Source organism: Tatumella sp. UBA2305, from assembly GCF_002345795.1.
GTDB classification, from domain to species: domain Bacteria; phylum Pseudomonadota; class Gammaproteobacteria; order Enterobacterales; family Enterobacteriaceae; genus Tatumella; species Tatumella morbirosei.
Genome location: NZ_DDVT01000019.1, coordinates 1 through 57,671, shown reverse-complemented (window position 1 = coordinate 57,671; position 57,671 = coordinate 1). Strand labels below are relative to the sequence as shown.

Annotated in this window: 57 protein-coding genes and 1 pseudogene (1 of these 58 running past the window's edge); 37 read left to right on the top strand and 21 right to left on the bottom strand. The window is 48.9% G+C overall.

All coding sequences use genetic code 11. From position 1 onward, the window contains the following. The 19 genes from corC to lipA form a co-directional block, all read left to right on the top strand. Positions 1-12, top strand: the end of a protein-coding gene (corC, locus tag B3Z23_RS12200) for a CNNM family magnesium/cobalt transport protein CorC (RefSeq protein WP_294910362.1). 870 nt of this gene lie to the left of the window's left edge; 12 of the gene's 882 nt are visible here — the last part of the coding sequence; the start codon falls outside the window, past its left edge; its stop codon occupies positions 10-12. Between the two features lie 6 nt (positions 13-18). Beyond that, on the top strand, positions 19-1,551 hold the full coding sequence (gene lnt, locus B3Z23_RS12195; protein ID WP_294910359.1) for an apolipoprotein N-acyltransferase: 1,533 nt from the start codon (positions 19-21) through the stop codon (positions 1,549-1,551). 415 nt (positions 1,552-1,966) lie between these two features. Next, positions 1,967-2,875 (top strand): amino acid ABC transporter substrate-binding protein, encoded by a 909-nt coding sequence (locus B3Z23_RS12190; RefSeq protein ID WP_294910357.1) that lies wholly within the window; start codon positions 1,967-1,969, stop codon positions 2,873-2,875. A gap of 150 nt (positions 2,876-3,025) precedes the next feature. Then, the gene (locus B3Z23_RS12185; RefSeq protein WP_294910355.1) at positions 3,026-3,766 is read left to right on the top strand and encodes an amino acid ABC transporter permease; all 741 of its coding nucleotides are present in this window, start codon (positions 3,026-3,028) and stop codon (positions 3,764-3,766) included. Beyond that, positions 3,766-4,443 carry a glutamate/aspartate ABC transporter permease GltK gene (gene gltK / locus B3Z23_RS12180; RefSeq protein WP_294910352.1) on the top strand — a complete coding sequence of 226 codons (678 nt, stop codon included), beginning with the start codon at positions 3,766-3,768 and terminating at the stop codon, positions 4,441-4,443. The genes B3Z23_RS12185 and gltK overlap by 1 nt, the downstream gene beginning before the upstream one ends. Further along, positions 4,443-5,168, top strand: a complete 726-nt coding sequence (locus B3Z23_RS12175; protein WP_038019089.1) for an amino acid ABC transporter ATP-binding protein — start codon at positions 4,443-4,445, stop codon at positions 5,166-5,168. The genes gltK and B3Z23_RS12175 overlap by 1 nt, the downstream gene beginning before the upstream one ends. Positions 5,169-5,428: 260 nt before the next feature. Next, complete coding sequence (gene leuS, locus B3Z23_RS12170) at positions 5,429-8,011, top strand: leucine--tRNA ligase (RefSeq protein WP_294910349.1); 2,583 nt, start codon at positions 5,429-5,431, stop codon at positions 8,009-8,011. A gap of 14 nt (positions 8,012-8,025) precedes the next feature. Further along, a complete protein-coding gene (lptE, locus tag B3Z23_RS12165; RefSeq protein WP_294910346.1) occupies positions 8,026-8,622 on the top strand; it encodes an LPS assembly lipoprotein LptE in 597 nt (198 codons plus the stop codon). Beyond that, positions 8,622-9,653, top strand: a complete 1,032-nt coding sequence (gene holA, locus B3Z23_RS12160) for a DNA polymerase III subunit delta (RefSeq protein WP_294910473.1) — start codon at positions 8,622-8,624, stop codon at positions 9,651-9,653. The genes lptE and holA overlap by 1 nt, the downstream gene beginning before the upstream one ends. Continuing rightward, on the top strand, positions 9,646-10,290 hold the full coding sequence (nadD, locus tag B3Z23_RS12155; RefSeq protein ID WP_294910345.1) for a nicotinate-nucleotide adenylyltransferase: 645 nt from the start codon (positions 9,646-9,648) through the stop codon (positions 10,288-10,290). The genes holA and nadD overlap by 8 nt, the downstream gene beginning before the upstream one ends. A gap of 92 nt (positions 10,291-10,382) precedes the next feature. Continuing rightward, on the top strand, positions 10,383-10,700 hold the full coding sequence (gene rsfS, locus B3Z23_RS12150) for a ribosome silencing factor (RefSeq protein ID WP_038019511.1): 318 nt from the start codon (positions 10,383-10,385) through the stop codon (positions 10,698-10,700). 3 nt (positions 10,701-10,703) lie between these two features. Continuing rightward, on the top strand, positions 10,704-11,174 hold the full coding sequence (gene rlmH / locus B3Z23_RS12145; protein ID WP_038019080.1) for a 23S rRNA (pseudouridine(1915)-N(3))-methyltransferase RlmH: 471 nt from the start codon (positions 10,704-10,706) through the stop codon (positions 11,172-11,174). A gap of 35 nt (positions 11,175-11,209) precedes the next feature. Beyond that, on the top strand, positions 11,210-13,114 hold the full coding sequence (mrdA, locus tag B3Z23_RS12140; protein ID WP_294910339.1) for a peptidoglycan DD-transpeptidase MrdA: 1,905 nt from the start codon (positions 11,210-11,212) through the stop codon (positions 13,112-13,114). Positions 13,115-13,116: 2 nt separating this feature from the next. Next, positions 13,117-14,235 carry a peptidoglycan glycosyltransferase MrdB gene (gene mrdB, locus B3Z23_RS12135; RefSeq protein WP_414716486.1) on the top strand — a complete coding sequence of 373 codons (1,119 nt, stop codon included), beginning with the start codon at positions 13,117-13,119 and terminating at the stop codon, positions 14,233-14,235. 10 nt (positions 14,236-14,245) lie between these two features. Further along, entirely contained in the window at positions 14,246-15,451 is a 1,206-nt protein-coding gene (rlpA, locus tag B3Z23_RS12130; protein ID WP_294910336.1) for an endolytic peptidoglycan transglycosylase RlpA, read from the top strand. Positions 15,452-15,568: 117 nt separating this feature from the next. After that, positions 15,569-16,780 carry a D-alanyl-D-alanine carboxypeptidase DacA gene (gene dacA / locus B3Z23_RS12125; RefSeq protein WP_294910333.1) on the top strand — a complete coding sequence of 404 codons (1,212 nt, stop codon included), beginning with the start codon at positions 15,569-15,571 and terminating at the stop codon, positions 16,778-16,780. A gap of 94 nt (positions 16,781-16,874) precedes the next feature. Continuing rightward, a complete protein-coding gene (gene ybeD / locus B3Z23_RS12120) occupies positions 16,875-17,138 on the top strand; it encodes a DUF493 family protein YbeD (protein ID WP_038019064.1) in 264 nt (87 codons plus the stop codon). Positions 17,139-17,213: 75 nt separating this feature from the next. Then, complete coding sequence (lipB, locus tag B3Z23_RS12115; protein WP_294910468.1) at positions 17,214-17,876, top strand: lipoyl(octanoyl) transferase LipB; 663 nt, start codon at positions 17,214-17,216, stop codon at positions 17,874-17,876. Between the two features lie 140 nt (positions 17,877-18,016). Then, entirely contained in the window at positions 18,017-18,982 is a 966-nt protein-coding gene (lipA, locus tag B3Z23_RS12110; protein WP_294910328.1) for a lipoyl synthase, read from the top strand. 193 nt (positions 18,983-19,175) lie between these two features. Here the strand turns inward: lipA and tatE are convergent, their stop codons facing one another. From tatE to pagP, 3 genes are all read right to left on the bottom strand, one after another. Continuing rightward, positions 19,176-19,379 carry a twin-arginine translocase subunit TatE gene (gene tatE, locus B3Z23_RS12105; protein ID WP_294910325.1) on the bottom strand — a complete coding sequence of 68 codons (204 nt, stop codon included), beginning with the start codon at positions 19,377-19,379 and terminating at the stop codon, positions 19,176-19,178. Between the two features lie 248 nt (positions 19,380-19,627). Next, positions 19,628-19,837 carry a transcription antiterminator/RNA stability regulator CspE gene (cspE, locus tag B3Z23_RS12100; RefSeq protein WP_038019505.1) on the bottom strand — a complete coding sequence of 70 codons (210 nt, stop codon included), beginning with the start codon at positions 19,835-19,837 and terminating at the stop codon, positions 19,628-19,630. Between the two features lie 149 nt (positions 19,838-19,986). After that, a complete protein-coding gene (pagP, locus tag B3Z23_RS12095; RefSeq protein WP_414716488.1) occupies positions 19,987-20,535 on the bottom strand; it encodes a lipid IV(A) palmitoyltransferase PagP in 549 nt (182 codons plus the stop codon). 446 nt (positions 20,536-20,981) lie between these two features. Here pagP and B3Z23_RS12090 point away from each other — a divergent pair, with 446 nt between their 5' ends. Then, complete coding sequence (locus B3Z23_RS12090; RefSeq protein ID WP_294910322.1) at positions 20,982-22,061, top strand: malate/lactate/ureidoglycolate dehydrogenase; 1,080 nt, start codon at positions 20,982-20,984, stop codon at positions 22,059-22,061. A gap of 70 nt (positions 22,062-22,131) precedes the next feature. Here B3Z23_RS12090 and B3Z23_RS12085 read toward each other — a convergent pair whose 3' ends face one another. Then, positions 22,132-23,220 (bottom strand): endonuclease/exonuclease/phosphatase family protein, encoded by a 1,089-nt coding sequence (locus B3Z23_RS12085; protein ID WP_294910320.1) that lies wholly within the window; start codon positions 23,218-23,220, stop codon positions 22,132-22,134. Positions 23,221-23,842: 622 nt separating this feature from the next. Here B3Z23_RS12085 and B3Z23_RS12080 point away from each other — a divergent pair. The 5 genes from B3Z23_RS12080 to B3Z23_RS12060 all read left to right on the top strand — a co-directional run bounded on the left by B3Z23_RS12080 (position 23,843) and on the right by B3Z23_RS12060 (position 29,540). After that, positions 23,843-24,562, top strand: a complete 720-nt coding sequence (locus B3Z23_RS12080; RefSeq protein ID WP_294910317.1) for a fimbrial biogenesis chaperone — start codon at positions 23,843-23,845, stop codon at positions 24,560-24,562. A gap of 190 nt (positions 24,563-24,752) precedes the next feature. Next, positions 24,753-27,041 carry a fimbria/pilus outer membrane usher protein gene (locus B3Z23_RS12075; protein ID WP_294910314.1) on the top strand — a complete coding sequence of 763 codons (2,289 nt, stop codon included), beginning with the start codon at positions 24,753-24,755 and terminating at the stop codon, positions 27,039-27,041. After that, positions 27,032-28,108, top strand: coding sequence for a spore coat protein U domain-containing protein (locus B3Z23_RS12070; RefSeq protein ID WP_294910311.1), 1,077 nt, complete (start codon positions 27,032-27,034; stop codon positions 28,106-28,108). The genes B3Z23_RS12075 and B3Z23_RS12070 overlap by 10 nt, the downstream gene beginning before the upstream one ends. A gap of 13 nt (positions 28,109-28,121) precedes the next feature. Then, complete coding sequence (locus B3Z23_RS12065; protein ID WP_294910308.1) at positions 28,122-28,640, top strand: Csu type fimbrial protein; 519 nt, start codon at positions 28,122-28,124, stop codon at positions 28,638-28,640. Between the two features lie 465 nt (positions 28,641-29,105). Then, positions 29,106-29,540: a Csu type fimbrial protein gene (locus tag B3Z23_RS12060; protein WP_294910307.1), complete on the top strand. Its 435-nt coding sequence runs from the start codon at positions 29,106-29,108 to the stop codon at positions 29,538-29,540. Positions 29,541-29,607: 67 nt separating this feature from the next. Here the strand turns inward: B3Z23_RS12060 and B3Z23_RS12055 are convergent, their stop codons facing one another. The 5 genes from B3Z23_RS12055 to B3Z23_RS12035 all read right to left on the bottom strand — a co-directional run bounded on the left by B3Z23_RS12055 (position 29,608) and on the right by B3Z23_RS12035 (position 33,850). Then, positions 29,608-30,168 (bottom strand): YbhB/YbcL family Raf kinase inhibitor-like protein, encoded by a 561-nt coding sequence (locus B3Z23_RS12055; protein ID WP_294910304.1) that lies wholly within the window; start codon positions 30,166-30,168, stop codon positions 29,608-29,610. Between the two features lie 159 nt (positions 30,169-30,327). Continuing rightward, the gene (locus tag B3Z23_RS12050) at positions 30,328-31,191 is read right to left on the bottom strand and encodes a phytanoyl-CoA dioxygenase family protein (protein WP_294910301.1); all 864 of its coding nucleotides are present in this window, start codon (positions 31,189-31,191) and stop codon (positions 30,328-30,330) included. Positions 31,192-31,315: 124 nt separating this feature from the next. Then, entirely contained in the window at positions 31,316-32,152 is an 837-nt protein-coding gene (locus tag B3Z23_RS12045) for an ABC transporter substrate-binding protein (RefSeq protein ID WP_294910298.1), read from the bottom strand. 474 nt (positions 32,153-32,626) lie between these two features. Beyond that, a complete protein-coding gene (locus B3Z23_RS12040) occupies positions 32,627-33,433 on the bottom strand; it encodes a shikimate dehydrogenase family protein (protein WP_294910296.1) in 807 nt (268 codons plus the stop codon). Positions 33,434-33,523: 90 nt separating this feature from the next. After that, positions 33,524-33,850, bottom strand: coding sequence for a YnfA family protein (locus B3Z23_RS12035; protein ID WP_294910294.1), 327 nt, complete (start codon positions 33,848-33,850; stop codon positions 33,524-33,526). A 296-nt stretch (positions 33,851-34,146) separates the two neighbouring features. Here B3Z23_RS12035 and B3Z23_RS12030 point away from each other — a divergent pair, with 296 nt between their 5' ends. Both B3Z23_RS12030 and B3Z23_RS12025 read left to right on the top strand, forming a co-directional pair. Beyond that, complete coding sequence (locus B3Z23_RS12030) at positions 34,147-35,100, top strand: aldo/keto reductase (protein ID WP_294910292.1); 954 nt, start codon at positions 34,147-34,149, stop codon at positions 35,098-35,100. Positions 35,101-35,501: 401 nt separating this feature from the next. Further along, positions 35,502-35,921 carry a DoxX family protein gene (locus B3Z23_RS12025; RefSeq protein WP_294910290.1) on the top strand — a complete coding sequence of 140 codons (420 nt, stop codon included), beginning with the start codon at positions 35,502-35,504 and terminating at the stop codon, positions 35,919-35,921. 118 nt (positions 35,922-36,039) lie between these two features. On the opposite strand, the gene B3Z23_RS12020 is transcribed toward B3Z23_RS12025, so the two are convergent. Continuing rightward, positions 36,040-36,441 (bottom strand): winged helix-turn-helix transcriptional regulator, encoded by a 402-nt coding sequence (locus B3Z23_RS12020; RefSeq protein WP_294910288.1) that lies wholly within the window; start codon positions 36,439-36,441, stop codon positions 36,040-36,042. A gap of 128 nt (positions 36,442-36,569) precedes the next feature. Here B3Z23_RS12020 and B3Z23_RS12015 point away from each other — a divergent pair, with 128 nt between their 5' ends. After that, positions 36,570-37,634 (top strand): NAD(P)-dependent alcohol dehydrogenase, encoded by a 1,065-nt coding sequence (locus B3Z23_RS12015; protein ID WP_294910287.1) that lies wholly within the window; start codon positions 36,570-36,572, stop codon positions 37,632-37,634. 39 nt (positions 37,635-37,673) lie between these two features. Here the strand turns inward: B3Z23_RS12015 and B3Z23_RS12010 are convergent, their stop codons facing one another. The 3 genes from B3Z23_RS12010 to B3Z23_RS12000 all read right to left on the bottom strand — a co-directional run bounded on the left by B3Z23_RS12010 (position 37,674) and on the right by B3Z23_RS12000 (position 41,267). Then, complete coding sequence (locus B3Z23_RS12010; RefSeq protein WP_414716487.1) at positions 37,674-38,696, bottom strand: ABC transporter substrate-binding protein; 1,023 nt, start codon at positions 38,694-38,696, stop codon at positions 37,674-37,676. Next, a complete protein-coding gene (locus B3Z23_RS12005; protein ID WP_294910285.1) occupies positions 38,690-40,810 on the bottom strand; it encodes a TonB-dependent receptor in 2,121 nt (706 codons plus the stop codon). The genes B3Z23_RS12010 and B3Z23_RS12005 overlap by 7 nt, the downstream gene beginning before the upstream one ends. A 274-nt stretch (positions 40,811-41,084) precedes the next feature. Further along, complete coding sequence (locus B3Z23_RS12000) at positions 41,085-41,267, bottom strand: hypothetical protein (protein WP_294910284.1); 183 nt, start codon at positions 41,265-41,267, stop codon at positions 41,085-41,087. Positions 41,268-41,309: 42 nt separating this feature from the next. Between B3Z23_RS12000 and B3Z23_RS11995 the strand changes: the two genes are divergently transcribed. Continuing rightward, entirely contained in the window at positions 41,310-41,606 is a 297-nt protein-coding gene (locus tag B3Z23_RS11995; protein WP_294910282.1) for a hypothetical protein, read from the top strand. 66 nt (positions 41,607-41,672) lie between these two features. Here the strand turns inward: B3Z23_RS11995 and B3Z23_RS11990 are convergent, their stop codons facing one another. After that, positions 41,673-42,089: a lysozyme inhibitor LprI family protein gene (locus B3Z23_RS11990; protein WP_294910280.1), complete on the bottom strand. Its 417-nt coding sequence runs from the start codon at positions 42,087-42,089 to the stop codon at positions 41,673-41,675. Positions 42,090-42,182: 93 nt separating this feature from the next. Here B3Z23_RS11990 and B3Z23_RS11985 point away from each other — a divergent pair, with 93 nt between their 5' ends. Next, positions 42,183-42,956 (top strand): AraC family transcriptional regulator, encoded by a 774-nt coding sequence (locus tag B3Z23_RS11985; RefSeq protein ID WP_294910278.1) that lies wholly within the window; start codon positions 42,183-42,185, stop codon positions 42,954-42,956. Positions 42,957-42,963: 7 nt separating this feature from the next. On the opposite strand, the gene leuA is transcribed toward B3Z23_RS11985, so the two are convergent. Beyond that, on the bottom strand, positions 42,964-44,649 hold the full coding sequence (gene leuA / locus B3Z23_RS11980) for a 2-isopropylmalate synthase (protein WP_294910276.1): 1,686 nt from the start codon (positions 44,647-44,649) through the stop codon (positions 42,964-42,966). Positions 44,650-44,868: 219 nt separating this feature from the next. On the opposite strand from leuA, the gene B3Z23_RS11975 reads away from it, so the two are divergent. Next, entirely contained in the window at positions 44,869-45,441 is a 573-nt protein-coding gene (locus B3Z23_RS11975) for a sugar O-acetyltransferase (RefSeq protein WP_294910274.1), read from the top strand. Between the two features lie 33 nt (positions 45,442-45,474). Here the strand turns inward: B3Z23_RS11975 and B3Z23_RS11970 are convergent, their stop codons facing one another. The 3 genes from B3Z23_RS11970 to B3Z23_RS11960 all read right to left on the bottom strand — a co-directional run bounded on the left by B3Z23_RS11970 (position 45,475) and on the right by B3Z23_RS11960 (position 46,880). Beyond that, positions 45,475-46,056 carry a YceI family protein gene (locus B3Z23_RS11970; protein ID WP_294910272.1) on the bottom strand — a complete coding sequence of 194 codons (582 nt, stop codon included), beginning with the start codon at positions 46,054-46,056 and terminating at the stop codon, positions 45,475-45,477. Between the two features lie 180 nt (positions 46,057-46,236). Continuing rightward, complete coding sequence (locus tag B3Z23_RS11965; RefSeq protein WP_294910270.1) at positions 46,237-46,665, bottom strand: secondary thiamine-phosphate synthase enzyme YjbQ; 429 nt, start codon at positions 46,663-46,665, stop codon at positions 46,237-46,239. 74 nt (positions 46,666-46,739) lie between these two features. Next, complete coding sequence (locus B3Z23_RS11960; RefSeq protein WP_294910269.1) at positions 46,740-46,880, bottom strand: hypothetical protein; 141 nt, start codon at positions 46,878-46,880, stop codon at positions 46,740-46,742. Positions 46,881-47,063: 183 nt separating this feature from the next. On the opposite strand from B3Z23_RS11960, the gene B3Z23_RS11955 reads away from it, so the two are divergent. Together B3Z23_RS11955 and B3Z23_RS11950 are read left to right on the top strand one after the other, a co-directional pair. Beyond that, positions 47,064-47,969 (top strand): alpha/beta fold hydrolase, encoded by a 906-nt coding sequence (locus B3Z23_RS11955; protein ID WP_294910267.1) that lies wholly within the window; start codon positions 47,064-47,066, stop codon positions 47,967-47,969. Positions 47,970-47,992: 23 nt separating this feature from the next. After that, positions 47,993-48,166, top strand: coding sequence for a hypothetical protein (locus B3Z23_RS11950; protein ID WP_294910265.1), 174 nt, complete (start codon positions 47,993-47,995; stop codon positions 48,164-48,166). On the opposite strand, the gene B3Z23_RS11945 is transcribed toward B3Z23_RS11950, so the two are convergent. The 3 genes from B3Z23_RS11945 to B3Z23_RS11935 are packed head-to-tail and all read right to left on the bottom strand — an operon-like array spanning position 48,149 to position 52,594. Beyond that, positions 48,149-49,483, bottom strand: coding sequence for a TolC family outer membrane protein (locus B3Z23_RS11945; protein WP_294910264.1), 1,335 nt, complete (start codon positions 49,481-49,483; stop codon positions 48,149-48,151). The genes B3Z23_RS11950 and B3Z23_RS11945 overlap by 18 nt on opposite strands. Beyond that, entirely contained in the window at positions 49,483-50,808 is a 1,326-nt protein-coding gene (locus B3Z23_RS11940) for an HlyD family type I secretion periplasmic adaptor subunit (RefSeq protein WP_294910262.1), read from the bottom strand. The genes B3Z23_RS11945 and B3Z23_RS11940 overlap by 1 nt, the downstream gene beginning before the upstream one ends. 1 nt (position 50,809) lies before the next feature. Next, positions 50,810-52,594, bottom strand: coding sequence for a type I secretion system permease/ATPase (locus tag B3Z23_RS11935; RefSeq protein WP_294910260.1), 1,785 nt, complete (start codon positions 52,592-52,594; stop codon positions 50,810-50,812). Positions 52,595-53,033: 439 nt separating this feature from the next. Between B3Z23_RS11935 and B3Z23_RS11930 the strand changes: the two genes are divergently transcribed. The 4 genes and pseudogenes from B3Z23_RS11930 to B3Z23_RS11915 form a co-directional block, all read left to right on the top strand. Further along, positions 53,034-53,462 (top strand): hypothetical protein, encoded by a 429-nt coding sequence (locus tag B3Z23_RS11930; protein WP_294910258.1) that lies wholly within the window; start codon positions 53,034-53,036, stop codon positions 53,460-53,462. A 311-nt stretch (positions 53,463-53,773) separates the two neighbouring features. Beyond that, positions 53,774-54,424 carry a hypothetical protein gene (locus B3Z23_RS11925; protein WP_294910256.1) on the top strand — a complete coding sequence of 217 codons (651 nt, stop codon included), beginning with the start codon at positions 53,774-53,776 and terminating at the stop codon, positions 54,422-54,424. Between the two features lie 91 nt (positions 54,425-54,515). After that, positions 54,516-55,166: a hypothetical protein gene (locus B3Z23_RS11920; protein WP_294910255.1), complete on the top strand. Its 651-nt coding sequence runs from the start codon at positions 54,516-54,518 to the stop codon at positions 55,164-55,166. A 268-nt stretch (positions 55,167-55,434) separates the two neighbouring features. Further along, positions 55,435-57,671: pseudogene (locus B3Z23_RS11915) on the top strand (hypothetical protein); the annotation flags it as partial.

Sequence of the window (57,671 nt, the reverse complement as noted above, 5' to 3'; positions counted from 1 at the left end):
GAAGACGAATAACAGCCTATGACGGCACTCAATCAGTTACTCTGGCAACAGAAAATACGCTTGTTGCTGGCTTTACTTACGGGTGCCGTTGGCACCCTGGCATTCTCGCCTTATGATTTCTGGCCTGCGGCTCTGTTATCCCTTACGGGACTACAGGCATTAACGTTGAAACGCTCTACTCCACAAGCGCTGGCCATTGGCTTTGTCTGGGGGATGGGACTGTTTGGTTCAGGAGTTAACTGGGTATATGTCAGCATCGCGACCTTTGGCGGCATGCCAGGCCCGGTGAATATCTTTCTTGTCGTTTTGCTGGCAGCCTGGCTATCTCTGTTTCCGATGCTGTTCAGCGCCGTGCTGAACCGGTTTTGGCCAGCAGCAAGCCTGACCCGCCTGGTTCTGGCTGCACCCGCATTGTGGCAGGTGACTGAATTTTTACGAGGCTGGGTTCTGACCGGATTCCCGTGGCTGCAGTTCGGTTACAGCCAGATAGAAGGTCCCCTGAAAGGTCTGGCACCCATCGCCGGGGTAGAGAGTATCACTCTGGTATTGATGGTCATCGCCGGGCTGATTACCTATAGCCTGCTACAGAGAAATCTGCGGGCGTTGCTGGTTGCCGTAGCCATTCTGGTTATTGGCTGGCCGTTGCGCTACCTGCAATGGTATCAGCCACAATACGACCGCAAGGTTTCGGTCGCGTTAGTTCAGGGCAATATTCCCCAGTCGATGAAATGGGACCCTCAACAACTACAGTCCACACTCAACACTTATCTGCGTCTGACCCGTCCGCTACTGGGTAATTCTAAAATTATCATCTGGCCAGAGTCTGCAATCACAGACCTTGAGACCAATCAACAGCCCTTCCTGACTCAGTTGGATCAGGTACTGCGCAATCACGGAAGTACACTGGCAACCGGCATTGTTGATTCAAGATTGCAGGCGGATAACCGTTATCATGATTACAACAGTGTTGTCGTGTTGGGTAACCCACAGCCTTACAGTTATCAGAGCCAGGATCGCTATCAGAAAAATCACCTGGTACCCTTTGGCGAATTTGTTCCTATGGCCAGTCTGCTCAGGCCACTGGCTCCATTTTTCGATTTACCGATGTCCGGGTTCAGTCGTGGCAAGTATGTTCAGCCCCCCTTAAATCTTGATGGTTATCAGCTAACCACTGCTATCTGTTACGAAATCGTCCTCGGTGAACATGTCAGAGATAACTTCCGCCCCGATACAGATTTTCTGCTGACGGTGTCTAATGATGCATGGTTTGGTCACTCCATCGGTCCATGGCAACATCTGCAAATGGCAAGAATGCGTGCTCTGGAGCTTGGCAGGCCCCTGCTAAGAAGCACCAATAACGGTGTTACCGCTATCGTGGACGCACAGGGTAATATTACCCGTGAAATCCCACAATTCCATGAAGGTGTCCTGCAGGCTGAAGTGACCCCGACACGGGGAATCACCCCTTACGCCCGTACCGGTAATCTGACCGTCTGGCTGATATCGGCGTTCGCCGTTGCCACTGCACTGGTCTTCCGCCGCCGCCTTTAAACCAGCTGCCGGAGCCTGACTCCGGCAATTATCCTCTTTGCTTCTGTCCGTCCTTGTTCCCATAAACTTCGCTCTATCACCGTCATGGCCTGCGCTCTTCATTGAACCTGTAATGATTGTCTTTCCTGTTTCACTGATGGCATACATATTGCTTAATGATTAGCGATGCTTAGAAACACACTGAAACAGCCTGGTGCAGCATGATTTGCACCAATATCGTGCAAACACCGACAACTGATGGTTAGTTATGCATATTATTGTTCAGATTGCGTTCATTATCTCAGTTAAGAAACAATAACGTTTCATTTCATTAACAATGAGCTAAGGTAAAACTGTAACCAGTTACAGCAAACTCACTCAATCATCTATTTCTGCCTCCCGCTGCCTGAAGACGGGAGACAAAAGGAGCCCGGATATGAAATTACGGAAACTGGCCCTTGGCCTTGCGATCACTGGTATTCTGTCTGGTGTGGTATATGCTGCGGATACCCCTTCAGCCCAATCCCCGACGCTCGATAAAATTGCTAAAAACGGCGTCGTTGTGGTGGGCCACCGCGAGTCATCTGTGCCCTTTTCTTACTACGATAATCAACAGAAAGTCGTGGGTTATTCACAGGATTATTCCAACGCCATTGTCGAAGCGATTAAAAAGAAACTGAATAAACCCGATCTGACGGTAAAAATGTTACCAATCACCTCACAGAACCGTATCCCGTTGCTGCAAAACGGAACCTATGATTTTGAATGTGGTTCAACGACCAACAACCTGGAGCGGCAAAAGCAGGCTGATTTCTCGGATACTATTTTTGTTGTCGGTACACGACTGCTGGTAAAAAAAGGCAGCCCGATTAAAGATTTCCCCGATCTGAAAGGTAAAACGGTAGTGGTGACCTCCGGAACCACTTCAGAAATTCTGCTGAATAAACTTAATGATGAGAAAAAAATGGGTATGCGGATCATCAGTGCCAAAGATCATGGCGATTCGTTCCGTACTCTGGAAACAGGCCGCGCCGTCGCGTTTATGATGGATGATGCTTTACTGGCCGGTGAACGAGCTAAGGCTAAAAAACCTGCAGACTGGGTGATCGTCGGTACACCTCAATCCCATGAAGCCTATGGTTGTATGCTGCGCAAAAATGATCCTGAATTTAAACAACTGATGGACAGCACCATTGCACAGGCACAGACCTCAGGTGAAGCCGCCAAATGGTATGATCGCTGGTTCAAACAGCCTATTCCGCCAAAAAATATGATTATGAACTTCGACATGTCAGAAGACATGAAAGCGTTGTTTAAATCACCTAATGATAAAGCACTCAACTAACCACAACCCTGAAAGCAATTAAGTGCTTCAGAAGTAACTGAAGCTTCTGACGCCACCGCACACACACTATTGTGCCAGCGGTGGCGTCAATATGGCTGAGTTCATCAGTCTTCGGGGTAGCGATGCTATCCTTTTTACCGGGAGTTGATTATGGGCACAAACTGGAACTGGGGGATATTTTTTGAACAGGCCCCATTCGGCAATACCACTTATCTGGGTTGGTTATGGTCCGGTTTCCAGGTCACGATTGCTGTCTCGTTATGTGCATGGGTGGTGGCATTTCTGGTCGGTTCGCTGTTTGGAATTTTGCGTACCCTGCCGAATCGCTTTTTGTCAGCCATCGGTGCCTGCTATGTCGAGCTGTTTCGTAACATTCCACTGATTGTTCAGTTTTTCTTTTGGTATCTGGTTGCTCCGGAGCTGGTGGGGGAGAAACTGGGGATGTGGTTTAAATCTGAACTTGACCCAAATATTCAGTTTTTCATCAGTTCCGTGATTTGCCTGGGGCTATTCACTGCTGCCCGCGTGTGTGAGCAGGTCAGAACCGCTATCCAGTCACTGCCGCGTGGTCAGAAAAATGCCAGTATGGCACTGGGTATGACACTCCCACAGTGTTACCGCTACGTATTATTGCCCAATGCTTACCGTATCATCGTCCCCCCTATGACTTCAGAAATGCTCAACCTGGTGAAGAACTCAGCCATTGCCTCGACTATCGGGCTGGTGGATATGGCTGCGCAGGCAGGTAAATTACTGGACTACTCTGCGCATGCCTACGAGTCGTTCACTGCCATTACTGTGGCTTATATCATTATTAATGCTGCCATCATGCTGGCCATGAGTCTGCTGGAACGCAAACTGCGCTTACCTGGCCATATAGGGAGTAAATAATGTATTCATTTGACTGGAGCTCCATTCCGCCAAGCCTGCCATTCCTTGCTGACGGAATGATAGTGACGCTTAAAATTACCGTCTGTGCCATCGTCTTTGGCATTCTTTGGGGCACATTACTTGCCGTTATGCGTTTGTCCGGAGTCAGGGTCATTAGCTGGCTGGCCCGATTATATGTCAATCTTTTCAGGGCAGTACCGCTGGTCATGGTGCTTTTGTGGTTTTACCTGATAGTCCCCGGGTTTCTGCAATCGGTACTCGGTTTGTCACCGAAAACCGATATCCGGCTGATTTCCGCAATGGTGGCATTTTCGCTATTTGAAGCCGCCTACTATTCCGAGATCATCCGCGCAGGAATTCAGAGTATTGGCAAGGGGCAGTCCGGCGCGGCACTGGCTTTAGGAATGACCCAGTGGCAGGCCATGCGGTTGGTGATTCTGCCACAGGCTTTCCGTGCCATGGTGCCATTACTGCTAACCCAGGGGATAGTGCTGTTTCAGGATACTTCCCTGGTTTATGTCCTGAGCCTGGCTGACTTCTTCCGTACCGCCTCCACCATCGGCGATCGGGATGGTACCCAGGTAGAAATGATACTGTTTGCCGGTCTGGTCTACTTTGCTATCAGTCTGAGCATTTCACTGCTGGTCAGTTATATAAAAAAGAGAAGGGCCGTCTGATGATTAACCTGAAAAATGTTTCTAAATGGTATGGTCACTTTCAGGTGCTGACAGACTGCACCACGGAAGTTAAAAAAGGTGAGGTTGTGGTGGTATGCGGCCCGTCAGGGTCGGGGAAATCAACACTGATCAAAACAGTGAATGGTCTGGAGCCGGTTCAACAGGGAAGTATTCTGGTCAACGGTACTGAAGTCAATGATCGGAAAACTAATCTGGCGAAACTGCGCAGTAAAGTAGGCATGGTATTCCAACACTTTGAACTGTTTCCGCATCTGAGTATTGTCGATAACCTGACGCTGGCTCAGGTGAAAGTCCTGGGCAGAAATAAAACAGAAGCCCGGGAGAAAGGACTGAAACTCCTGGCCAGGGTCGGGCTGGCAGCTCATGCAGAGAAATTTCCCGGACAGTTGTCTGGCGGACAACAACAAAGGGTGGCAATAGCCAGAGCACTTTGTATGGACCCCATTGCTATGTTGTTTGATGAACCTACGTCGGCACTGGACCCGGAGATGATTAATGAAGTGCTGGATGTCATGGTAGAGCTGGCCAATGAAGGCATGACAATGATGGTTGTCACCCATGAAATGGGCTTTGCCCGTAAGGTAGCAAACCGGGTCATTTTTATGGATGAGGGAAAAATTGTCGAGGATTCTGACAAGGATGCATTTTTTAATCATCCTGCTTCAGACCGGGCCAAAGATTTCCTGGCGAAAATAATTCACTAATCTTCAGTTCTGGCATTTCACTGCGGCGGTGGTGAAATGCCGGTATTTCCGGGGCAGCAATCGCTTTTTGCTTGCAGGTGTTGTTCTTCAGCCCTGAAATACTCCGTTTTCTACCGCTGCCCCCCACCGGTTTCCCGGATAAATCTCCTCCCGGAGTCATGCGGGTGTTGTTGCGCACCGGGCTTATGGGTATGCTATGCGGATCGTAGAAAAATCACTGCAGTTAGCTTCGCGCAATTCAACAAGGACCACAGGCTGCCATGCAAGAGCAATACCGCCCGGAAGAGATAGAATCTAAAGTCCAGAAACACTGGCACGATCAGGAAACCTTTAAAGTCACTGAACAGGAAGGGAAAGAGAAGTACTACTGCCTGTCAATGTTACCCTATCCTTCTGGTCGTCTACACATGGGACACGTGCGTAACTACACCATCGGTGATGTTATTGCCCGTTATCAGCGACTGCTCGGGAAAAATGTTCTGCAGCCGATAGGCTGGGATGCTTTCGGTCTGCCTGCTGAAGGAGCTGCGGTGAAAAATAATACCGCCCCTGCCCCGTGGACCTACGAAAATATTGCCTACATGAAAAACCAGCTGAAACTGCTGGGTTTTGGTTATGACTGGAGCCGTGAGCTGGCCACCTGTCAGCCGGAATATTACCGCTGGGAACAGTGGTTCTTCACCAAATTATTCGAGAAAGGCCTGGTCTACAAAAAAACCTCAGCGGTGAACTGGTGCCCAAATGACCAGACCGTACTGGCGAATGAACAGGTTATCGAAGGCTGCTGCTGGCGTTGCGATACCAAAGTTGAACGTAAAGAAATCCCGCAATGGTTCATTAAAATTACCGCCTACGCAGAAGAGTTATTAAATGACCTGGATACGCTGGAAGGCTGGCCTGAACAGGTTAAAACCATGCAGCGCAACTGGATCGGTCGTTCCGAAGGGGTTGAAATCACCTTTGATGTCGCCGACAGCAGCGAAAAACTGACCGTTTATACGACCCGCCCCGACACTTTTATGGGTGCGACTTATGTGGCTGTCGCCGCCGGACACCCGCTGGCGCAGCAGGCTGCGGTGAATAACCCAGACCTGACAGCATTTATTGATGAATGCCGGAATACCAAAGTTGCCGAAGCTGACATGGCAACAATGGAGAAGAAAGGTCACCCGACCGGGACGTTTGTGGTTCACCCGCTGACCGGTGAAAAATTACCGCTATGGGTCGCTAACTTTGTCCTGATGGAATATGGCACCGGTGCGGTGATGGCAGTCCCTGGCCATGACCAGCGTGACTGGGAATTTGCCCGTAAATATGACCTGCCGATTAAAGCGGTGATCCTCAACGAAGATGGCAGTGAGCCGGACATTTCTGAAGCAGCAATGACCAGCAAAGGAACTCTGTTTAATTCTGCACAGTTCGATGGTCTCTCTTATCAGGACGGTTTTAATGCCATTGCCGATGCACTGGCCGCCAAAGGTGTAGGCGAACGTAAAGTCAACTATCGTCTGCGTGACTGGGGTGTTTCCCGTCAGCGTTACTGGGGTGCACCGATCCCCATGGTGACTCTGGAAGACGGTACCGTTATTCCGACACCTGAAGACCAGCTGCCAGTAATTCTGCCGGAAGATGTCGAAATGAATGGCATCACCAGTCCGATCAAAGCCGATCCTGAGTGGGCGAAAACTACCGTCAACGGTCAGCCGGCACTGCGCGAAACAGATACCTTCGATACCTTTATGGAATCTTCATGGTACTACGCACGCTACACCTGTGCTGATTATGATAAAGGAATGCTGGACCCGGCGGCGGCCAACTACTGGCTGCCGGTGGATCAGTATGTAGGTGGTATCGAGCATGCCATCATGCACCTGATGTATTTCCGTTTCTTCCACAAGTTATTACGTGATGCAGGTCTGGTGAACTCCAGTGAACCAGCCAGGCGCCTGTTATGTCAGGGAATGGTTCTGGCGGATGCCTTCTACTACACCGGTGCCAGTGGAGAGCGTAACTGGGTTTCCCCGGTCGATGTCTCAGTGGTACGCGATGACAAAGGCCGGATTACCAGTGCAACAGACAAAGACGGTCGTGAAGTGACTTATGCCGGTATGAGTAAGATGTCAAAATCTAAAAATAACGGTATTGACCCACAACTGATGGTTGAGCGCTACGGTGCTGATACCGTACGTCTGTTTATGATGTTTGCTTCTCCGGCAGATATGACTCTGGAATGGCAGGAGTCCGGAGTTGAAGGCGCTAACCGCTTCCTGAAACGTGTCTGGAAACTGGTTTACGATCACAGCAGTAAAGGGAGCGCTCCGGCTCTGCAGGCTGATGTACTCAACGAAGACCAGAAGGCACTGCGTCGCGATGTTCATAAAACTATTGCTAAAGTATCGGATGATATTGGCCGTCGTCAGACATTTAACACCGCCATTGCTGCTATCATGGAACTGATGAATAAACTGCTGAAGGCGCCTCAGGATACCGATCAGGATCGGGCACTGATGCAGGAAGCTTTGGATTCTGTGGTCCGGTTGCTGTATCCATTCACTCCACATGCCTGCTTTGAATTGTGGCAGACACTGGGTCACACAGACACTATCGATAATGCCGCATGGCCGGTCGCTGACGAGAGTGCCATGGTTGAAGACTCCTTACTGGTGGTGGTTCAGGTGAATGGTAAAGTTCGTGGTAAAATTACTGTCCCGGTCACCGCAACCCAGGAGCAGGTTCAGGCACTGGCTGCTAAAGAACATCTTGTGGCAAAATATCTGGAAGGTGTGACTGTACGTAAAGTTATTTACGTTCCGGGTAAACTGCTTAACCTGGTCGTAGGTTAAGCGCAGGAGGCAATGTGCGACAATTTTTTTCAACCCTGATACTTGCGGTGGCCGTGTTGGCCACCGCAGGCTGTGGTTTTCATACCCGCGGGACGACACAGATCCCGAAGGAAATGCAGGCCATGATTTTAACCAGTAATGATCCCTATGGCCCTCTGGCCAGAACCGTGCGTCAGGAATTACGGTTAAATGCGATTACCCTGGTTGATGATAGTGCTGACCGACGTAATAGCATTCCGTCATTACGTCTTGAGGCAGAAAATACCGGTCGCTCTACTGCCTCTGTCTTCATTGATGGTACCGCTGCTGAGTATCAGCTGCACCTGACCGTGACAGCACAGGTCCTGTTACCGGGTAAAGGAATCTATCCATTGAGTACTACGGTCTACCGGACTTTCTTTGATAACTCCGCGGTTCCGCTGGCGAAGGATTCTGAGCAGGACATGATTTATCAGGAAATGCGGGTACGGGCTGCTGAGCAGCTGGTTCGGCAGTTAATCGCGGTACACGCGGCACAGCTCAACACAGCAGAAACTTTGCCAGCCCCGGAAACGATCACATCGCACTCCGGTCAGCAGAGTAATACTGCAGGTTCCGCGACCTCACAATGATGATCAGGATTTACCCTGAACAGCTCGCCGCGCAACTCTCAGAGGGATTGCGCGGCAGTTATTTTCTGTGTGGCAATGATCCCTTACTCCGTCAGGAGAGCCATGATGCCATTATCGCGGCTGCCCGACAGCATCAGTTTCTCGAAAATCTCAGATTCAGTGTGGACAACCACACTGACTGGGATGCCCTTTTCACTGCCTGCCAGTCCCTTAGCCTGTTCACCCAGCGTCAGACACTGACACTCGAGATGCCGGAAAATGGCCCGGCCACGGCACTGGCCACCCGGCTGTTACAGCTGGCCGAAATGCTGCACAGTGATCTGATACTGATTGTCCATCTGAATAAGCTCTCTAAGGCTCAGGAAAACAGCCAGTGGTTTAAAGCCCTGTCCGGCAACGGAGTCATGGTACCCTGTACGACCCCGGAACAGGCGCAACTTCCACGTTGGGTGAGCCAGCGTTGTACCGCACTCGGCCTGTCGGTGGACCCACAGGCCATCAATTTATTGTGTTACTGCTATGAGGGTAATCTGCTGGCGCTTTCACAGGCGCTGGAGCGTTTATCTTTATTGTGGCCGGAAGGCCAACTCACCTTGCCCAGAGTCGAGCAGGCAGTCAATGATGCCGCTCATTTTTCCCCGTATCATTGGGTGGATGCGATTCTTGGCGGAAAAAGTAAACGGGCGTTGCATATTCTGCAGCAACTGCAAAAAGAAGCTGTTGAACCCGTCATTCTGCTAAGGACATTACAACGCGAAGTCATGACACTGCTTCGTTTACAGCAGGACCGGGTCTCTCAGCCGGTTCGTCAACTGATGGACCAGCACCGTATCTGGCAAAACCGCAGGCCGCTGTTTAGTACAGCCCTGCAACGGCTGAATAAATCACGGCTTCATCAGTCAATCCGTCTGCTGGCCGCTATCGAACGGATGATCAAACAGGATTTCGGTAGTGATGTCTGGTCGGCACTCAGTACTCTGACGCTGCAACTCTCTCTTGACCAAAGTTCACCGGCACTTGATCATGTCTGAACTTCATGCGCTGTTTGGCGGCACCTTCGATCCTGTTCATTATGGTCATCTGCATGCGGTGGAAGCTCTGGCCGCACATACCGGGTTGCATAAAGTCACATTGCTGCCCAATAATCTGCCGCCTCACCGGCCTCAGCCGGAAGCCAGTGCAGAACAACGTCTCGCGATGTTGCGTTGTGCCATCGCTGACTTACCTTTATTTGAGATTGATGACCGGGAATTGCGGCGTAATGAGCCGTCCCGGACAGTCACCACTCTGGAAATGTTACGTGCCGAACGCGGATCCTCACAGCCCCTGGCTTTTATTATTGGTCAGGACTCTTTGCTGACGCTGAATACCTGGCACTGCTGGCAGGAACTGACATCATTATGCCACTTGCTGGTCTGCCGTCGTCCTGGCTATCAGCACTCCCCTGAATCTCCTGAACTACAACACTGGATCAACCAGCATCTGACCCATGATATACAACAATTACATCAGCAACCTTCAGGACTGATCCTGCTGGCGGATACTCCGCTATACTCAATATCAGCGACCGAAATCCGTCAACGTCGTCATGCAGGTCTTTCCTGTGCGGATTTGTTACCGCAACCGGTGATAAACTACATCGACCAGGCTGGCTTATATCGCGATTGATTGTGGCATGCTATACTGCGCCGCTTCAAATTCAGCCGGTCGGCAGAAACGACGGGCATTCTGTTTTGTCAGTTCATCACGAGGGGAACCTTTTGCAAGGCCAGACACTCCAATCCTTTGTTATCGATAAAGTCGATGACCTTAAAGCTCAGGATATCATTGCTATTGATGTCCGGGGGAAATCCAGCATCACCGATTGTATGGTTATCTGTACCGGTACGTCCAACCGCCACGTCGTGTCCATTGCTGATCACCTGGTCCAGGAATCACGCGCAGCCGGCGTCAGCCCGCTGGGCACCGACGGTAAAGAGAGCGGTGACTGGGTGGTTGTCGATCTCGGTGAAGTTATTGTCCATGTGATGCAGGAAGAAAGCCGCCAGTTATACGAACTGGAAAAACTCTGGGGCTGATGAGTGAAACTGCAACTTGTCGCCGTCGGTACTAAAATGCCTGACTGGGTGCAGACCGGATTTATGGATTACCTGCGCCGTTTCCCCAAAGATATGCCGTTTGAACTGACTGAAGTTCCTGCCGGTAAACGGGGTAAAAATGCAGATATTAAACGCATTCTTGAAAAAGAAGGCGATGCAATGCTGGCTGCTGTCGGAAAAGGTAACCGGATTGTCACTCTTGATATCCCTGGGCACCCCTGGGAAACCCCACAGCTGGCACAGCAACTGGAACGCTGGAAACAGGATGGTCGGGATGTCAGCCTGCTCATCGGCGGGCCGGAAGGACTGGCTCCCGCCTGTAAAGCTGCCGCCGAACAAAGCTGGTCTTTATCAGCGCTTACACTCCCTCACCCGCTGGTGCGTGTTCTGGTCGCAGAAAGCCTCTACCGGGCGTGGAGTATTACTACCAACCACCCTTATCACCGCGAATAGCCCGATAAGGTAACTTCCGGACTGACAGGCCGCGGATGAATTTAACCAGAAGTGCTTTCAGGGATTACAGTGCCGAACAACAATTGTTCGCCAGACGGGCGTTAATTGCTTTTCTCGGCATTTTTATGCTGAGTGCGATTCTGGTGTTTAACCTCTGGCATCTGCAAATTCTGCATTTTGATGATTACAGTACCCGGTCGAATCAGAACCGTATTAAACTGGTCCCGGTCGCCCCCAGCAGGGGAATCATTTACGATCGGAACAAAATTCCGCTGGCAGTCAACCGGACCATCTACCAGGCTGAACTGATTCCTGAAAAAGTGGCTAATCTGTCACAAACTTTACGTGAGTTACAGGCCGTCCTGAATTTAAGCCAGGAAGATCTTGATGCGTTTGAAAAAGAACGTAAACGTTCCCGGCGTTTTACTTCTATCCCACTGAAAAGTAATCTTAACGATTTACAGATAGCCCGTTTTTCCGTCAATCAATATCGTTATCCCGGGGTTGAAATTAAAGGGTATCAGCGGCGCTATTATCCTTATGGCGCTACCCTGACCCATGTTGTGGGATACGTTTCCAAAATCAATGATCGTGATGTCCAGCGGCTCGATCAGGAAGGAAAAACCGGTAACTATGCGGCGACTCATGATATCGGTAAATTGGGTATTGAGAGTTACTACGAAGATACACTGCACGGGAAAACAGGTTATGAAGAAGTCGAGGTCAATAATCGTGGCAGGGTAATTCGTCAGCTAAATCAGGAGCCACCGGTTGCTGGTCACGATATCTACCTGAGCCTTGACCTCAGGCTACAACAATATATTGAAACGTTGTTACAGGGCAGTCGTGCCGCGGTGGTTGTGACCGATCCCCGCAACGGCGAAATACTCGCAATGGTTTCAAACCCGAGTTACGATGCCAACCTGTTCGTTAACGGTATTTCGTCTACCGACTATAAAGGACTCCTGACCGATCAGAACCGTCCTTTGTACAACAGGGCCATCCAGGCTGCCTATCCGCCAGCCTCCACGGTAAAACCTTATGTCGCTGTTTCAGCATTATCCGCAGGTGTAATTAATCGTAACACCTCATTATTTGATCCTGGCTGGTGGCAACTGCCTGGCACCGATAAGCGCTATCGCGACTGGAAAAAATGGGGTCATGGCCGGCTAAATGTCACGAAATCTCTTGAAGAATCTGCTGATACTTTTTTCTATCAGGTCGCCTATGATATGGGGATCGACCGGTTGTCAGAATGGATGCAGAAATTTGGTTATGGTTCCCGTACCGGGATTGATTTACCCCAGGAAAGTGCCGGCAATATGCCGACCCGTGAATGGAAGTTACGCCGGTATAAAAAACCCTGGTATCAGGGAGATACCATTCCGGTGGGAATAGGCCAGGGTTACTGGACAGCTACACCGTTGCAGATGAATAAGGCATTGATGACACTGATTAATGATGGTGTGGTGAAAGTCCCTCATTTTTTGGTAGCCGAAAGCCGCGGCTCTGAAATTATTCCTTTCCGTCCGGCTGAGGCAGGTCGCATCGGTGAAATCGATTCGGGTTACTGGGAAATTGCTAAAGATGGCATGTATGGCGTCGCGAACCGGCCAAATGGCACAGCCCGTAAAAGTTTTGAAAATGCTCCGTACAAAATAGCGGCCAAATCGGGTACCGCCCAGGTGTTTGGTCTGAAAGAAAATGAAACCTACAATGCCCATCGGATTGCTGAGCGACTCAGGGATCATAAGCTGATGACAGCCTTTGCGCCATACGATAATCCACGGGTTGCTGTCACTATGATTTTAGAAAACGGTGGTGCGGGTGCCGCAGTCGGCACCATTATGCGGCAGATTCTGGATCACATTATGCTGGGAGATAACAACACAGACCTCCCGCAGGCTGCACCGCTTCCTCCAGGTTACGAAGGTGAGTAATTATGTCTTTGAGTGATAGTCCACAGAAGAATTCGATCTGGACCCGTATTCATATCGATCCTCTGTTTGTACTGATAATTTTTGCCCTGCTCACCTATAGCGGATTTGTGATCTGGAGCGCCAGTGGTCAGGATCCCGGGATGATGGAACGTAAGCTGGGCCAGATAGCAATGGGAGTTACCCTGATGCTGGTGCTGGCTCAGGTTCCGCCACGTGTTTATGAAAGCTGGGCGCCCTACCTGTATATCCTGAGTATTATCCTGCTGGTGGCTGTTGATGCCTTTGGACATATCAGTAAAGGGGCGCAGCGCTGGCTTGACCTTGGCTTTATTCGTTTTCAGCCTTCTGAGATAGCCAAAATCGCTGTTCCTCTGATGGTAGCCCGGTTTATTAACCGGGATGTCTGTCCGCCGACACTCAAAAATACCGCATTAGCATTGATACTGATTTTTTTACCGACTCTGCTGGTGGCCGCTCAGCCAGACCTCGGTACGGCTATTCTTATTGCAGCTTCAGGACTGTTTGTACTGTTCCTGTCTGGAATGAGCTGGAAACTGATTGCCATTGCGCTAATACTGGTTGCTGCCTTTATCCCTATTCTGTGGTTCTTTCTGATGCACGACTATCAGCGTGACCGGGTGATGATGTTGCTCAATCCGGAAAGTGATCCGCTGGGGGCTGGATACCATATTATTCAGTCAAAAATTGCTATTGGATCGGGCGGCCTTCACGGTAAAGGCTGGTTGCACGGCACACAGTCACAACTTGAGTTTTTGCCTGAACGCCACACTGACTTCATTTTTGCGGTACTGGCAGAAGAGTTGGGGCTGGTAGGTGTACTGGCATTACTGGCACTGTATCTGTTATTAATTATGCGCGGGCTGGTGATTGCAGCCAAAGCACAAACGACCTTTGGTCGTGTGCTGTCCGGTGGCATCATGCTGATATTATTTGTCTATGTCTTTGTTAATATTGGTATGGTAAGTGGTATTTTGCCGGTTGTAGGTGTTCCGCTACCGTTAATCAGTTATGGCGGTTCAGCACTGATTGTATTAATGGCAGGATTTGGCATCGTAATGTCGATCCATACTCATCGAAAAATGTTATCAAAAAGCGTTTAAGAGGCGATACATGCGTAAGGAATTGCTGATCAGTATTGGACTGGCATCGTTAGTGTTGGCGGGGTGTTCCGGCAACCAGGAGCAACAGTATGCGGCTCCTCCTCAACCCGCCTGGACTGGCCCTGTGGTCGAAATTCCAGGGGTACAGCCAAAGTATGAAGCATTGATCCCATCAGCTAATCAGGATTATAAGGTCAATGGTTCCAGTTATACCGTAGTAAAAGATACCTCTAATTTTAGCCAGGTAGGCCTTGCCAGTTCTTATGGTCAGGAGTCTGCCGGAAATACCACTGCCTCAGGAGAAGCCTTTGATCCCAATGCTTACACTGCGGCCTCCCCTGTCCTGCCAATTCCCAGCTATGCCAGGGTAACTAACCTGGCTAACGGTCGCCAACTGGTGGTTAGAATTAATGACCGTGGTCCTTTTGTTCAGGGGAGAATCATTGACCTGTCTTCATCTTCAGCGAATCGCCTGAATATCTCTGACAACACCCGCGTGCGTGTCGATCCCATTATCGTGTCACCGGACGGAACATTATCCGGTCCGGGCACAGTGGGAACTAAAGTCGCCATCCAGAGTTATGATCTGCCGGCACGGCCAAATCTTGACAGCCCGATGCCATCAGCCCCTACCGTAGGTGGCAGCAGTACTGCATTGCCTGAAACAGCACCTGCGGCAGGAAATAGTGATGCTCAGAGTAACGTAATGCCAGTGTCTAACAGTAGCCTGCAAACGAATAACAGTATGGGTGCACCGGTACACAGCAATGGTTTCCTTGGTGCACCACAACCCCTGGCTAGTGGTGTTCTGGAATCCGACACCCCGGCGGCTCCGGCTACTGCCACAGCACCAGCCCATACGGCACCACAATCAGAAGCGGCTGCAGAAGCTGCTGCGGTAACAGCACCAGACCCCGGTCCCGTCTTTTCACCCGTGCCTGCAGCCAAAACACCGGTAGCTAAAGCCCCTGCGGTTACTGCCGGCGAAGGTCATGGATTTGTGGTTCAGGTGGCAGCTATCAATGACCAGCAACGTGCGACACAACTGGCCCAAAAACTGGGGGAGCGTTTTGGCGTTACCGGCCGTACTGAAGTCGTCAACGGAAATGTCTATCGTGTTCAGTTGGGCGGTTATACCGATCGCAAGCAAGCCGTCGCGTTACAGCAACGGTTAGCAAGTGATCAGATCGCTTCATTTGTGACCACCGCGCATTAATTTTCCCTTTACTGCGTGTAAAAGCATAAACTTAAGTAAAGCAGGATGCCTGCCAGTCAGGCATCCTGTTATAGTTTGTGACAAACATTCCTGTCCGCAGATAAAGTTATTCTAAAAATGAACAGAAAGACCTCTTGTAATTTATTTTCTAAATTCAGCGCAGTATCTCTGGCCGTGTTACTGTTGAGTCACTCAGCTCTGGCTGATGAAGTTAATTTAAAAACCATGATCCCGGGTGTACCGGACATCGATGCGGAAGCCTATATTCTGATCGATTATAATTCCGGTACTGTGCTGGCCGAGAAGAATGCCGATTCCCGCCGCGATCCCGCAAGCCTGACAAAAATGATGACCAGTTATGTCATTGGCCAGGCAATAAAAGCGGGTAAAATTCATCAGGATGATATGGTTACGGTGGGCCAGGATGCCTGGGCAACCGGTAATCCTGTGTTTAAAGGTTCATCGCTGATGTTTCTGAAACCGGGTGACCGGGTTCCTGTTTCACAACTCACCCGGGGCATTGTGCTGCAATCCGGTAATGATGCCTGTGTCGCTATGGCTGACTATGTTGCCGGTTCACAGGACGCCTTTGTCGGACTGATGAATAACTATGTTAAGGCTCTGGGGTTAAAGAACACTTATTTTAAAACGGTCCACGGACTGGATGCCGAAGGTCAGTACAGCTCAGCCCGCGATATGGCACTTATCGGCCGTGCACTGATCCACGATGTTCCTGAAGAGTATGCTATCTATAAAGAGAAGGAATTTACCTTCAATAATATTCGTCAGACTAACCGTAACGGGCTGTTATGGGATACCAGTCTGAATGTCGATGGCATAAAGACCGGCCATACAAATTCAGCCGGCTATAATCTGGTGGCCTCAGCCACAGAAGGACAGATGCGGCTGATTTCCGCTGTCCTGGGCGGGCGTACCTATAAAGGCCGTGAAACCGAAAGCAAGAAATTGCTGACCTGGGGATTCCGCTTCTTTGAAACAGTGTCACCGCTAAAAGCCGGAAAAGATTTCGCGTCAGAGCCGGTCTGGTTTGGTAATAGTGATCTTGCTCAGCTCGGTGTAGAAAAAGATGTCTGGCTGACTGTACCGCGAGGTCGGGCTAAAGATCTTAAAGCAAGTTATGTACTGAATAATACTGAGCTGCATGCTCCGTTGGCTAAAAATCAGGTCATCGGCACCATTGACTTCCAACTGGATGGTAAAACAATTGCCAAAGAACCTCTGGTCGTACTGAATGAGGTGAAACAGGGTGGTTTCTTTAGCCGGATAATCGATTATATTAAACTGATGTTCCGCCACTGGCTGGGGTAACCTGGTGGGTTGAATTCCCCGTCCCCGCCCCAACATAATAAAGTATTACCATGCCCCCGAATTTTCGGGGGCATCTTTTGTTCACGGAGTCACTATGAAAACCAAACTTAATGAATTGCTCGAATTCCCTACCCCGTTCACCTATAAAGTTATGGGGTTAGCACAGCCAGAGCTGGTTGATCAGGTGATTGAAGTAGTGCAACGCCATGCCCCCGGTGATTACTCACCGGATGTAAAACCAAGCAGCAAAGGCAATTATCACTCAGTTTCTATTACGATTAACGCGACTCATATCGAGCAGGTCGAGACGCTTTACGAAGAACTCGGCAATATCGAAATTGTTCGTATGGTGCTGTAATCCCCTGCGCCGGGTAATGGCTGATGTTCAGCCCAGACTCCCGGCGCTATACTCCCCTTACCTGTTCTCTACCGGATTAACCCCTTGTCTGAACACCTTATTGTCCGACAGCTAGGATTACGTGACTGGCATGCTGTTTCTCAGGCAATGCATCAGTTTACCGATCAGCGTACGGCTGAGACCTGTGATGAATTATGGCTGGTTCAGCACTCTGCCGTATTTACCCAGGGCCAGGCGGGTAAAGCGGAACACCTGTTATCTCCTGGTGATATCCCTGTGATGCAAAGCGACAGAGGAGGCCAGGTCACCTATCATGGGCCGGGTCAGCAAGTTCTCTACGTGATGATCGATATTCGCCGTCGTAAGCTTGGTGTCAGGGAACTGGTCACAATACTTGAACAAACGGTGATTAATACACTGGCCGATTATTCTGTAACAGCCTGTTCGCGTGAAGATGCCCCGGGTGTTTATGTTGACGGAAAAAAAATATGTTCTCTGGGCCTGCGAATCCGCAAAGGCTGTTCATTTCATGGACTGGCGTTGAATATTGATATGGATCTGGGGCCCTTCCTGAGAATTAACCCCTGTGGTTATGCCGGAATGGAAATGACGCGGCTGGCGGATTTGACCGATGACCAACGGTTAAGTGAAGTCCCCCACCGGCTGGTGGATCATTTTACCCAACAGATAAGCTATCAGCATATCGATTTTACACAGCAAGTCCCACTGTTGCGTTGACTGCAGCTTTACAAATATGCAACTTTTGCAGTCTCTCGGGGCTGCTCCGCTGCAGGCAAAATGATATACTTTTTTCAATGTTACGAAATTAGTTGAATACAGACAGTCCTGTAGACAATCAGCAAACGGAACCCGCAGAAATGAGTAAACCTGTTCAGATAGAACGCGGCGTCAAATATCGTGATGCAGATAAGATGGCCTTGATCCCTGTTAAAACAGTTGTCACTGAGCGCCAGGAATTACTGCGTAAACCGGAATGGATGAAAATCAAGCTCCCTGCTGACTCCAGCCGGATTCAGGGTATCAAAGCGGCCATGCGCAAAAATGGTCTGCATTCCGTCTGTGAAGAAGCTTCCTGCCCAAATCTGTCAGAATGTTTTAATCACGGTACAGCGACTTTTATGATCCTGGGCGCTATTTGTACCCGTCGCTGCCCGTTTTGCGATGTTGCCCATGGCCGACCATTGCCTCCGGATGCAGCCGAAGCGGGTAAACTGGCCCAGGCTATCGCCGATATGAAACTGCGCTATGTGGTCATCACCTCCGTTGACAGAGATGACTTACGGGATGGCGGTGCACAACATTTCGCTGACTGCATCTCGGCAATTCGCGAAAAGAGCCCTGATATTAAAATTGAAACTCTGGTCCCGGACTTCCGGGGCCGGATGGACCGCGCACTGGAGATTCTGACAGCAACCCCACCGGATGTGTTTAACCATAATCTGGAAAACGTGCCACGGATTTATCGTCAGGTAAGACCAGGAGCCAATTATCAATGGTCGCTGACATTACTGGAAAGATTTAAGCAGGCCCATCCTGACATCCCGACAAAATCAGGGTTGATGGTCGGTCTGGGTGAAACCAATGCTGAAATTATAGAGGTCATGCGCGACTTACGTCGTCACGGGGTGACCATGCTGACTCTCGGCCAGTACCTGCAACCCAGCCGACATCATCTGCCGGTACAGCGCTATGTGAGCCCGGATGAATTCGATGAAATGAAAGCTGAAGCTATGGCAATGGGCTTTACTCATGCAGCCTGTGGGCCCTTTGTGCGGTCTTCTTACCATGCCGATATGCAGGCTCAGGGCATCGAAATTAAGTAATTTCGTTGGCGCAGGGGCTAAGGAAAGCGGCCTCTGCGAGTATTCCCTGAGAAGGTTACCGAATGACTGCCGTTTATAAAGATTTCGTGATACGGCGTACTGTTCCGATACCTGAAAAAACAAAAAAACCAGACAGTCTGACTATCTGGTTTTTACTGACAATAAATACGGATATTTATTGCGGGACTTACCATTATTCTTTATGAGTCACACGTTCAGCAGGGACTTCCTCTGCTTCACTTTTGGCAACGGCTGAATCATCATCTTTCATGGCTTTTTTAAAGCCTTTAATTGCGCTACCCAGGTCACCGCCTAATGAGCGTAATTTATTGGTGCCGAAAAGCAATACGATAAGAGCACCAATGATCAGCAGTTTTGCAATACTGATACCTTCCATAATATACCTTTAAACCTCTGCGAAGATCGTTACATCTACATTAATACGCAAATCTGAGTATAACACAAAACAATTCTGTAACAGACTACGAATAGCACTAATCATACCGAAAGCCTTCCCAATCGTTACAGAACAGACCCGAACCCGGCAACCACTCTCTGGTATCTCCTGTCATGGCAGGCTATTCTGGTGAAATTCAGGCAATAAAAAACCCGCCAGTAGCGGGTTTTAGAGATTCTGACTGAAAATTACAGGCTGATAACGTTAGCAGCAGATGGGCCTTTAGCACCGTCAGTAATTTCAAACTCTACACGCTGACCTTCAGCCAGAGTTTTGAAGCCATTGCTCACGATTGCAGAGAAATGTACGAATACATCTTTGCTGCCATCTTCAGGAGTAATGAAACCGAATCCTTTAGATTCATTAAACCACTTAACGTTACCTTTAATCTTGGACATCTTATTACCTTTACATGAAAAATGGACACTAAACTGTGTCGGTATCCAGTACATCAATTCCGGTGCAATTTGTCCAGCGCCATTTAAAGAAAAAGTGATAAATATCCCAATTTTGTCACAACAGGGCATTTTTTGCACAATGGCGATGGCTAAAACTGCAATCTTAACCACGCAAAGTAAACGTTTCCGTTGTTATGCGTACCAGGAATATAGGTCATCTGAAAATTTGCCGGGCCGTAACCAATCGATGCCAGCGGTAATACCAGCGGAATTGGGATATAGTTCCAGTTATTCCGCGCCGTCACTCCGGCAGTATAGCCGGCCCCCAGATGAAACTTCTGGTTACTGAATGGCCGCCATGTGGCCTCCCATCCATATCCACCAATCGGCTCCCATTTATTAAATGAGTCTTTAAACGCCATCAGATAAAGGCCCTGCCAGTTCCCTTTATCATCATAACGCGAAATACCTCCCCCGGCGCCCCAGGGTCTTTCGTTATACCGGTCGATATGCTCACGATCGTAAGTCAGACGGTTATGCCATGTGATGGCGGGTAGATATAAATCGAGGGATTGCGGTGATTTCCACGTTTCAGCAACATTGCCGGTAAAAGTATCCCAGTTCTGAGATATTGTCTGCCCGACTCCCGCGGCCTGTACCCCTGAAATGCCCAGCATTCCTGCCAGCACCGCAGCCATTTTGACCGTTCTCTTTGTATACACCAGATTGACCTGCCAGATAATGATTTCTAAATTGTGGTTCACTGAAGGCCCGGTGGCTCGTTCAGATCCCGACGATTAACGATATTATCTCCCCGCCAGAAACGCCCTGAGGGAGCATGTCATCATATTCCTTGCACCTTAGCCGGAAATTAAACATCAGACATTAGTCAGAAAAAAGACGACATTTCTTAAATAACGTGCTGTATATGATAGATAAAATTTCACTATCCCTATGGGTATCAGACAGATTTCCCAAAAATGCCAGTTATCGGTTGTAAATAAATGCTAACCGACAGGAGGTGCAGAGTTTTGGAATGTCATCAGATGCCAGGAAAATGGGTAATACGGGGTTCCCGACAGACGGTTAGCCGCCGGCCGGCGGCCTGATTATTTACAGGACCTTCAGACAGGAGTGTTAACAGATGTCAGTCTCAGAAAATGAAGTGGTTATCTCAGCCAGTCAACTACACCAGTTTATTTTTTCTCTGTGGCAGTATGCAGGCAGCGAAGTCACAGAAGCGCAACTGATTGCAGACCACCTGATTTCCGCGAATCTTGCCGGACATGACTCTCACGGAGCAGGCATGGTCCCTTCTTATATGCGCTCGTTGCAGCAGGGGCATTTGCAACTCAATCAGCAGGCACGACTGGTGAAAGACAGCGGCGTTATTCTGACCTTTGATGGTCAGGCTGCATTCGGGCAGGTTGCTGCCCGCCAGGCCATTGATGCTGGTATTGAGCGAGCCAAAAAATTTGGAATGTCTGCTGTCGGTTTGCATAACGCTCACCATATCGGACGCATCGGTTATTGGGCGGAGGCCTGCGCTGAACAGGGACTGGTATCATTTCACTTTGTTAATGTCACTGGTGACCCAATGGTAGCTCCGTTTGGCGGCAGTGATCGTCGTTTCGGCACCAATCCTTTCTGTGCCATTTTCCCCAGACCCGGCAAACCACCGCTGTTGCTTGATTTTGCCACCAGTGCAATCGCCTTTGGTAAAACCAGAGTGGCGTGGAATAAAGGTGCCCGGGTGGCCGATGGTTCTCTGATTGACAGTACCGGCCAACCCACCCGCGAACCGTCTGTCATGCATCAGTCACCTTATGGCGCTTTGTTACCCTTCGGGCAACACAAAGGTTATGCCCTTGCAGTCATGTGCGAAATACTGGGTGGAGCACTTTCCGGCGGTCAGACGACCTACCCGGAAACACTACAATCCAGCCATGACGCAATTTTCAACTGTATGACTTCGGTAATTATTAATCCTGAAGCTTTCGGGGCTCCCCATATGGAGCAGGAGGCAGAAGCTTTTATAGAGTGGGTGAAAAAATCGCCTGAAGCAGGACAGCAGGAAATTAAAGTACCGGGCGAATGGGAAGCCATGAATCGTGAAATCAGACAACGGGAGGGCATACCTCTGGATATTCAAAGCTGGAACGATATCGTGGCTGCTGCCAGGGTTGCTGGTATGCCCGGGAATGAAATTCCGGTTTGTCGCTGAGGCGGTGCCCGCAAAATTTATCCTGGTTTCAGCCTGCGGCATGCTGGCTGAAACCCAGTCTGGCCCCCGGTTAAAACCGTTCGCCAGGCGTATGAACCGTGGAGACTTCTGAATTAGTCTGTGCCAGAATCTCCCGGGCCATTTGCTCATCCTCAGGTGCCTTTTCAAGACTTTGCTGTTCCTCCCCTTTCTCTGGTGAATAGATAAGATGGGCAAGAAAAGGGTAGTGATCGGAACCGATACTCTCCAGACGTCGAAGAGCACCCAGTACAAAATCCTGACTATGAAACACATGATCAAGAGGCCAGCGGAAAATCGGGTAACCGGCATGAAAAGTGCAAAACATCCCCCTGCCCCTGCGCGGATCTAACAGGCCGCTGAGCTTAAGAAACAAACGGGTGGTGGCCGACCATGCCACATCATTCAAATCACCTGTGACAATGGTCGGAAGACGGGTATTTGCGACACTTTTCCCTACCATCACCAGTTCTGCATCTCTGTCGGTCGACTCATCATTTTCAGTAGGACTTGGCGGCATAGGATGAAGACAATGCAGGCGGACTGAGATCTTATCATTAAGTTTCACCAGCATATGCATTGACGGAATTTCATCATCGACCAGATACTGTATTTGTAAATCACTCAGAGGGAGCTTCGACCAGACATGCATGCCATAAAGGTTATCTTTCGGGCATTTAAGACTATAGGGATAATCTCCGTCCAGCACATTCAGTTGCTGTTCCCACCATAAATCGGTTTCCACAGCCACCAGAATATCCGGGCGTTCAGTACTTACCAGTTTCAGGAGTTTGTCCGCGCCACGGTTTGGCGTAAGAACATTCGAGACCAGCAGACGTATTCCTGGCTGTCTGATATAGCCACTCGCATCTCTGACCTGCTTCTTACCCCAAACGGTATAAGGCCGTACCCACCAGCCATGGTAAACAAAGCATAGTAAGGCAATAACCAATAAGATCCCGCAAAGCCATGCCGCTTCTGACCATAGGTAGAATTGCATCAAAATCAGCACTCCGGAAATGACCAGCAACTGTACTCTCGGAAAATCCCAGATCCTTACCCACCAGGCAGAATGACGTGACAGAGATGCCAGACTCACCAGCGTCAGTAGTAAAGTTAAAAAACAATCCAGATAGATCACGACCACTCCTTCCGCAATGCCAGTTATACGACCTTTGAGCAATTACAGCTGATAATAGTACAGATTATCAGTATGGCAGCTGACGCCAGCAATTTTCCGGTCAAACAGTTGTGTAAAGGTCGAACCAGTATTCCTGCATACACCAATCTTCACTCTGACCTTACACTTAAGCGTGTTATGCAAAAGCCCGATCCCCCATTGATAAAATTATCAACAGATAATTAATTTGAAATTATAAAAAAACAAGATTAACAACACAGAATTCCGGGCAAACCCCAGCATAAAAAACCTGTAACTCACTAAATCCCACACTTTAAATATCATATTAATTAAACAATCAACTCCCGCCACCAAAGTGGTCATTTTTTATCCGGACGGCTTACTTTAGAAATAATTTAAACATCCATTACGGACATAAAAACCAATTAATATAAGATTTAAAGCATAAAACACTAGTTTATCCAGCATATTAAATACATAAGACACAATAAACAGATAAAAAAGGTTATCATAATCTGTATCATTTCTTTTCGAAGTAATAACAAATAAATAATAAATAGTTAATGGAAAACCATAATGGGTGATATATATTTAACCTAACAACAACAAACCGGACTCGCCAGTGAAGTTACATAACTCATTGATTAAGAATATAATTATACCAGCACTGCTCGCATTGACGGCCTGGCCTCTCTGCAGCCTCGCGGGGGGAATACGTATTTCTCCAATTACTGTGGACATCGCGTCCCGTGATCGGGCGAGTCTGATCACATTGTTTAACATGTCTGATGATACGAGCAATCTGCAGGTACGCGTATTCAAATGGACCCAGTCGAACGGTAACGATAACCTGACGGATACGGATGACATCATCGCCAGTCCGCCATTCATTACTCTGCCGCCTGGTGGGTCATTTAACTTCAGAGTCGTCAGAACCAGCGACACGAAAGTGAATGCTGAACAGAGTTATCGCGTCATTATCGATGAACTACCAAAACCTCAGGATAAACGCAGTGTCGGTACTGGTGTCGGTATTCTTATCAGAAACTCATTGCCACTGTTTGTCGTAAACGATTCTGCGATACCAAAAGTTCAGCCCTCGATTTCAGATTCAGGGTTGATAATGACCAATAATGGTACCCGCCATGCATTATTGTCAGATGTTGAGATAACTAATCTGAACACCCAAAAAAAACTCAGGCTGACAGTGAATACCGTTAACGGATATGTCCTTCAAAATTCTTATAAAAACTATCCAATAACCCGGGGATTTTATATTCCGGGGGATAAATATCAGGTGACTTACAAAGTTAACCGACAGCCTGAAAAAAACACCCTTTAGAGCACAAATAAAATTTTGATGATAGTAAGGAACGGCAGCTACCATGAGTAAGCGCAACAGTAAAAAAGCCGTTATCTGCACTTTATTCACCTGTGAAGCATTATCTTCAGGGGTTGTAATGGCGTCTCAGGTATATAGCTTAAATGACATTCCCACAGTAACACCGGGCGGCCAGCAGCAATCAGGTGATATGTCATTATATTTATTGATTAAAATAAATGATGCCTCGACTCAGAGCCTGGTGAATGTTAAGTACAATCAGCAGAAAAAAACTTTTTTAATTCGTGCCGAAGACCTGAAGAGTTTGCGCCTCAAACTCCAGGATATTCCGGCTGGTAACCCCTGGGTTGATGTCGGCAAATTACCCGGAATTAAAGTCGTTTATGTTCCCGACGATCAGATACTGAATTTATATATCCCGGATGCCAGGCTAACGCCTTATCAAATATCGTTAAACAATGGCCCGGAGACTAATTACAAGTTACTGAAAAAAAATGCCCTGACGTCGGCTATCATTAACTACAGCCTGTATAATACTCACTACAATAGTGACGATTTTATCTCTGCCAGTGTGCAGGGATTGTTGAATACCGGTATCGGTAACTTTTACACCTCAGGCGTGTATAACAATAAATCTTATTACGGCACCGAAGGTACCGTACGGCTGGATTCGTATTGGCAGTATATCGACCCTGAAAAAATTCGTTCTTATACGCTGGGTGATTTCACGACTAATACCGTTAACTGGGGTACCAGCGTCAGGGTAGCTGGATTTCAGTGGTCCAGTGCCTATTCACAGCGTTCGGATATAGTCACTACTGCCCTGCCCCAGTTTTCAGGGTCTTCGGCTGTTCCTTCGACACTCGATTTGTTCGTTGATCAGCAGAAGATCTATTCCGGGGATATACCCTCAGGACCTTTTGACATTAAAAACCTGCCTTTTGTCTCCGGGAATGATGTCACAATAGTCACGAAGGACGCCAACGGCCAGCAGGTCAGCTCTACCCACGCCTATTACTACTCACCAGACCTGTTGCGTCAGGGGATTAATGAGTTTTCTGTGGATATTGGTATTCCACGATTTAACTATGATGCCGAATCTTCTGACTACGACAACAAAGTGGTCTTTGGTTCAGCCTCCAGTAAATATGGTTTATCTGACAGCACAACACTGACAGTTAATGGCCAGGGCACCACTAATGGCTTAAGCAATGGCGGCATAGGTATTGCTCAGGGACTATTTGGTCACGGTGTATTAAGTCTTGCCGTCGCAGGCAGTCATTATAAAGACAGGAACGGTATGCTGGGTCAGGCCAGCCTTGATGGCCGCATCTCTAAAAACATTACCTTTAACTCCAGCTATCAGAAATCAAACAGCAATTATAATGATCTCGCACGAGTTTCTAATTTAATTTACCAGGAGAAATACCAGAGAAATGTCGATGAGGACGAATATACTGCTATCACCTATACTTCACAGGCTAATGAAATCACCCGGGCGGGCATTAACTACGCTCCGTTTCAGGGCTGGACCTTGGGTACTTACTTCAACCGGTTAGTTTATTCCGGGAGTCGTTATAATCTTGTTTCGTTTAACGTAAACACCGGGATTATCCCAAACCTGAACATTTCGGCCAACCTGTATAAAGATCTTTCAGGTAATGATACCGGTGGTTATATCGTACTGACCTATAACTTTGATAATAAATACAATATTTCTGCTTCTGTCAGTCGTGATAATGGCCGTAATGGCTATACCGAACAAATTAACAGCATTGCTGATTCGGGGATTAATACCGGATCCTGGGGAGCCTCTGCCACTCAGTATGAGGGTGGTGATAATGATTACCAACTGTATGGTAATTTCCGTGGCCGTTACGGTACTTATAACGCCAGCGTCCAGCAGTACGGCAGCCAGACACAAACGACGGTTTCGACTACCGGTGCCCTGATATTTGCGGATATGGGTGTCTACCCTGCAAACGAAGTGGGTCAGAGTTTCGCACTGGTTAAAAACGCAGGTCCCGGCACACATATTCTTAACGGCGGGGTGGATTTAGGGACGGCGGACAGTTCAGGTCACTTCCTGATTACCGATATGACACCTTATATCGCCAACCATATTTTCCTGGATACCACCAATCTGCCGATTGACTGGCAGACAAAAGATACTGAGCAAACGGCTATTTCAGCGTATCAGCAAGGGAGTTTAGTCAATTTCAGAAGTGAAAAGGTGATTTCAGCAACGGTACTGTTGATTGACCGGAATCATCAGCCATTACCACCGGGATATAAAGTCATGCTAAACGACAGCAGCGAAAGCATGACGGGCTACAGCGGTGAAGTATATCTGGAGCAACTTAAACGTAATAACACCCTGGCAGTCAATCTGCTGGATAAAGGGACCTGTACCACCCATTTTAGTTACGATTCTGCAAATTCATCTACAGTTAAAATAGGGCCTTATGTATGTCAGTAACCCTTAATTTTCCGGCTTATAGCAGATTTGATTCTGCACCGTTAACGGGTGCTCTGAAGTCATTTGTCTGCAAAGCCACTGCTTCCCCCCTGTTTCGGTTAGCAGTTTTTGGTTTATTGCTACTGGCAGGCTTGTTTCTTCCGGGTAAAGCCTGGGCATCATGCACGTTCACGGCAACCTCCGCAGGGGGGACTTCACAGACGCAGACGCTGACATCTGCCACAATTTCCAGTGCATCGTCGATGACGATTACCGGCAACTGGGCCTGTTATAACGGCAGTACGGCCACTGCTTCAACCAGCCCGTACATTTGTATCAGGGCAATGTTTACCGGCACCACTAACACGATTAATGGAAGCGCGATCTCATACACCACGTATGCGGCGGCGGGTGGTGCGGTGACTGCCGCCAGCGCAGTCTCCGGAACTTATTACGGCCCTGCAACCACCACGACGGTGAGCGGGACCAAAAACTTTGCCAGCACAGTCACCATAACGGCACCGGCCTCATCCACCTTTTTTCCTCCGGGAACCTATACCACCACCGTCAGCCTTTACGTGGATATGCAGGCCAACAGCAGCTCTGTTTGTGAGGGAGCCTCCGGTGGTGGCTGGGACGCTGGTACTCAGGTACTCACCTTTAACATAGTGGTTCCCAGTGTTTGTTCTCTGGTGTCCACCAGTACTGTTGCGTTTGGCACCATTACTGACATTGGCACCGCACTGACAAACCATAATGCCACCGGTGCGGTAGTCACCAAATGCAATTACGGCACGGCTTATACCATCTATCTGGGTGACGGGAATAACCGTATCTCTGGCAGCTACCGTCGGATGGCTTATGGCAGTTATCTGATGCCCTATCAGCTCTATAAGGATTCGACATACTCCAATGTCTGGGACGCCACCGGAGGAACCTCCGCGACCGGTGGCAGCGGTGGCGTGACATCATCAGGCACCGGAGCCAATCAAACCTTTGTGGTGTACGGGCAGATACCGAAGGGAGTGACCCTCCCGACGGTGCCCGGATCTTATACCGATACCGTAGTCGTCACCGTCACTTACTGACCGGGGAAAACAAATGCGTAAGCTTTTAATTGCAGCGACTGTCACAAGCCTGGCAGCCATACCGGCTTCAGAGGCCGCCACTGTGACCGGCAGCCTGACTGTTTCGGCAACGCTGGCGGCGAGCTGCGCTGTGAATACCAGTACCACCGGGACCACTACCACTGCTGTCCTCAATTTCGGTACCGTCACCTCAATGAAGGCCAATATTGATGCCAGTACTTCGTCAACCGGAGGTAGCAAAGTGACGGTGCTGTGCAGTAACGGTACCGGCTGGACGTTAGCGATGAATGGCGGATCCAATGTCAGTGGCACACAGCGCCGGATGCTGGGCGGAAACACGGAGTATGTCCCGTATAACCTGTATTCAGACAGTGCCCGTACCGTTGCCATCGGGATTAATACTACCGCACTGAGCGGTACCGGCACCGGAGCTCTGCAGTCATACGATATTTACGGGCGTATTCCTGCCGGCAGTACCCTGACGACACCAGGGGCTTATACCGACACAGTGACTATGACACTGACTTATTAATCAGACCCGGGTGTGTAGGCGGGCGCGAATAACGTTCAAGCCACTTCTGCCGTTCAACACCGGTGTGTCTGAAAGAGATAATGCTATTCCGTCTGGTGTAGTTGCTTAGCATTACACACGGCGTGACTGGCAGGGGTTTTGCTGCAGATATCCGCAGGCAAACTCAGTACCAGATTCCGCACTTGCCACTGTGCGGGAAATACCCGGGTAACGATAAATTTTCCGGGGGAAGTTGAGGCGTAACATTCACCGGCTCAGGGGCTAACCAGACGTTTATCGTTTATGGACGTAAACCTAAGGGAGTTAAATCCCGACCACGCCTGGCAGTTACACCGATACGGTCGTGGTAACCGTAACATACTGATAATCGAGGTTTTTATGCGTAAATTATTAATAACAGCTGCAGCTGCTACTGTTTTCGCAGTCCCTGCGGTCGAAGCAGCAACCGCTGGCGGTAGTTTAACAGTGAAAGCCACTGTAACCGCCAGTTGCGTAATTAATACCAGTTCGACCGGTACCGAAACCGGATCAGTTCTGGACTTTGGAAGTGTATCTTCATTTACTAAGGATGTAGATAAAAATACCTCTTCTACCGGCGGAAGCCAGGTCGGAGTATTATGTAACAACGGTACAGGATGGACCCTGGCAATGGATGGTGGTTCTAATATCAGCGGAACAACACAGCGTCGGATGGCAGGGGGGTCTACCGAATACATCCCTTACAACCTGTACTCTGACAGTGGCTACACTACGGCGATTGGGGTTAACACAACTGCACTGTCCGGGACAGGCACGGGAACCCTGCAGTCTTACGATATTTATGGTCGTATTCCTGCCGGTAGCACCCTGCCTTCAGTAGGTGCCTACTCTGATACCGTCACCATGACGATTACTTACTAAGTGTGACGGAGGCATCAGTCCTCCGTGACCGGTAGTCATCCCCGGTCTGCCCGTTTAGGCGGGCAGACTATTTTTTACCTGAAAATAATCCCGACATCCCCGCCGCCCCCAGTGCATGCCCTTCCAGTTTTTGCAACAGTTCCGCCTGAGTCAGGCCTTCCGGCAAACTGTCCGCCGGTAAATTTGTGGCTATCAGAGTAAAGGTGTAAGTGTGGGTATCACCATTCGTCGGAGGACAGGGGCCATTATACGCCAGTTTTCCAAAGCTATTTTTCCCGCCAGTAAAACCCTGGCCATTAGCCAGAGCCGTTCTGAGAAACTGGTGCTGAGTCGCCGGAATACCATAAGCAACTAAATGGGTCGCCCCCAATCCGTTTCGCCCTTCCGCATCCTGAATGATGAGTGCAAAACTCTGTGTGGCTGCTGGCGGATTTTCCCAGCTCAGTGGCGGAGAAATATTTTGTCCGTGGCAGCTTTTGATATGGGGCAAATTTCCCCCCATTGCCGACGGCATAAGATGACCGGAAGTAAAATCAGGGGAAGATAAAGTGAAAGGTTCCGCTACGGCGGCAGAGGCTACCGTTATGCTCAGGCTGGCAAACAACACAGTGGTCAACGTTTTATTCATCAGTCATTCCGGTAAAAGGTTCTGCCGGCCATACCGGCAAGCGCTGAATACAAATCTGTCGCTCCACCCTGAACCAAAATACCGAAAAACACAATGGTTGCGCCGGGGACCTGCGCCCCGGCGACGTAAAATTTCAGAAAAACATTTGGTTAACAGCGATCAACGCAGGTCTTCTCCGGCCTGCTGCACAAAAAATGAAGCACCTTTAGGCTTTTGTGGCAAACGGAACTGATTGTCCACACAACGAATGTTCCCACTCTCTTCACCTGCAACGACCTGACGTTCATGTTGTGAAGGCAACGGATTCTCAGCCAGCGGTAATGCATCTTCGGCTGAATAGACAGTGATAAACAAAGTCCGTGGCAATGGGCTGTTATTGGGTGCCGAAGCATGTAACAGACGGGTATGCATAAAGCAGACGCTACCTGCAGGTCCCAGGCAGGCTACCGGTTCTGCACACAGTTCCTGCACCACCTGGTCATCCACGGCACCGGTAAATTTACCTGCCTGCCAGTGGTTATGTAAGGGCCCTTTGTGACTGCCCGGGATGACCTGCAACGGGCCATTATCTGTAGTGACTTCACTGACCATCAGTAAGGCCGTAACCAGGTCATCATTGGTATGCGGGGTAAACAAAAAATCCTGGTGCCATTTCACCTCGGTTTTGGTGCCGGGTAATTTAGAATTAATTTTACTATGGTGAAAACGTACCCCGGGGCCAATCAACTGTGCCGCAATCTCGCTCATCCGCGACTGGCAAGCCGCCTGATAATAGAGTCGGGATATTTCTGTAGGCGAGGCAATCCTGCGTAAGGAAGGATGATCTGCTGAGTGATCGCTGTCAACATCAAAGCGCGGACGCCCGTCAATCGTTTCGCCATAGGCGCTGCTATGCTGACGACTCTCTTCAGCCCAGGCGGCAAATGCCGTCTGTAGTGCATCAATCTCTTCAGCTGAAAATACCTGATTTACTACCAGTACACCCTGCTCATGAAACTGATCGACCTGCCATTGTTCAATCATAACTGCCTCTTCACTGCCCCGGAGCTACCTGCCTTACCACCACGGCGATTAAACTGATGCATTCAGCAGGTTTAACGCTGGCAGGAGTGACTGACGTTAAACCTTTGCTGGTGCGGAAATTAAATTAGCTGGCTTTTATCGTTTTAATATCTTCAGCGGTCACCGGAGTAAAATGGTATTTTTCAAACAGTTGCTTGTACTCTGCCGTCTTACTGAATTTACTTAACCCTTCTTCCATCGCTTTTTTCACTACCGGATCATCTTTACGTACCCCGAAGCCAATCAGAACCGGATAAAGCAATTTGTCCGAGGTGATTACCACCCGACCTTTAAGCCGCTCAACGACACCCTGTGCCACTGCAACATCGGTAATCTGTGCTTCAACCGCCTTGGACAGCAATGCCTGGGTGACCTGGGGATCAGTTGGGTATTCGCTAATGCTGATGGCCGGTTTACCTTTAGCTACACAGGAGTCCTGGGAGAATTTCATCAAGCCTTGCAGGAAAGAGGTACCCGCCATAGTACCAATTTTATGACCACACATTTCGGCAGGATCTTCAGGCTTATATTGACTGTCAGACAAAGTCACAATCTTCTCACCAGTTTTCAGGTAAGGAATCATATCAATGACTTTCAGGCGTTCTGCCGTGATATACATTGAAGAGTTAGTAATATCGAAACGTTTACCTTGCAGTCCCGGAATCAGATTGGGAAAACGGGTATCCACATTGACTGAGGTTTTTCCTAAGGACGCAGCAATACCCTTCAGCATCTCGATATCGAACCCGGCAGGCTTTCCGTTCAGCATATATTCATAGGGCGCAAAAGTAATATCTGAACCGGCGGTGATAACCCCTGGTTTCAGAAAGTCAGCATTAGCCTGGCTGGCTAAAGTCAGTAATCCCAAACTTAACGCTGCTTTTAAATACCGCGCTGAGAACAACGAATGATTGACGTTCATAAGACTCTCCTGCTGAGGCAATCGCCCTGGAATAACATTTTTCTGTCGGGGCTGACTCAAGGGTGCAGATCATTACTTCCCCGGTAATATCCGCAGAAACTTTGCGGCTGTAGTTACTTTCAACCAAATATTAGCTGCAGGGAAAGTACGAAATTTATTGTCAGACCCACGAAAAAAAATGCCCCGGTTATCCAGAGGAAAAAATTATTACATCCATTGCCCCTCAGATAAATGAGACTGCTAAATATCGCCAGGGGGAGAATAAGATAATAAAAAAAATGTCATAGTAAACAAAGGCCGGTATTAATTAAAAACCCACAGACAGAAGATACTGCAATAAACGGACATTTGGAAATACGGAGTCCATTTAGCGATGTATAAGTAAATCCATATATCTGCTATTAGCGGCAGGACCAAAAAAAATGACAGGGTCCTGCCTTCGGGGATTTTTAGACAGACAGCGTGAAAAAAGAGTCAGGACTCCAGCATAAATTTAAGCATCAAAGAAATTTGGGCCGACAGCATGGCCTCCCCGGTATGAACCGGTAGTCCGGCCTGTTCAGCAGCCAGCAGCAATGGCGTTTTCTCCGGGTAAATAATAATGTCGCATACCAGAGTGCCCGGTGCTAAATGTTGCAACGAGAATGCCTGCTCTGTATCTTCACCCATACCGACCGGTGTCGCATTTATCGCAATATCGCAATGGGCAGGGCTATGGTTGCCGTGGATCACCACCAACCCCGGGTGATGACGTGCCAGGTTCGCCGCCAGTTCCAGCACCGCAGGTTCAGAACGATTGTATATAATAAGCTCGGTGACACCATGACTCGCCAGCGCATGGGCAATAGCACTGGCTGCGCCTCCTGCACCGGCAAGATAGACCCGCTTACCGGCAACCTCGTATCCCCGCAACTGCAACCCGGCAACAAATCCTTCACCGTCATACAGGGTACCGCTTAATTTTCCGTCAGGAAGCCGTTTAATCACATTGCAAGCCCCCGCCAGTTGAGCCTCGGGGGAAATATCATCCAACAGATCGATGACCGCACGTTTATGCGGCATAGTAATCACTGCCCCGGAAAAGTTCTGACAATGCCGTAGCCCTTCGAGTGTCTCCCTGAGTCCGTCAGCGGCAACATGCAAAGGAATCATCAGCACATTTTCGCGCTGCTGAGAAATCAGCTCCCGGTTGATTAACTGTGGAGCCCTGACCCTGGCAATAGGGTCACCAATAATCGCCAATAATCGTGTTAACCCACTCACAGACTCAACAGATGACATATTCCTTTCTCCGTGAATAATAGAATTCAGGGCCTCACCTGAGTATAACAGACCGCGCAGATTTGCCATTGCACCGGAAACGGTGACTCTTTAGGATGGCTGACAGACAATAATCAGCATCCCTGCAAGTGCCACCAGGCCACCGGCGATATCCCAGCGGGTCAGCACAATTCCTTCGACAATTCTTAACCATCCCAGAGCAACGCAAATATAAACCCCGCCGTAAGCCGCATAGGTCCTGCCCGCTCCGGTCGGGTGAAACGTGAGTAGCCAGGCGAATATCATCAGACTGAACACCCCGGGCAGCAGTAGCCAGGGGCTCTTATGTTCACGTAATACCAGATACGGAAACCAACATCCGACGATTTCAGCGACGGCAGTCAGTACAAATAACAAACCAGTTTTTAGTAACAACATGCGTCCTGATAAACTCCCGGAGATTATTTTTTGCTCTGCACTATTTGTCACAAGCCAGTCTTTTCACGGGCTGACAGCGATTCCTCTCTTTTAGTGTATCCGTTTTGAACATTTTTAACTGTCAGAAGTTGAGCCATTTTCATGTTATTTCGCAACATTGGTTCTGCCAGGTAGTAAAAGTCACGTTATGCTAAGGAGTGTCTTCAGAAAATCCCGCCGCTGAGCGGACACAGTAAATATCAGGCTGAGTCGCTGTCAGCGACTGACTATGTATGACTATCAGGAGAATTTCAGAGATGACTAAACGACTTCTCGGACAGACTGATTTGTCCATCACCCCGCTGGTATTTGGCGGCAATGTGTTCGGCTGGACCATTGATGAGCCAACCAGTTTTAAAATACTGGATGCTTTTATCGATCACGGTTTTGATACTATCGATACTGCCGATGTTTATTCCCGATGGGCTGAAGGTAACCAGGGGGGAGAATCCGAAACCATTATCGGCCGCTGGCTGAAAGCCCACCCGGGCCGCCGTGAGCAGATAAAATTATTCACCAAAGTCGGTGCAGATTTAGGGATTGAAGGCCATAAAGGACTGTCTAAAAAATGGATCATCCAGGCAGTAGAGGATTCCTTGCGCCGTCTGAACACTGATTATATTGATCTCTACTTTTCCCACTGGCCGGACCCTGAAACTCCCTACGAAGAGACGCTGGAAGCCTACAAAACCCTGTTGGCAGAAGGAAAAATTCGTGCAGTAGGTGCCTCCAATCTTGATGCCACCCAATTGTCTGATGCCCTTAATGTCGCCGCTCAACACTCACTACCGGCCTATCAGGTGCTACAGCCGGAGTATAACTTATATGATCGCAGCAGTTTTGATGGCCCCCTGCGCGATCTGTGTATTAAGAAAAATATTGGTGTTGTGACCTATTACAGCCTGGCATCGGGTTTTCTGACCGGAAAATATCGCCAACAGGACGATTTACAACAAAGCAAACGCGGTTCAGGAATCAGTAAATATCTGAATCCACGTGGCTTTAAAATTGTGGATACCCTGACCAGCGTGGCAGAAGAACATAATGTCAAGCCGGCTGAGGTTGCACTGGCCTGGCTGATTGCCCGCGAAGGCGTTACGGCACCGATTGCCAGTGCCACCAGTATCAGTCAGGTCGAAAGCTTTGCGAAAGCTTTGCAGCTTTCGCTGACACCTCAACAGTTATCACTACTGGATACCGTCAGCCATTAGTCTGCTGCGCTCAAAGCCATTCAGAGGGGCCATGCTGGCCCCTTAAATCTCTTTATACCCGTGATTCTCTGACTGCCAGCCAGAGACTACGTTTACTGATAATAATGCTCCTCAGCGGTGAAATGCCCTCGTTGTTGAACGAGAGACATTGTCTCAGAGCATCATCTCCCCCGGACTACCCGTAGAATTTCTCAAAAATTCATTAATACTCTGAAAGTATGTCTTTGATTGTCCGAAAATTGCCATGCTCTTCCGGACGTTGACGCCAGCCCGACGGGGTAGCCTGCGATGCGCAAAAACAAAAATTACCACTCTAAATTTTTGATGTTTTCATTCAAAAAAAACCGGTGATGTTTTTGGTGCTTTTAACGTACCTTACGCCTTTTAAACGGGGAAATTTAATGAATAAGCTGATTACTGGTTTTGATCGTGCTGTAGATCATCCTGATTTTGCCAAACTCCTGTTGCGTCTGGTGTTTGGCTTGCTGATGCTGTTTCACGGCAGTTTTAAACTGGTACATGGGGTCGACTGGATAAAACCCATGTTGGCGGCCCATGGCTTACCAGGGTTTGTGGCCTATGGAGCCTACATTGGCGAAATCGTGGCACCGGTATTAATTATACTTGGCGTCTGGACCCGCGTCGCCGGGCTGGTATATGCCATTAACCTGGTATTTGCGGTGGTACTGGTGGTGGGGGGTAACTTCTTCAAAACCACCGACGTGGGAGCCTGGGCGTTGGAAACTGAAGCCCTTTATTTCTTTGGCGGTCTGATCATTATGCTGCTCGGTGCGGGTAAATACAGTATCTCCCGTCAGTAACTATTGTTATTACCCAAAAATTTCCTGCCAGTCTGTGTCCAACAGGAAATATTGACTGTGTCATCAGTTGTTGTTATTGACTGCCGGCGAACCTGTCGGCAGTTTTTTTATCCGGCACCTACTCCTCCCCCGCCTGACTTTGGGAATTACGCAGCAGATTTTCAGACATTTCATCCAGTGCCTGCTGATTAGCCAGTCCCCACAAATACAACTGTTCGACAGGCTCTGCTACTGTTTTACCCAGCACAGTCAGCGAATACTCCACTTTCGGCGGGACTACACTAAACACTTCCCGATGGATGAGTCCACGCATCTCCAGTTCTTTCAACGTCTGAAACAACATTTTTTTGGAAATGCCCTGCAGGCTGCGTTGTAGCTCCCCTGTTCTGGCTGCGCCCTGAGGCCAGTGCCAGAGAGCGTGCAGTACCATACTGCTCCATTTCACCGAAAAAAGATCCATCAGCCTGCGCGGCCCTGAATCTGCATAAAAAAACAGCTTATCTCCAACCCATTCCGGCATGTTATGCTCCGCGATAATCCATAGTCACCAAAAGGTAACTACTATCATTAAAGGTTCTGCATATCTATAGTGTGCCACTCTTTTTACCCTATAACACTTCGCGGCAATAACCCGCTGGCAGGTATCCTATGCAAATTAACTCTCTTATGGCCCTGAACCCTGAAGCCCCGCTGGTAACCGGTTCCCTCTCTCTCCGCCCTCTTCAGCCCGGGGATATCCGTATTGATATTCTCTATTGCGGCGTCTGCCATTCCGATTTGCATATGGCACGCAATGAATGGGGAGTCAGCCAGTATCCTCTGGTGCCGGGGCACGAGATTGTCGGCAGAGTCAGAGAAACGGGAGCAGCGGTCAGCCGGTTTCAGGCCGGTGATTATGTCGGTGTCGGAGTGATGGTTGATTCCTGCGGAGAGTGTCAGTTCTGCAGACAGCAGGAAGAGCAATATTGCAGTCAGGGTTTTACGCCAACCTATAACGGTACCGATCGTCACACCGGTAAAAAAACCTTCGGCGGCTATGCTGAGCAGATCATCGTTGACCAGAATTTTGTCGTCTCGGTTCCTGATAATCTGCCCTTACATGCCGTGGCGCCACTACTCTGTGCCGGGGTCACGGTCTGGTCTCCCCTGAAACATTACAATCTGCAACCCGGCCAGAAAGTTGGGGTCATTGGATTAGGGGGGCTCGGTCATATGGCAGTCAAACTGGCCAGTGCTCTGGGTGCTGAGGTGACCTTATTCACAACTTCCCCGCAGAAAGGTGCCGATGCTCTGCGGCTGGGTGCCACTCAGGTGGTGATCTCAACGGACACGGCGCAGATGGCTGATTACAGCCAGCAGCTGGATATGATTATTGACTGCGTTGCCGCCCCGCACTCTCTGGATCCTTATCTGAACACGCTGAAAACCAATGGCCGGATGATGCTGGTGGGTATTCCTGATAATCCACACCCGGGCCCGGAAATCACTCCAATGGTTTTCAGACGCCTGAGCATCGGCGGCTCGTCCATCGGTAGCATTGCAGAAACTCAGCAAATGCTCGACTTCTGCGGACAGCACAATATTACGGCAGACGTTGAAGTGATAGGCGGTGAGGAGATTGAAGAAGCATTTAACCGTATGCTTGCGGGAAAAATTAAGTATCGCTTCGTCATTGATATGCAACGAACCCGTTGGGATGTCGCTGCCGGATAAGTATCGTGCCGCCCGTATAATTGACGGGCGGCATACTGCTCATTGTGGTGGCAAAGCTGCCAGGATACGCTTCGCCTGAACGTCAGTCAGTGGGTAGCCGAAAAATTGCTGATAAAAATCACAGGTCTGGCGAACCATATCCAGCTCCCTGAATAATGCAGGATGCAGTAACCGGGCGGCCCACTGGATTTGCAGGGCAGTTTCGGTTCCGTAGCGATCCCAGGGAAATACCCCGGAAGGATTACGCACTACATGATGTTGCTTAACCGCGCGTAACTGACTAAAAATCCCCTGAAAGGGGGACTGCTCCAGGGTTCCTGCCGACGCATCCAGAATAATATAATCCGGTTGCCAGGCCAGGACCTGCTCAGGGGTAATCTCCTTCATATTACCGTCAACTGTCGCGGCAACATTTCTGCCCCCCGCCAGCCTGATCCAGGTGTCTATCAGCGTATTGCGTCCGTCAACTTTCAGCGGTTTCAGCGACTGAATATGTAACACTGTCGGACGCTGTTGCTGGCTCAGCCCACGGGTTTTCTGACTAATCATCGCAATTTGCTGGTTAAGGTAATGGTTATAAGCTTCGGCACGCTGACGGGCCTGTGGCGTACCCACGACCGCCGCTGTGGTCAGTAACGAACGCTCCATAGAGGGAAAGTCATCAAAATTCATCATCAGCACGGGAATTCCTGCCTGACGGTAGCTCTGCGCTGCCGGATCATTTTTCGAGACAAACACCACGTCCACATGCCTGAGTACCAGCGCTTCACTGGAAAACTCATGGCCAGGCGTCTGAAGTGCTTTGTACAAAGAAGGTTGCACTTTGAACATCCAGGGACGATCTTTAGGGTGGTTTACCGTAGCCACAATACGGTCTCCTGCCCCTAACGTCATCAACAGTGAGTGGTGAGCAAACCAGCCATCAGCAATCCGGTGAGCACTGGCTGGCACCGTCACCTGGTGCCCTGCATCATCCGTGACCGTCTGTGCAGCCACCCACGGACTGACAAACAGACTGAACAGCAAGGCCGCTAAGCCCGGGAGTTTAATTTTTATCAAAATTGCACCTGCATTGAGACTTCGGCCATCCGTGGTTCACCTACAGAGGCACTGGCATAACCCGCACCGGTATAACCGTTAAGGCCACCAGGTACGATGTTGGTCCAGTAATGTCGGTTAGTCAGGTTAGTGATATCCAGCCGGAAGGTTGTTGCTTTGGCAAACAGTTGGGTTTTCCATGAACTCCCCACATCCAGAGTGGTATAGCTACCTACCCAGCTGGTATTAGTGTTATCCGTGGCGCGACGTCCGACATAACGTACCCCGGCATGGACTTCAGAACCCTGCCATAGCGGCAGATCATAAGAAGCGAACAGGCTGGCAGTATAACGGGACAGACCGACCACCTGCTTATCACTGGTAGTGGTACTCGCCGTATCCAGCAAACGAGGATCCAACCAGGTCATCCCCCCATAAATATGAATTCGTTGAGTGGCATCACCTTCAGCCATTAACTCCAGACCCCGGTTGCGTTGTTCACCGTCCAACGCATACACGCCATCACTGTCGGTATAAGCAAACGGACGTTTAATCTGAAACAGTGCGGCAGTCAGTAGCATCCGGCCTACGGCCAGTTTGCTGCCGGCTTCAATTTGTTTACTGCGGTAAGGGGCCAGAATGTTACCGGCGTTAGCGGCTCCTGTCGGTGCCGTATCTCCTTGTTGCAGGCTGTCGGTATAGGTCACATAAAGTGTCAGAGGTTCGACGGGTTTGTACAACAGACTGGCAGAGCCACTGAAACCACTGTCAGAGGAATCACTGGTCCTTGTTCCGCTGGCCCCATAGTTTGAGGTCGCTAACTGGCTTTCACTGCCTGCCAGAATGGTACTCCACTTTGGCGAAAACGTCAGAGTATCACTTAACAACAATGACGTCTGGGTGGTACTGGCCGAATGATAACGGTGAGTAAAGTCAGGATAATCTGGCTCAGCAAACGCTTGTGGATTATCCAGTGAGGCGCTGCCCAGCGTTTTGGTCCCACCCGCTACCGGGTTATAGTTTTTCCACGAAAAACCACGAATCTCCGCAGAAATCTGATGAGTCACCGGTCCGGTATCCTCTTCTCCACTGATATTCGCCATATAACTGTTAATGGTGAAACGGCTGGCTGTGCTGGTTGAAGATGTCGTGGTGTAGTCGCCGGCATTATCGGTCAGGGTATTGGTGACTGCGGTAGATTCACGATCGGCAATCTGACGCAAAAAACCAATCTCGCCGAGCCAGTTACCATTAAAATCATGTTTCAGATGGATGCCGGCGGTCAGCGTATGATTGTTATTACCCGCATACGACTGCCCAAGATGCGCTGTTTTTGGGTTCGGGGCTGAGGGGAAAGAAACACCGCTGGCCAGCGCAAATTTCCCCGGCAGGCCTTTATCGTAATAGTGGTAATAACTGAAATTGGTTTCCAGCAGGGTTTTGTCGGTCAGGTTAGCATCCAGCGCGAGGCTAAACATCTGACGACGAATTTTGCTGCCTTTGACATAACCGTCTCCTTCATCATCCAGCACATTAGCGCGGTAGCGGATTCTGTCATTACTGTCGAGCGGACCACTAAAATCGCCAGCCAGCTTATGGGTCAGTCCGGTCCCTCCGCCAAGGGTAAGGGAATGATATGGAGTCTCCGTGCCGCGTTTTGAGACGAAATTAAACAGCCCCGCCGGATTTGCGGGTCCATAGAGTGATCCCGCCAGACCCTCGAGAACTTCAATATGGTCAAACTGTTCTACCGGATAATCGGTAGTCGACACCACATTTAATCCGTCAATCATACTGTTTTGTACCACACTGCCTTGCATCCCACGGGTCTGTGGCCGGGCACCATCCCCCTGGACCGAGGGCATATACCGGTACAGTTGATTAACGCTTTTTAACTGCTGAGCTTTCATCATAGGCGCAGAAACCGTCTGTACAGACCAGGGAATATCTTTAACGCGGGTTTTTCCCAGGTTACCGGGAGTGGCCTGTTGTTGGGTTGCATCAGCACTTTGGGTGGGTTTTGCTGAGACCACCAGCGTTTGTCCGGGATCCTGAGCCGCAGCCGTTGCTGAAATACTGGCCAACAATGAAAGACACAGCAGACTCTTTTTTCCCTGAAATTGCTTACAGATTAGCATTATTATTTTCACTATTTTTTTTATTTAATTTTCCCCGAAACAAAGGGTTGCCACTGCTTTTCGGGAGCCAGGAAAGCAATATAACGCTATATAATAAGTTATATAACGATTAAATAAATTAAAACGTTTCAGGATGTTTATTCGCCGTAATCCGGCTTTTCATAAAAACTCTGAATGTGATATCCCACGCAGTTACCCGCACCTGATGCCACTCTCTCTTATCCCCCCGGGACCGTTGAGCTGACGGCATGCAGCTTTGCAGATTTAACCTCGTTTACGCCTGCTGAAAACACCCCGTTCTTTTGGATGATTCGGACATGTCGTCCCCACTGAAAACGCTTTCAGCCAGAAGCCCAATGGCGACCAAAACCACATTTTTTCCGCCAACAGAAACAACTGTTGGGATATCGAAAAACAGGTAAACAACATGCAAATCCGGTTGAAGTACAGGCAGCACTTCACCGATCCTGCAGAGGACTTAAATTTAAAGGAGTTCATCATGAAAAAACTGGCGATTTGTCTTACTGCACCACTGTTACTGGTCTCTGCATTGTCCTACGCTGCGCCGGGCCCACAGTCTGATGACCACCATGACTTTGAACATCACATGCACGGCGGCATGCATCCTCCGCATCCCATGCCGGTCTACGCAGTGACCGAAACAACCTCGACACCCGCCGAAACACTGAAAAATCTGGTGGCTCAGGTTCCTCAGGTCGATGCCGGAAAATACCAGGTAAGGATCGAAGTGTTGCCACTGCCGCCAAAACCAGAAAAACCAGCGGCTGCACATTAATCTGATGTGTTTTATCTGAACTGCAGGGCCGTGTTATGCCTCCGGACGACTCACGCGGGGGCATACTCAGCCTTGCAGATCGGTACTGCGACGTAAGGAATACAGCTCTATCGCCTGGTTACGGGTCAGACGCATACTGGCCTCACTCATTATTATCGACCAGATAGTACCCTGTTGCTGCCGGTAAAATGCCCGTAAGGAATCAAGATAACGGTCGCGGTAGTTTAGCCAGGCGCGCTGTGAGATTTTCATTGCCGCCCGGAATTCCGGCGACTGACCCTCAATAAGCAACCGGTACTGCTGATTTAGGGCTTTATCCCATGCCTGTTCAGCCACTGAATAACAGTCCACACTGTCAAGCGTAGTGACGGCTTTCTGACTACACTCTTTCAACGAACTCTCGATCGATACGGCAAATTCCGGCTCTGCCAGTACCGGCAGAGAAAAAAATAGCCCACTCACTATTATCATTTTCAACATCATCACCACTCCCCGGGACATTACCGGTTATAGTCTTTCCCAAACCCGACTATAGTTTCCGTCAATAATAGCCCATGGATGTGTAAAGGTAACTTCATGCACGATGACTTTCTGGCCCCCGGCCAGTCACTGACGACCGTCGCGATTGATTATCCGCATGGTGCCGCAGAATCCGGCCACAGCCACCGCTGCTGTCAGCTGATTCATCTTCTCAGTGGTCTGGTCAGAGTCACCACGCCTGCCGGAGACTGGCTGGTTCCACCTGGCCGCGGTGTCTGGTTGCCCGCCAGAACAGTTCACAGTCTGAAATTTACCGGCCATGTGCGGGCCAGAACGTTGTTTGTCGACCCGCTGGCCCGTGCTGACCTGCCAGCTCAGTGTCAGGTGGTGCAAATCACCCCGTTGCTCAGAGAGCTGATTAATGCATCACTGGGTATTCCGGCCCACTTTCTCTCCGGTGGCCGTGATGAACGAATTATTGAGTTGATTCTTGATGAGCTTCGGATAATGCCAATACTCCCGCTGAATTTACCCGACCCTGTTGATCTGCAGCTACTGGCGGTATGTGAAGAGATAAAACAGAATGTCGCGGAAAACTACGAACTCGAACAGGTGGCAAACCAGCTTGGCATTAGCGGCAGAACCCTGTCGCGCCGCTTTCAGCGCGAAACCGGCCTGAGTTTTAGTGACTGGGTAAGACGGGCAAAAATTATTGCCGCTATGAATGCACTGAGCCAGGGTCATTCGGTACTGGAGGCTGCCCTGGAAGCCGGTTATGACAGTCCGGCAGCCTTCAGTGTGATGTTCCGGCGGATACTGGGCGTCTCCCCCAGTGAATACAGTGCTTCACCGGTGCAGTCGCCAGACTAACCGACCGTCAGGCCTTAACGCCTTTAATGCTTTCCAACTGACCGCAGGCATTAAACAGAGCCTGCAAAGATGCAGCAGAAACATCGTTATCAATACCTACACCGATTAAGCGTTCACCGCTGCCGGACTGGCAACTGACATAAGCCACCGCCCGGCTGTGACTTTGATGACCCAGGGTATGCTCATCGTAATCACCAATCTGAGCCTGGATATCAAAACTGTGGCATACGGCATCCACCGCCGCCGACAGCAGCCCGTTACCACTGCCGCGGATTTGACGCTGCCCTCCCTGATATCCGACCGTAGCCGTGAAATGACGAATATCACGATCATCACTGCGAATTTCATAACTCAGCAGTTCAATGACCGGTTGTTCACTCAGTCCGTAACTTTGACGGAATAACCGCCAGATATCGCCACTGCTCATCTCCCGACCGCTGGCATCCGTTTCGCGCTGTACCACTTTGCTGAAATCGATCTGTACCCCTCGCGGTAATTTCAGGCCATGATTCTGTTCCAGCAACCAGGCCGCACCACTCTTGCCGGACTGGCTGTTCACTCGGATCACGGCTTCATAATTACAACCGACATCGACGGGATCCAGTGACAGATAAGGGATCTGCCACGGCTGATCCGGATTCTGCTGGCGGACAGCAAAGCCTTTTTTGATAGCATCCTGATGAGAACCTGAGAACGCGGTAAACACCAGCTCACCGGCATAAGGATGACGAGGGTGTACGGGTAACTGATTACACTGCTCTACCAGTTCAACAATCTCCGGCAGATTACTAAAATCCAGCCCGGGTGAAATCCCCTGGGTATAGAGATTCAGTGCCAGAGTGACCAGATCCACATTACCGGTGCGCTCACCATTACCAAACAGGCAACCTTCAACGCGATCGGCTCCGGCCAGCATCGCCAGTTCTGCACTGGCGACTCCGGTGCCCCGGTCATTATGCGGATGGACACTGATGGACACCTGTTTCCGGCGGCTGAAATGGCGGCAGAACCACTCAATCTGGTCGGCATAAACGTTCGGAGTATTGACCTCAACCGTCGCCGGCAAATTAATAATCATCGGTCGTTCGTCACAAGGGTCCCAGACCTCAGCGACGGCTTCACACACTTCCAGCGAAAAATCCAGTTCAGTAAAACAGAAGGTTTCTGGTGAATACTCGAAGGTCCAGCGGGTCTGCGGATATTGCTCAGCCAGCCGGCGAATATGTTTTGCGCCTCTGACCGCCAGTTCCCGGGTCGCTGCTTTATCCTGGTTAAACACGACTTCACGGAACAACGGTGAGGTGGCGTTGTAGAGATGAACAATCGCCTGAGGAATACCCTTTAATGCTTCGAAAGTACGCTCAATCAGATCATTACGCGAAGGCGTCAGTACCTGGATAATCACATCGTCCGGAACAGCCTTATCATTAATCAGGCCACGAACAAAATCGAAATCCGTCTGCGAAGCGGAAGGAAAAGCCACCTCAATTTGCTTAAAACCGCAGCGAACCAGCATCTCAAAAAACTGCCGTTTACGCGGGTTATCCATGGGTTCTGCCAGTGACTGGTTACCGTCACGCAAATCACTGGAGCACCACTGGGGAACTTTAGTTAATGTATTACCGGGCCACTGACGATCGGGCAAATTGACGACCGGATAGGCCAGATATTTCTTTGACGGGTCAGCTAACATAATGACGCTCCATTTCGCTCAACATCGGAATATGCACTGAGTATGTCCCAAACGACAGGCCGTTGCGCCTCCTTAACTGACAGCCATCTTTGCGTAACGGACAATTTGCCCTCTCATTGCGCAATTCAGACAAAAAGAGCACCACGCAGACAGATAATTACCCTATGCTCATCAGGCGCAGTGAAAATTCCACTTTCCCTCTGACAAGGAATAATAACCATGAATAAGATTACCCGGGTCGCTGATGGTCAGCTGTATGATGCTAACCACGATTCGGCCATTCTGGCGCTGAGAACTCATGTAAAACAGGCCTGTGCCCGTTACAACCAGACGCCGGCCGAGGACATTGAGTTAAGACGCCGCATGTTAAAAAATTTGCTCGGAAAATGCGGACCAAATATTGTTATCGAACCACCGTTTTATTGTGATTATGGCTCGCATATTTTTCTTGGTGAAAATTTCTATGCTAATCACAACCTGATTATTCTGGATGCCGCCAAAGTTACCATTGGCGACAATGTGTTTATTGGTCCCAATGTCGGATTACATACCGCAGGTCACCCGCTGGATTATCCGACCCGCAACCAGGGACTGGAATATGCACTGCCAGTGACTATTGGTAATAATGTCTGGATTGGGGCAGGTGTGAATATCGTTCCCGGAGTATCGGTGGGGGATAACAGTGTCATTGGTGCCGGCAGCGTGGTAACTAAAAATATCCCGGCAAATGTGGTAGCCGCAGGTAACCCCTGCAGAGTGTTACGTGAAATTAATCAGAGTCCGGCGAGTTAATCACCGGCTCTTTTACCATAATTTATTGTCTGGTTACTGACCGTGTGCTTCGGTAGAAATAGTCAGTGTCACTTCATCAGCAACCTGCGGGACATACTGATCCAGTTTAAATTCGGAACGTTTAAGTGTAGCTGTTGCATCAAATCCTACTGCGTTTTTTTTCAGCATCGGCTGTTCACCCAGTTTATTCAGTGTGGCGTGCAACGTTACTGGTTTCGTGATGCCTTTTAAGGTGAGCTCCCCATAAACAGCATATTTATTGTGGCCTTTCTCCACCACTTTGGTGCTGCGGAAAGTCGCGGTCGGATATTTGGCGACATCAAAGTATTTGTCACCACGAAATTCTGAGGTCAGCGCAGGAACATGTGTATCTATCTGATTCACCGGAATAGTCACATCAAGTTTAGCTTTGTCCGGATGTTGAGGGTCAAATACCAGAGTCCCCGAGGTAGCAGGAATATTGGCAGTCGGGTGAGAAAAACCAAAATGGTTCCATGTCACAATGACTGAAGTATGATTAGGGTCCAGTTGATAGGTCAACTCCTGAGCATGTGACAGGGGAATATACAAACTTGCTAACGTCATCAGAGGTAAAAGGGCTTTATTGAGTCTCATTAAATACTCCGGATAAATGAAGTGTGATATTGATATCCTTGTAACACTCTAATCATTTAAGCTTTATTCATAGCCAATATTTTTGCTGATTATCATCAAATTCATTCAGTAATATCAGTAGTAAACAATAACTCATAAAAACTAATTTTCCGTATTTAACAATGTAATTAAATGCAAAGTTTAACGGAACGCTTCACCCTGTAATGTCAGTACCACGGTCCGGCTACCACCATGATTTCGGTGTTCACATAAGTAAATACCCTGCCAGGTCCCTAAATTCAGCCCACCCAGAGTCAGTGGGATCGTAAGAGCCGGTCCCAGCAGACTACTTTTCAGATGCGCTGGCATATCATCACTGCCTTCATAAGTATGCTGGTAATAAGGCTCATTTTCCGGCACAGCATGATTAAAAAAACGTTCGAAATCCCCTCTGACCGTCGGATCAGCATTTTCATTAATGGTCAGAGAGGCTGATGTGTGCTGAATAAAAATATGCAACAGACCTTTCCTTATTTGTGCCATCTCAGGCAAGGACCGCTCAATTTCAGCAGTGATCAGGTGAAAACCCCGACTACGCGGGGCAAGTTTTACGGTTTTCTGAATCCACATAAGCTCACCTTCAATAACAGAGTTCGCAGACAGGATATCATTAGCGGTTATCACAGTTCATCTCCACCGGTGTTTTAGCGGCTGCCTAAATCCCGATGCTGCTCAGGGCCGAAGATCTGTCGGGTGAGTTCATGGCAGCGACAGATTTTGCCGTCGCGCAATTCAAACTGAGCCATGACCTCAAATTCACTGACCTGTCCGTCGTCGTGGGTCACTGCCTTCTCCTTACCCCTAAAGATTAGCGCTTTTCTTTTTTACCGGAATATGCAACCATTAAGGAATCGCTCATTTCCTTATTTTACACGCCAGTTGATATCAGCTAACAAATATCTTGCTGACATTCTGAAAAACCACAACCAATAAGGAAATGATTAATCCATAATTAAGGAGATTATTTTATGCCAGACACCACTCTCACACAGGGCTGGTCACAGCCGGTCGATCATCTGCCAGGATTCCATCATCACTATCAGACGGTGGAAGGTGTAAGAATACATTATGTCAGTGGCGGTAATCCGCAAGGTGAAGTCCTGTTACTGCTGGCGGGGTTTCCCCAAAGCTGGTTTGCATGGCATAAAGTGATGCCACATCTGGCTGAGCGCTTCCGGATTATTGCCCCCGACTTACCTGGCCAGGGCGATTCAGACAAACCCCTTCACGGTTACGATACGCTGGCGCTGGCAGGAAAGATTCATGGGCTGATGCAAATTTTAGGTATCGGGCGTTACTCTCTGGCCGCACATGATGTGGGCGCCTGGGTGGCCTGGCCCTATGCTATGAAATACAGCCAACAGGTCACTAAACTGGCACTCCTGGATGCCGGTATTCCCGGGATTACCTTACCCGAGGCTTTACCGGTTTCTCCGGATAATGCCTGGAAATTGTGGCACTTCGCCTTTCATCTGGTGCCTGATTTACCTGAATCCCTGATTCGTGGACGTGAGGACATTTATCTGGAATGGTTTTTACGCCGTAAAACGGTCAGTCCGATGGCGTTCAGTGATAGTGATATGGCGGAATATCTGCGAATTTTTCGCAAGGATGGAGCACTGCGTGCAGGGCTGGCCCCTTACCGTGAAATAGCGCTGTCGGCAGAACAAAACCGACAATTGCGTGACCAGGGTAAACTGACGGTTCCTCTGCTGGCAATCAGTGCTGATCAGGGTTCGATTACCGATATGGCGGCCCCGTTACGTCAGTTTTCAGAGAATGTTACCGGCATCACTATAGCTCACAGTGGCCACTTTATTCCGGATGAACAACCCGCCGCCCTGGGCAGTGCACTGAATGAGTTTTTCAGTTAACAAGCCGAACAGGCGGCAACAGTGTGTCTCCCGTCTGTCGTGGTCACTTATCAGGTGCTGGCAGTACAGCAGTCATTGCCAGCATGGCGAGGAATAAACTCACTGACAACGCGTTATCCGTCGGTAACCGCCAGAGCGGCGCGGCGCTGAGCCAGTATTCATCGCCACCGGACTTCGGTTTACCGGCGCTCAAATAATGAGGCCAGTTGCTTTAACACCCCGCCATCCAGAATCCCTGCATAATAATGCAGTTCCAGCCAGGCGGAGACTGCAGTGTAGCGCGCTTCCGACAGATCTCTTTGTACCGAGCTAAGCTGTAGCTCTGCATTCAGCACATCAGAATTGATACGTTCTCCTCCCTGAACACTGCTTTTGGTCGCCACTATCAGGGTCTGCTGAGTTTTCTCCGCAAGCTGAAAGGCGGAAATTTTGGCCCGCGAGCTCTTCAGCAAATGATATTGTTTAGCTATCTGTTTGCGGATTTCATTGGTCTGTAAATCCTTACCGTAAATCGCTTGCTGATATTGCGCCTGAGCCCGGCGGGTCGCCGCTGCGGTACCGCCGCCGGAAAAAATCGGCACACTGATTTGTATTCCTACGGTGCCGGTGTCATAGCGCTGAAGGTAATTTGATTCACCCTCTGAATAGGTGTTTCTGTAACTGGCGATTAAGGTGGCGCGCGGAAGATGCCCGGCCCGCTGTTTCTCAATTTCCTGCTTAGCTATCTCAAGAGAACGATTCTGCGCCAGCAGTTGTGCATTATGCCTGATCGCCAACGTCAGCCAGTACTGGTAACTGTTTGATTCTGAACGCAGTACTGCTGGATTTTTCAGCAGTGGCGTAAGTTCTGCAATTTTTACTGTAGTTCCGGTGATTAACTCCAGGTCCTGCAGACTAAGCTCCAGATTATTTTGTGCGGCTATCTTCTCAGCACTGGCCAGATTAAGTCGCGCCTCAGTTTCAAGAATATCGGTCCGTGTTCCTTCGCCGGCCTGATACAGGCGCTGGTTAAGTTGATACTGTTCGGTAAAAACACGTTGTTGCTGTTCAACCAGTTGAGTCAGCTCTGCCTGATACAATGCCGCCGTATAGGCGTTGAACAACCGCAACAGTAATCTCTGCTGCTGGTCACGCAGCAGTTGTTCTGCCTGCTCTGCCCCCGCTATCCCCTGCCGGTAAACCGACCAGCTTTCATAATCCAGCAGCGGCTGACGTAACGATAATGACGAAACATAACTGCCATACTGGCGTTCACCAGGGCGGTTGCCTGAAGTCACCCTGGAATCGTTATACGATTTCTGATAGTCATAAACCACTTTAGGCAATAGTGCCGACAGCCCGATAAACTCCTGCTCCTTGCCGGCCTGGCTGGCCTGAAGCGCCGACTGGTATTCCGGATCATTCACCAGGGCACGCTGCCAGGCTTCTGTGATCCCCAATGCATCAACTGACTGAGTCCATATCAGGCTCAGCCAAAAGCAATATTTTACCTGTTGCGAAGTCAGTTTCATCATTACTCTTCCGTGAAGGCCGGTTTCAGGCGGTCGGACAATGGCTTGAACAGGTAGTTGAACAATGAGCGCTCACCGGTTCGAATAAAAGCTTCGACAGGCATGCCCGGGCGAACATTGAAGGTGTTAATAAAGTCATTATTCTCTCCCTCCACCCGGATATAGAGCGCGTAATAAGGCTGATCCGTGGCAGGATTCTGTAACTGGTCTGCGCCGACTAACGTAATACGGCCATTAATGCGTGGGGTCGTGCTTTGATTAAACGCGGTAAACAGCAGTTCTGCCTGAGCGCCCGGTGAAACTTTATCTATCAGGTTCACCGGCAATTGCGCGGCTATCTGTAACGGTTGTTTATCAGGAACAATTTCCATCAGTACCTGGCCGCTACCGACAACGCCCCCCTCGGTATGTAATGCCAGCCCCACCACCAGGCCACTGGCCGGCGCAGTAATCACTGTATTATCGAGTTCATATTCAGCAGCCCGTAAACGCTGACTCAGGTCCTGCTGAATATTTTGAATATCAATCAACTGGCCGTGGATCTCTTTCTGGTAATCGCTGTTACGTTGTACCAGTGTGTGTTGCAGTTCAGTACGTTGTTGCTGCAGCCTGGCAATATTGCTGCTTTCCTGCTGCCGGGCCCCGGATAACTGATAACATTGTCGCTCCAGCTCTGACAGGCGATTAGTCGCTACATACCCCTGCTCTGCCAGCGGCCGTAATCGCTGGATCTGCTGGCGAAGCAGTTGCCATTGTGACTGGTAGTTATCTGCCATGGCCTGCGCACCGGAGATTTGCGCAGTCATTCCGTCAATGGCTGAGCGTAAGGCAGTGGCTTCCTGTTGGCGTGAAACCCGGCGGCTGAGGAAAAGCTGTTGCTCTGCCGCGCGTAACTCTGACATAAACTGCGGGTCAGGCACTGTCGCTGTGTTAACCGGTTCCTCCTGAAAGATGACCCGGGGCAAGTCATCACGTTCTGCCAGCAGGCGACTCTGGCTGGTCCTGGCCTCAAATCGCTGATGTAACAGATTATCCCGCAGTGCCCGTGCGGAGGTATCGTCGAGTACCACCAGTACCTGACCGCGCCGGACATATTGCCCTTCACGCACATCCAGCCTGGCTATCCTGCCTCCCGACACGGGTTGTACCGCCTTTCTGTTTTCCGCCACCATGACCACGCCGGAAACCATCACGCCTTTATCCAGCGGTGCCCATGATGCCCACACCAGCATGCCTGTAAATAAAAAAGCCACGCTGACGACACCGTAACGCACCAGCTTCAGCGGTCGGGTAAACTGAGCTCTCTGCTCCGGTCGCGGTTTTAGCATGTCAGTTAACTCCCGGTGGGCGGCTGGAATCAGGCGTGCTGTCCGGGGAGCGATTCTTTTTGCCGGCGCGACCTGGCAGCGGTTGACCGGGAGTGGCCACGCGCTGCATAAACTGCTGAGTAGTGCCGGAATGACTGATCCGTCCGTTATTAAGAATCAGTATTTTATTACTGCAGGGCAGCAGCAATCGGGTATGAGTGATGATGATTTGTGTACTGCCGGCAGCTTGTTGTCTCCTGATGGCGGTAATTAATGCCTGCTTTCCCTCATCATCCAGGCTGGCATCCGGTTCATCCAGTACTATCAGCCGTGGAGAATGATACAGGGCTCTGGCCAGGCCCAAACGCTGTTTCTGACCGCCTGAAAGTATTACCCCGCCCGGTCCCAGTGGCGTATCGTAGCCTGCCGGCAGTTGCAGTATCATCCGGTGGATACCTGCATGACGGGCTGCCGCCACGATTTTTTCTTCATCCGGCTCAGCGAAACGGGCAATATTTTCAGCCACCGTTCCTTCAAAAAGTTGAATATCCTGGGGAAGATAGCCGAGGTAAGGCCCCAGGGTCAGCGGGTCATACTGATGAATATCTGCGCCATCCAGCCGGACTGACCCCGCAAAAGGTTCAGCAGCACCCACTAACAACCTGGCAAGCGTCGATTTCCCGCCACCGGAAGGACCGGTAACCATCATCACGTCACCAGGCTGCAATTCAAAACTGATATCACGAAGCGGATATTTAGCCAGACCAGGCAGTTTTGCCGAGAGATTCTCCACCCGCAGGTTTCCGTCAGGTGGAGGCAGAGGCATCGCCTGTTTAGCTGGCGGGAACTGTTCTAACAGTGCACTTAATCGTTGCCATGCCTGTTGGGCCTGCACCCAGCCTTTCCACACAGCGATCAGTTGATCGACAGGCGCCAGAACCCGACCAGACAATATCGACCCGGCAATCATCATCCCCGGGGTAATCTCGCCTTTCAGTACCAGCAATGCGCCGAGCCCTAAAACTCCGGACTGTAACGCCAGTCTGATAAAGCGGGTCGTCGCCGCGACCAGGGCGCTTTTTTCACTGACCAGATTTTGTTGCTGTAAAAATGCCTCATGCTGTGTCAGCCATTTACGATACATCGCCTCCTGCATGCCCATCGCTGCTATGGCTTCTGCCTGACGTAAACAGGTATTCGCCTGCAGAGTCGCTGCAGCAGAGATCGATCCTGCCTGATTCATGGCATCGTGTGTCAGACGTTGATTCAGCCACGCCAGCAGAATTAAAATTATGGCTCCGGCCAGTGCCAAGATCCCCAGCCAGGGATGAAGCAAAAATATGATCAACAGGTAAACAGGAAACCAGGGGGCATCAAAAAACGCAAATAATGCATTGCCACTGGCAAACTGCCTTAACAGGGTCAGGTCAGCCAGAGACTGTGAGGCATGTGCGGTACTTTGACGGAGAAAACCTTCAAATGCGCTGAAAAATATACGTTTGTTTATTCTGGTATCTAAATAAGCCCCCAGTCGAATCAGTAATATATTTCGAATCCATTCGACAACCCCGATTGAAATAAATAACCAGATAACTATGAGCGTTAACATAATAAGGGTTATTTTATTTCCGGAAGATAATACCCTGTCATACACCTGGAGCATATACACCGAGGGAGTCAGCATCAGAAGATTAATAATCACACTGAAAAAACCGATACTCCACAGCTCTTTTTTGCAGCGTAATACACAAGCGACTAACTCGTTCTTCCCGGAAAATTCAGAAAAGTAATGTCTCATTTTTTCCATTGACTATCCCTGTCAGTGATAACACCTCAAAGCCTGACTCCCCGGCGGCATTGCGGTTTGAATGCTGATATTAACTTTCCATAGTGAATACCCGGATAATGGCAAGAAAATAATTTTTTGTCGAGATCCCGGGTCATGATTCCTGATTTACTCACTGTTTATTTTAAAATCACTAATAAATTCATTAAATTAAAGCCACGAACAAAGTCATTTTACTCTCAATACTTCACCCACAGTGTTTATCCATTAAGAATATTGCGTATTTTTTATTTTTTATTGAAATATTCACATTCCTGGAAGGATATCAGCAGTGTTATTTTATCGCCAATCATTAAAACATCGACAGATTATCATACTTATTATGTCAGACTCCTTACAACAGGAAGTTTTTATGAATCAGTGTCTGACATTTTTTTCAGGGTAGAAGGAAAAGGTCATTATGGATAATAGTACTGAAAAAAATCCTAAAGTTATTACCGGAAAGCGTTATCTGATACTGGGAAGACCGGTTGGATTATTATTGCTTTGTCTGGCCGCAATCGTCAATTACGTCTACTCCATACTAATACCGGTATTTTACATATTAGCAACTCAATTCCCGACGGACAAAGACATCCACTATACTGAAGGTCTTTTTACCTACAGAGAGGTGGGCAGAAACTATTATCAGATAGGCGTCAAAACTGGTAGAGAAACTGAATTTTTCTCATGCAAACAAAATTATCTCGGACCACACTTTTGTGAAATAGAAAAAATTTATTACGACCAACTCACAGAATATTTAGAAAAAAATAATAAACGGACGAATATAGATCTTAAACCTAAACTATATCAACAATGGCAGGGGAAACCAGCAAAAATTGGCTGATTCAGTCAAAGGTATAGTTTGTTAAGCACCAGGAGAAGAGTTGTCCAGGTCATCGTTGACGGTAAAGAGGTTGTTAAAAATGAGAGTGTGAAAAATATCATTAACAAGCGAAAAAAAAACTGGTTTATTGATCTTATAGTGTCACTCCCTTTTCTCATAGGGATAGCCTATCTCACTACATTATTAATTTCAAATAAGGGAACTAATGATGAAAAATAAATCCATCACATCAGAGTGCTTAGATAACTCACCTCACCCCTTACAAAAATTCAAGTTACTTTCTGTTCCTAAATAGCATGTAGGTATAAATTATGGATAACCAACATAGCGAAAAGTCTAAGAATATTACCGAACATCGTTATCTGATACTGGGCCGCCCTGCCGACCGATTGTTAGTTTGTCTGGGTGCAATCATCTATTATCTGTATTGCATACTTATCCCGATATATTATGCATCAGCAATTAGCTTCCCGACAGAGCAGGATATCCACTACACTGAAGGTTTATTTACTTACAGAGAGTCCGGCAGGAAACATTACCAGGTTGGGGTAAAAACAGAGAATAATACTGAATTCTTTTCTTGCAAGTCATCTTATTTTGGTACAGACCTTTGCGAAATAGATCGACAATACCGTACGCAATTAGAAGAAGAATTAAAGAAAAACAAAAAACCAACTAACGTAATTCTAGAACCAATAATATATAAAAAATGGCAGGGAAAACCAGCAAAAATTGGCTGGTTCAGGCAAAAATATAGCTTATTCAGCACCGACAGACGAGTTATCCAGGTCATCGTTGATGGTAAAGAAATAGTTTCAAATGAGAGCGTAAATAAAGATATGCTTAGGAGTAATCACGACTGGGTTTTTAATATAATAATCTCATCACCTTTTTTAATCATTACACTCTACCTCACCATAAATTTAATTTTAAACAAAAAGGATATTTTCTATGGAGAATAGAATCATAGAAGCCGTATTCTTTGGCAACTTACGTTATCCCTTTGAAACATTAAAGTTACTTACTGTTCCTAATGGCAGGCAGGTATAAATTATGAATAATCAACATAGCGAAAAGTCTAAGAATATTACCGAACATCGTTATCTGATACTGGGCCGCCCTGCCGACCGATTGTTAGTTTGTCTGGGTGCAATCATCTATTATCTGTATTGCATACTTATCCCGATATATTATGCATCAGCAATTAGCTTCCCGACAGAGCAGGATATCCACTACACTGAAGGTTTATTTACTTACAGAGAGTCCGGCAGGAAACATTACCAGGTTGGGGTAAAAACAGAGAATAATACTGAATTCTTTTCTTGCAAGTCATCTTATTTTGGTTCAGACCTTTGCGAAATAGACCGACAATACCGTACGCAATTAGAAGAAGAATTAAAGAAAAACAACAAACCAACTAACGTAATCCTCGAACCAAAAATATATAATAAATGGCAGGGTAAACCGGCAAAAATTGGCTGGTTCAGGCAAAAATATAGCCTGTTCAGCACCGACCGAAGAGTTATCCAGGTCATCGTTGATGGCAAAGAGGTAATTTCAAAAGAGAATGTAAACAAGCGCATCACCAGAGGTAATAACAACTGGATTTTTGACATAATAATGTCATCACCTTTTTTAATTCTTACACTCTACCTCACCATAAATTTAATTTTAAACAAAAAGGATATTTTTTATGGGAAATAAAATTATAGAAGCTGGATTTGGTAATTTACTATCAGCCATTAGTACAAAGACTAACACTGCATCATCAATTAATAATATTGTTAATGCTAATAAAGATAACGCATCATTAAATGATTATCTTAAAGTGGGAGTCAGTACCTCACAAACCGCCGAATCCTTTTTGAGCATGATGGGAAAAAACCTGCCTTTAATGAATGTCGCCGGGAAAAGCATTCCGGTTGTATCTGTGCTTTTATCCGTCGCAGGGGTTTTGGCAGACTCTAATTCTATGAAGGATTCCTATGATTCTACAGGAAAACTTAACAAAAGTGATATTTACTCGGCCCTGGGACATCTCGCTTCTGCTGCCAGTGCAGTCGCTTTGGCAGTCGCCGCAGGTGCGGCCTCTGCCCCCCTTGCGCTGGGAGCTGCCGGCGTATTAACCGTTATTGCAGGTGTGCTATCAATCGCCAGTATGGCGGCTGACGGCGCTATCGACCCCGCTAAGTATATAGAAAATATCAGGGATGCCTTAAAACCGCTCAGTGATTCGCTGGGCGATGCATATGATAGTGCCATAGAAACCCTGTCGGCCAGGCTGGATTCCGCAGTTAATGCCTTTGATGCGCTGACGGATTTTATGAACGATGCGATGAAACCGCTCGCCGATCTTGCCAGGTCTTTTTACGGGGATGCTGCCGAAGATGCCGCCAATGATGCTGCCGACCAGGCAACGGATGCCGCTGACGATGCTGCCAGCCAGGCAAGCCCGCTGATTGTCGATCTTGACGGTGACGGTGTGGAAACGGCAGAAGATCCGGTTTATTTCGACCACGACGGCAATGGTTACGCACAACTTTCCGGCTGGGTTGGTAAAGACGATGGTTTACTGGTGCTGGACCGTAACGGTAATCATATCATTGATGATGGCAGTGAGCTGTTTGGTAATAACACGTTAAACTCCTCCGGCAAAACAACAGCGAATGGTTTCCTGGCGCTGGCAGATTATGACAGCAACGGCGATGGGATCATTAACAGCGAAGACCAGATTTTCACCAGCCTGCAAGTCTGGCAGGATCGTAACGGAAACGGCATGACCGATGAAGGTGAACTTCTCAGTATGGAACAGGCTGGGATTGCGGCTATTCAGCTGAACTGGAGAAACAGTAAACTCACCGATGAATATGGAAATGAGTTCCGCCAGCAAGGCCAGTACATTAAAACCGATGGCAGTCTGGCAGAAATCACCGACGTCTGGTTCAGAGAAACCAGCAGTCACACCCGGGATAAACATAAAGTCGCGGTGAGTGACGATATTGCCAGCCTGCCAGATATTACCGCTACCGGTAATGTCAGTAATTTACATCAGCTCATCGCCCGGGGGGACAATGTCCTCAGAGATCTGGTGGAACAGTTTATTCAGCAACCTGACCAGCAATTACGTTATCAGCTGGCCGATAAAATCATGCGACAGATGAGCGGAGCCAGTAATTACGCTGAAGACAGTCGCGGGCCATTTTTTAATGCCCAGAAGCTGTTTGCCCTGGAAGCCTTTTTAGGCGGTGAATTCAGACAAAATGGTAATCCTAATCCCTTGAGTCAGGCAGCCGAACGTCTTGAATCTGCTTATGATATTTTACTGAATAACTTTTATGCGCAATTAATCGTGCAAACCCACCTGGCCCCGTTAATCGATCAGGTTAACTGGGATATAGAAAACCAGCAGATCGTTGCTGATAGTAGCGAACTTATCAGGACACTCCGGGAAGGGATAAATCAGTCCGATCTGACCGCCGGGGATCAGTTAGTCGATTTATTCATTGTTATAAAATCCCTGAACACTGATTTTACCCGTCAACTGACGAAACAACTCTCGGAGCTCAGCAATGCAGAGGGGGATACTTTTGAGCGATTACTGGATCTATTATTGCCCGATCTTTCATCCCACCGGCTGACTGGTAATTTCGGTAACGACACTCTTTCCGCCGGGAATCAGGCCTCTGTGATGTATGGACTGGATGGCAACGACACACTCACCGGTTCAAAATTTGCTGATACGTTATATGGCAACAGAGGCGACGACTACCTGAATGGCAGCTACGGTAATGACCTGTATATCTACGCCCGTGGTGACGGCCACGATACTATTGAGGAATATTCCTACAAAGGGACTGACGACCGGCTGTGGCTGAAAGACATCACCGCCTCGCAGGTGACGGTCAGTCGTGACGGGGCCGATATGCTGCTGATCATTGCCGAAAGTACCGCCGGGGCCGGCGACGGCGGCTCGGTACGGCTGGCGGGCCAGGCCGCTTCGGGCCGTTATGAGACCGGTGTGGAATGGCTGGAGTTTGCCGACGGCACCCGCTGGAATCAGCAACAACTGCGCGAACAGATGTTTGCCACCGCCATGACCCCGGGCGATGACCGGATCAGCGGTTCGGATATGAATGACCGGCTGCAGGGCGGGCAAGGCGATGACTACCTGAATGGCAGCTACGGCAACGACCTGTATATCTACGCCCG

Bases quoted from the DNA above. Each gene is read 5' to 3' on its own strand.
- lnt (WP_294910359.1), top strand. From the start codon at position 19: ATGACGGCACTCAATCAGTTACTCTGGCAACAGAAAATACGCTTGTTG.
- B3Z23_RS12190 (WP_294910357.1), top strand. From the start codon at position 1,967: ATGAAATTACGGAAACTGGCCCTTGGCCTTGCGATCACTGGTATTCTG.
- B3Z23_RS12185 (WP_294910355.1), top strand. From the start codon at position 3,026: ATGGGCACAAACTGGAACTGGGGGATATTTTTTGAACAGGCCCCATTC.
- gltK (WP_294910352.1), top strand. From the start codon at position 3,766: ATGTATTCATTTGACTGGAGCTCCATTCCGCCAAGCCTGCCATTCCTT.
- B3Z23_RS12175 (WP_038019089.1), top strand. From the start codon at position 4,443: ATGATTAACCTGAAAAATGTTTCTAAATGGTATGGTCACTTTCAGGTG.
- leuS (WP_294910349.1), top strand. From the start codon at position 5,429: ATGCAAGAGCAATACCGCCCGGAAGAGATAGAATCTAAAGTCCAGAAA.
- holA (WP_294910473.1), top strand. From the start codon at position 8,622: ATGATCAGGATTTACCCTGAACAGCTCGCCGCGCAACTCTCAGAGGGA.
- nadD (WP_294910345.1), top strand. From the start codon at position 9,646: ATGTCTGAACTTCATGCGCTGTTTGGCGGCACCTTCGATCCTGTTCAT.
- mrdA (WP_294910339.1), top strand. From the start codon at position 11,210: ATGAATTTAACCAGAAGTGCTTTCAGGGATTACAGTGCCGAACAACAA.
- mrdB (WP_414716486.1), top strand. From the start codon at position 13,117: ATGTCTTTGAGTGATAGTCCACAGAAGAATTCGATCTGGACCCGTATT.
- rlpA (WP_294910336.1), top strand. From the start codon at position 14,246: ATGCGTAAGGAATTGCTGATCAGTATTGGACTGGCATCGTTAGTGTTG.
- dacA (WP_294910333.1), top strand. From the start codon at position 15,569: ATGAACAGAAAGACCTCTTGTAATTTATTTTCTAAATTCAGCGCAGTA.
- ybeD (WP_038019064.1), top strand. From the start codon at position 16,875: ATGAAAACCAAACTTAATGAATTGCTCGAATTCCCTACCCCGTTCACC.
- lipA (WP_294910328.1), top strand. From the start codon at position 18,017: ATGAGTAAACCTGTTCAGATAGAACGCGGCGTCAAATATCGTGATGCA.
- tatE (WP_294910325.1), bottom strand. From the start codon at position 19,379: ATGGAAGGTATCAGTATTGCAAAACTGCTGATCATTGGTGCTCTTATC.
- cspE (WP_038019505.1), bottom strand. From the start codon at position 19,837: ATGTCCAAGATTAAAGGTAACGTTAAGTGGTTTAATGAATCTAAAGGA.
- pagP (WP_414716488.1), bottom strand. From the start codon at position 20,535: ATGGCTGCGGTGCTGGCAGGAATGCTGGGCATTTCAGGGGTACAGGCC.
- B3Z23_RS12090 (WP_294910322.1), top strand. From the start codon at position 20,982: ATGTCAGTCTCAGAAAATGAAGTGGTTATCTCAGCCAGTCAACTACAC.
- B3Z23_RS12075 (WP_294910314.1), top strand. From the start codon at position 24,753: ATGTCATTATATTTATTGATTAAAATAAATGATGCCTCGACTCAGAGC.
- B3Z23_RS12070 (WP_294910311.1), top strand. From the start codon at position 27,032: ATGTCAGTAACCCTTAATTTTCCGGCTTATAGCAGATTTGATTCTGCA.
- B3Z23_RS12065 (WP_294910308.1), top strand. From the start codon at position 28,122: ATGCGTAAGCTTTTAATTGCAGCGACTGTCACAAGCCTGGCAGCCATA.
- B3Z23_RS12055 (WP_294910304.1), bottom strand. From the start codon at position 30,168: ATGAATAAAACGTTGACCACTGTGTTGTTTGCCAGCCTGAGCATAACG.
- B3Z23_RS12050 (WP_294910301.1), bottom strand. From the start codon at position 31,191: ATGATTGAACAATGGCAGGTCGATCAGTTTCATGAGCAGGGTGTACTG.
- B3Z23_RS12045 (WP_294910298.1), bottom strand. From the start codon at position 32,152: ATGAACGTCAATCATTCGTTGTTCTCAGCGCGGTATTTAAAAGCAGCG.
- B3Z23_RS12040 (WP_294910296.1), bottom strand. From the start codon at position 33,433: ATGTCATCTGTTGAGTCTGTGAGTGGGTTAACACGATTATTGGCGATT.
- B3Z23_RS12035 (WP_294910294.1), bottom strand. From the start codon at position 33,850: ATGTTGTTACTAAAAACTGGTTTGTTATTTGTACTGACTGCCGTCGCT.
- B3Z23_RS12030 (WP_294910292.1), top strand. From the start codon at position 34,147: ATGACTAAACGACTTCTCGGACAGACTGATTTGTCCATCACCCCGCTG.
- B3Z23_RS12025 (WP_294910290.1), top strand. From the start codon at position 35,502: ATGAATAAGCTGATTACTGGTTTTGATCGTGCTGTAGATCATCCTGAT.
- B3Z23_RS12020 (WP_294910288.1), bottom strand. From the start codon at position 36,441: ATGCCGGAATGGGTTGGAGATAAGCTGTTTTTTTATGCAGATTCAGGG.
- B3Z23_RS12015 (WP_294910287.1), top strand. From the start codon at position 36,570: ATGCAAATTAACTCTCTTATGGCCCTGAACCCTGAAGCCCCGCTGGTA.
- B3Z23_RS12005 (WP_294910285.1), bottom strand. From the start codon at position 40,810: ATGCTAATCTGTAAGCAATTTCAGGGAAAAAAGAGTCTGCTGTGTCTT.
- B3Z23_RS11995 (WP_294910282.1), top strand. From the start codon at position 41,310: ATGAAAAAACTGGCGATTTGTCTTACTGCACCACTGTTACTGGTCTCT.
- B3Z23_RS11990 (WP_294910280.1), bottom strand. From the start codon at position 42,089: ATGATGTTGAAAATGATAATAGTGAGTGGGCTATTTTTTTCTCTGCCG.
- B3Z23_RS11985 (WP_294910278.1), top strand. From the start codon at position 42,183: ATGCACGATGACTTTCTGGCCCCCGGCCAGTCACTGACGACCGTCGCG.
- leuA (WP_294910276.1), bottom strand. From the start codon at position 44,649: ATGTTAGCTGACCCGTCAAAGAAATATCTGGCCTATCCGGTCGTCAAT.
- B3Z23_RS11975 (WP_294910274.1), top strand. From the start codon at position 44,869: ATGAATAAGATTACCCGGGTCGCTGATGGTCAGCTGTATGATGCTAAC.
- B3Z23_RS11970 (WP_294910272.1), bottom strand. From the start codon at position 46,056: ATGAGACTCAATAAAGCCCTTTTACCTCTGATGACGTTAGCAAGTTTG.
- B3Z23_RS11965 (WP_294910270.1), bottom strand. From the start codon at position 46,665: ATGTGGATTCAGAAAACCGTAAAACTTGCCCCGCGTAGTCGGGGTTTT.
- B3Z23_RS11955 (WP_294910267.1), top strand. From the start codon at position 47,064: ATGCCAGACACCACTCTCACACAGGGCTGGTCACAGCCGGTCGATCAT.
- B3Z23_RS11945 (WP_294910264.1), bottom strand. From the start codon at position 49,483: ATGATGAAACTGACTTCGCAACAGGTAAAATATTGCTTTTGGCTGAGC.
- B3Z23_RS11940 (WP_294910262.1), bottom strand. From the start codon at position 50,808: ATGCTAAAACCGCGACCGGAGCAGAGAGCTCAGTTTACCCGACCGCTG.
- B3Z23_RS11935 (WP_294910260.1), bottom strand. From the start codon at position 52,594: ATGGAAAAAATGAGACATTACTTTTCTGAATTTTCCGGGAAGAACGAG.
- B3Z23_RS11930 (WP_294910258.1), top strand. From the start codon at position 53,034: ATGGATAATAGTACTGAAAAAAATCCTAAAGTTATTACCGGAAAGCGT.
- B3Z23_RS11925 (WP_294910256.1), top strand. From the start codon at position 53,774: ATGGATAACCAACATAGCGAAAAGTCTAAGAATATTACCGAACATCGT.
- B3Z23_RS11920 (WP_294910255.1), top strand. From the start codon at position 54,516: ATGAATAATCAACATAGCGAAAAGTCTAAGAATATTACCGAACATCGT.